The 55448-nt window shown below is 45.2% G+C and carries 71 protein-coding genes, 1 rRNA gene and 1 other annotated feature (1 of these 73 running past the window's edge); of the genes, 69 read left to right on the top strand and 3 right to left on the bottom strand.

Annotation, left to right across the window (positions count from 1 at the left end):
• From radA to rpsI, 62 genes are all read left to right on the top strand, one after another.
• A protein-coding gene (gene radA, locus BM358_RS25660) for a DNA repair protein RadA (protein ID WP_013312184.1) crosses the window boundary here: on the top strand, positions 1-761 show its 3' portion. 613 nt of this gene lie to the left of the window's left edge; the window shows 761 of its 1374 coding nt (coding positions 614-1374); its start codon lies beyond the left edge, outside the window; its stop codon occupies positions 759-761.
• Positions 762-773: 12 nt separating this feature from the next.
• Positions 774-1850, top strand: coding sequence for a DNA integrity scanning diadenylate cyclase DisA (gene disA / locus BM358_RS25655; RefSeq protein ID WP_013373290.1), 1077 nt, complete (start codon positions 774-776; stop codon positions 1848-1850).
• A 54-nt stretch (positions 1851-1904) separates the two neighbouring features.
• Entirely contained in the window at positions 1905-2651 is a 747-nt protein-coding gene (pssA, locus tag BM358_RS25650; RefSeq protein WP_023990570.1) for a CDP-diacylglycerol--serine O-phosphatidyltransferase, read from the top strand.
• 193 nt (positions 2652-2844) lie between these two features.
• The gene (locus BM358_RS25645) at positions 2845-3930 is read left to right on the top strand and encodes a PIN/TRAM domain-containing protein (protein WP_023990569.1); all 1086 of its coding nucleotides are present in this window, start codon (positions 2845-2847) and stop codon (positions 3928-3930) included.
• 70 nt (positions 3931-4000) lie between these two features.
• Complete coding sequence (ispD, locus tag BM358_RS25640; protein WP_023990568.1) at positions 4001-4699, top strand: 2-C-methyl-D-erythritol 4-phosphate cytidylyltransferase; 699 nt, start codon at positions 4001-4003, stop codon at positions 4697-4699.
• Positions 4696-5172, top strand: a complete 477-nt coding sequence (gene ispF, locus BM358_RS25635; RefSeq protein WP_023990567.1) for a 2-C-methyl-D-erythritol 2,4-cyclodiphosphate synthase — start codon at positions 4696-4698, stop codon at positions 5170-5172. Before ispD ends, ispF begins: the two co-directional genes overlap by 4 nt.
• 39 nt (positions 5173-5211) lie before the next feature.
• Complete coding sequence (gene gltX, locus BM358_RS25630) at positions 5212-6672, top strand: glutamate--tRNA ligase (protein WP_028542624.1); 1461 nt, start codon at positions 5212-5214, stop codon at positions 6670-6672.
• Between the two features lie 488 nt (positions 6673-7160).
• Entirely contained in the window at positions 7161-7841 is a 681-nt protein-coding gene (gene cysE / locus BM358_RS25625) for a serine O-acetyltransferase (RefSeq protein WP_013312176.1), read from the top strand.
• 24 nt (positions 7842-7865) lie between these two features.
• Positions 7866-9269, top strand: coding sequence for a cysteine--tRNA ligase (cysS, locus tag BM358_RS25620; RefSeq protein WP_025723808.1), 1404 nt, complete (start codon positions 7866-7868; stop codon positions 9267-9269).
• On the top strand, positions 9266-9724 hold the full coding sequence (locus BM358_RS25615) for a Mini-ribonuclease 3 (protein WP_028542623.1): 459 nt from the start codon (positions 9266-9268) through the stop codon (positions 9722-9724). The genes cysS and BM358_RS25615 overlap by 4 nt, the downstream gene beginning before the upstream one ends.
• A 55-nt stretch (positions 9725-9779) precedes the next feature.
• Positions 9780-10526 (top strand): 23S rRNA (guanosine(2251)-2'-O)-methyltransferase RlmB, encoded by a 747-nt coding sequence (gene rlmB / locus BM358_RS25610; protein ID WP_023990564.1) that lies wholly within the window; start codon positions 9780-9782, stop codon positions 10524-10526.
• Positions 10527-10530: 4 nt separating this feature from the next.
• A complete protein-coding gene (locus BM358_RS25605) occupies positions 10531-11052 on the top strand; it encodes an NYN domain-containing protein (protein ID WP_028542622.1) in 522 nt (173 codons plus the stop codon).
• 162 nt (positions 11053-11214) lie between these two features.
• Positions 11215-11859 carry an RNA polymerase sporulation sigma factor SigH gene (gene sigH, locus BM358_RS25600; RefSeq protein WP_016324748.1) on the top strand — a complete coding sequence of 215 codons (645 nt, stop codon included), beginning with the start codon at positions 11215-11217 and terminating at the stop codon, positions 11857-11859.
• Between the two features lie 334 nt (positions 11860-12193).
• Entirely contained in the window at positions 12194-12343 is a 150-nt protein-coding gene (gene rpmG, locus BM358_RS25595; protein ID WP_023990562.1) for a 50S ribosomal protein L33, read from the top strand.
• 20 nt (positions 12344-12363) lie between these two features.
• Positions 12364-12555 (top strand): preprotein translocase subunit SecE, encoded by a 192-nt coding sequence (gene secE, locus BM358_RS25590; RefSeq protein WP_013312170.1) that lies wholly within the window; start codon positions 12364-12366, stop codon positions 12553-12555.
• A gap of 22 nt (positions 12556-12577) precedes the next feature.
• A complete protein-coding gene (gene nusG / locus BM358_RS25585; RefSeq protein ID WP_007432596.1) occupies positions 12578-13111 on the top strand; it encodes a transcription termination/antitermination protein NusG in 534 nt (177 codons plus the stop codon).
• A 73-nt stretch (positions 13112-13184) separates the two neighbouring features.
• On the top strand, positions 13185-13610 hold the full coding sequence (rplK, locus tag BM358_RS25580) for a 50S ribosomal protein L11 (RefSeq protein ID WP_007432595.1): 426 nt from the start codon (positions 13185-13187) through the stop codon (positions 13608-13610).
• 87 nt (positions 13611-13697) lie between these two features.
• On the top strand, positions 13698-14390 hold the full coding sequence (gene rplA, locus BM358_RS25575; protein ID WP_013312169.1) for a 50S ribosomal protein L1: 693 nt from the start codon (positions 13698-13700) through the stop codon (positions 14388-14390).
• A gap of 68 nt (positions 14391-14458) precedes the next feature.
• Positions 14459-14610: a sequence feature (ribosomal protein L10 leader region), on the top strand.
• A 74-nt stretch (positions 14611-14684) separates the two neighbouring features.
• Positions 14685-15188, top strand: a complete 504-nt coding sequence (gene rplJ, locus BM358_RS25570) for a 50S ribosomal protein L10 (RefSeq protein ID WP_013312168.1) — start codon at positions 14685-14687, stop codon at positions 15186-15188.
• A 68-nt stretch (positions 15189-15256) separates the two neighbouring features.
• On the top strand, positions 15257-15622 hold the full coding sequence (gene rplL, locus BM358_RS25565; protein ID WP_010348819.1) for a 50S ribosomal protein L7/L12: 366 nt from the start codon (positions 15257-15259) through the stop codon (positions 15620-15622).
• Positions 15623-15770: 148 nt separating this feature from the next.
• Positions 15771-16373, top strand: coding sequence for a class I SAM-dependent methyltransferase (locus tag BM358_RS25560; RefSeq protein WP_028542621.1), 603 nt, complete (start codon positions 15771-15773; stop codon positions 16371-16373).
• A 355-nt stretch (positions 16374-16728) separates the two neighbouring features.
• A complete protein-coding gene (gene rpoB, locus BM358_RS25555; RefSeq protein ID WP_028542620.1) occupies positions 16729-20274 on the top strand; it encodes a DNA-directed RNA polymerase subunit beta in 3546 nt (1181 codons plus the stop codon).
• Between the two features lie 140 nt (positions 20275-20414).
• Positions 20415-24029, top strand: a complete 3615-nt coding sequence (rpoC, locus tag BM358_RS25550; protein WP_013312165.1) for a DNA-directed RNA polymerase subunit beta' — start codon at positions 20415-20417, stop codon at positions 24027-24029.
• A gap of 217 nt (positions 24030-24246) precedes the next feature.
• Positions 24247-24498: a ribosomal L7Ae/L30e/S12e/Gadd45 family protein gene (locus BM358_RS25545; protein WP_007432588.1), complete on the top strand. Its 252-nt coding sequence runs from the start codon at positions 24247-24249 to the stop codon at positions 24496-24498.
• A 144-nt stretch (positions 24499-24642) separates the two neighbouring features.
• Positions 24643-25065, top strand: a complete 423-nt coding sequence (gene rpsL, locus BM358_RS25540) for a 30S ribosomal protein S12 (protein WP_007432587.1) — start codon at positions 24643-24645, stop codon at positions 25063-25065.
• A 51-nt stretch (positions 25066-25116) separates the two neighbouring features.
• Positions 25117-25587 (top strand): 30S ribosomal protein S7, encoded by a 471-nt coding sequence (gene rpsG, locus BM358_RS25535; RefSeq protein WP_007432586.1) that lies wholly within the window; start codon positions 25117-25119, stop codon positions 25585-25587.
• A 47-nt stretch (positions 25588-25634) separates the two neighbouring features.
• Entirely contained in the window at positions 25635-27713 is a 2079-nt protein-coding gene (fusA, locus tag BM358_RS25530) for an elongation factor G (RefSeq protein WP_023990559.1), read from the top strand.
• A gap of 94 nt (positions 27714-27807) precedes the next feature.
• Complete coding sequence (gene tuf / locus BM358_RS25525) at positions 27808-28998, top strand: elongation factor Tu (protein ID WP_028542619.1); 1191 nt, start codon at positions 27808-27810, stop codon at positions 28996-28998.
• A gap of 338 nt (positions 28999-29336) precedes the next feature.
• The gene (gene rpsJ, locus BM358_RS25520) at positions 29337-29645 is read left to right on the top strand and encodes a 30S ribosomal protein S10 (protein WP_005544556.1); all 309 of its coding nucleotides are present in this window, start codon (positions 29337-29339) and stop codon (positions 29643-29645) included.
• 32 nt (positions 29646-29677) lie between these two features.
• Positions 29678-30301 carry a 50S ribosomal protein L3 gene (gene rplC / locus BM358_RS25515; RefSeq protein WP_013312161.1) on the top strand — a complete coding sequence of 208 codons (624 nt, stop codon included), beginning with the start codon at positions 29678-29680 and terminating at the stop codon, positions 30299-30301.
• A gap of 26 nt (positions 30302-30327) precedes the next feature.
• A complete protein-coding gene (gene rplD, locus BM358_RS25510; RefSeq protein WP_028542618.1) occupies positions 30328-30951 on the top strand; it encodes a 50S ribosomal protein L4 in 624 nt (207 codons plus the stop codon).
• Positions 30951-31241, top strand: a complete 291-nt coding sequence (gene rplW / locus BM358_RS25505; protein ID WP_013312159.1) for a 50S ribosomal protein L23 — start codon at positions 30951-30953, stop codon at positions 31239-31241. The genes rplD and rplW overlap by 1 nt, the downstream gene beginning before the upstream one ends.
• 30 nt (positions 31242-31271) lie before the next feature.
• A complete protein-coding gene (gene rplB, locus BM358_RS25500) occupies positions 31272-32102 on the top strand; it encodes a 50S ribosomal protein L2 (RefSeq protein ID WP_023990557.1) in 831 nt (276 codons plus the stop codon).
• 72 nt (positions 32103-32174) lie between these two features.
• The gene (rpsS, locus tag BM358_RS25495; RefSeq protein ID WP_007432579.1) at positions 32175-32453 is read left to right on the top strand and encodes a 30S ribosomal protein S19; all 279 of its coding nucleotides are present in this window, start codon (positions 32175-32177) and stop codon (positions 32451-32453) included.
• 36 nt (positions 32454-32489) lie between these two features.
• Positions 32490-32822, top strand: coding sequence for a 50S ribosomal protein L22 (rplV, locus tag BM358_RS25490; protein WP_013312157.1), 333 nt, complete (start codon positions 32490-32492; stop codon positions 32820-32822).
• Positions 32823-32835: 13 nt separating this feature from the next.
• Positions 32836-33501: a 30S ribosomal protein S3 gene (gene rpsC / locus BM358_RS25485; protein ID WP_013312156.1), complete on the top strand. Its 666-nt coding sequence runs from the start codon at positions 32836-32838 to the stop codon at positions 33499-33501.
• A 2-nt stretch (positions 33502-33503) separates the two neighbouring features.
• On the top strand, positions 33504-33938 hold the full coding sequence (rplP, locus tag BM358_RS25480; RefSeq protein WP_007432576.1) for a 50S ribosomal protein L16: 435 nt from the start codon (positions 33504-33506) through the stop codon (positions 33936-33938).
• A complete protein-coding gene (rpmC, locus tag BM358_RS25475; RefSeq protein WP_007432575.1) occupies positions 33928-34125 on the top strand; it encodes a 50S ribosomal protein L29 in 198 nt (65 codons plus the stop codon). Before rplP ends, rpmC begins: the two co-directional genes overlap by 11 nt.
• 50 nt (positions 34126-34175) lie before the next feature.
• On the top strand, positions 34176-34439 hold the full coding sequence (gene rpsQ, locus BM358_RS25470) for a 30S ribosomal protein S17 (RefSeq protein ID WP_007432574.1): 264 nt from the start codon (positions 34176-34178) through the stop codon (positions 34437-34439).
• Positions 34440-34473: 34 nt separating this feature from the next.
• Positions 34474-34842 carry a 50S ribosomal protein L14 gene (gene rplN / locus BM358_RS25465; RefSeq protein ID WP_007432573.1) on the top strand — a complete coding sequence of 123 codons (369 nt, stop codon included), beginning with the start codon at positions 34474-34476 and terminating at the stop codon, positions 34840-34842.
• Positions 34843-34878: 36 nt separating this feature from the next.
• A complete protein-coding gene (rplX, locus tag BM358_RS25460) occupies positions 34879-35232 on the top strand; it encodes a 50S ribosomal protein L24 (protein ID WP_013312155.1) in 354 nt (117 codons plus the stop codon).
• A 31-nt stretch (positions 35233-35263) separates the two neighbouring features.
• Positions 35264-35809, top strand: coding sequence for a 50S ribosomal protein L5 (rplE, locus tag BM358_RS25455; protein WP_007432571.1), 546 nt, complete (start codon positions 35264-35266; stop codon positions 35807-35809).
• A gap of 76 nt (positions 35810-35885) precedes the next feature.
• Positions 35886-36071, top strand: a complete 186-nt coding sequence (locus BM358_RS25450; RefSeq protein ID WP_013312154.1) for a type Z 30S ribosomal protein S14 — start codon at positions 35886-35888, stop codon at positions 36069-36071.
• Positions 36072-36103: 32 nt separating this feature from the next.
• Entirely contained in the window at positions 36104-36502 is a 399-nt protein-coding gene (gene rpsH, locus BM358_RS25445; RefSeq protein WP_007432570.1) for a 30S ribosomal protein S8, read from the top strand.
• A gap of 33 nt (positions 36503-36535) precedes the next feature.
• The gene (rplF, locus tag BM358_RS25440; RefSeq protein ID WP_013312152.1) at positions 36536-37078 is read left to right on the top strand and encodes a 50S ribosomal protein L6; all 543 of its coding nucleotides are present in this window, start codon (positions 36536-36538) and stop codon (positions 37076-37078) included.
• A 115-nt stretch (positions 37079-37193) separates the two neighbouring features.
• Complete coding sequence (rplR, locus tag BM358_RS25435; RefSeq protein WP_007432568.1) at positions 37194-37562, top strand: 50S ribosomal protein L18; 369 nt, start codon at positions 37194-37196, stop codon at positions 37560-37562.
• Positions 37563-37589: 27 nt separating this feature from the next.
• Positions 37590-38087: a 30S ribosomal protein S5 gene (rpsE, locus tag BM358_RS25430; protein WP_013312151.1), complete on the top strand. Its 498-nt coding sequence runs from the start codon at positions 37590-37592 to the stop codon at positions 38085-38087.
• Between the two features lie 12 nt (positions 38088-38099).
• Positions 38100-38285 (top strand): 50S ribosomal protein L30, encoded by a 186-nt coding sequence (rpmD, locus tag BM358_RS25425; RefSeq protein ID WP_013312150.1) that lies wholly within the window; start codon positions 38100-38102, stop codon positions 38283-38285.
• A gap of 43 nt (positions 38286-38328) precedes the next feature.
• Positions 38329-38769, top strand: coding sequence for a 50S ribosomal protein L15 (rplO, locus tag BM358_RS25420; RefSeq protein WP_013312149.1), 441 nt, complete (start codon positions 38329-38331; stop codon positions 38767-38769).
• Positions 38769-40067: a preprotein translocase subunit SecY gene (secY, locus tag BM358_RS25415; RefSeq protein WP_013312148.1), complete on the top strand. Its 1299-nt coding sequence runs from the start codon at positions 38769-38771 to the stop codon at positions 40065-40067. Before rplO ends, secY begins: the two co-directional genes overlap by 1 nt.
• Positions 40068-40157: 90 nt before the next feature.
• The gene (locus BM358_RS25410; RefSeq protein WP_013312147.1) at positions 40158-40802 is read left to right on the top strand and encodes an adenylate kinase; all 645 of its coding nucleotides are present in this window, start codon (positions 40158-40160) and stop codon (positions 40800-40802) included.
• A gap of 5 nt (positions 40803-40807) precedes the next feature.
• Positions 40808-41347 carry a M24 family metallopeptidase gene (locus BM358_RS25405; protein ID WP_023990556.1) on the top strand — a complete coding sequence of 180 codons (540 nt, stop codon included), beginning with the start codon at positions 40808-40810 and terminating at the stop codon, positions 41345-41347.
• A gap of 9 nt (positions 41348-41356) precedes the next feature.
• Complete coding sequence (locus BM358_RS25400) at positions 41357-41665, top strand: KOW domain-containing RNA-binding protein (RefSeq protein WP_028542616.1); 309 nt, start codon at positions 41357-41359, stop codon at positions 41663-41665.
• A gap of 2 nt (positions 41666-41667) precedes the next feature.
• A complete protein-coding gene (gene infA, locus BM358_RS25395; RefSeq protein ID WP_006212898.1) occupies positions 41668-41883 on the top strand; it encodes a translation initiation factor IF-1 in 216 nt (71 codons plus the stop codon).
• A gap of 117 nt (positions 41884-42000) precedes the next feature.
• Positions 42001-42114 (top strand): 50S ribosomal protein L36, encoded by a 114-nt coding sequence (gene rpmJ, locus BM358_RS25390; RefSeq protein WP_003333770.1) that lies wholly within the window; start codon positions 42001-42003, stop codon positions 42112-42114.
• A 21-nt stretch (positions 42115-42135) separates the two neighbouring features.
• A complete protein-coding gene (rpsM, locus tag BM358_RS25385) occupies positions 42136-42504 on the top strand; it encodes a 30S ribosomal protein S13 (protein WP_007432560.1) in 369 nt (122 codons plus the stop codon).
• Positions 42505-42523: 19 nt separating this feature from the next.
• Complete coding sequence (gene rpsK / locus BM358_RS25380; protein WP_013312144.1) at positions 42524-42919, top strand: 30S ribosomal protein S11; 396 nt, start codon at positions 42524-42526, stop codon at positions 42917-42919.
• Between the two features lie 135 nt (positions 42920-43054).
• Positions 43055-43999, top strand: coding sequence for a DNA-directed RNA polymerase subunit alpha (locus BM358_RS25375; protein WP_007432558.1), 945 nt, complete (start codon positions 43055-43057; stop codon positions 43997-43999).
• Between the two features lie 34 nt (positions 44000-44033).
• On the top strand, positions 44034-44399 hold the full coding sequence (gene rplQ, locus BM358_RS25370; protein WP_013312143.1) for a 50S ribosomal protein L17: 366 nt from the start codon (positions 44034-44036) through the stop codon (positions 44397-44399).
• Positions 44400-44550: 151 nt separating this feature from the next.
• A complete protein-coding gene (gene truA / locus BM358_RS25365) occupies positions 44551-45336 on the top strand; it encodes a tRNA pseudouridine(38-40) synthase TruA (protein ID WP_028542615.1) in 786 nt (261 codons plus the stop codon).
• 183 nt (positions 45337-45519) lie between these two features.
• A complete protein-coding gene (gene rplM, locus BM358_RS25360) occupies positions 45520-45957 on the top strand; it encodes a 50S ribosomal protein L13 (RefSeq protein ID WP_013312141.1) in 438 nt (145 codons plus the stop codon).
• Between the two features lie 20 nt (positions 45958-45977).
• The gene (gene rpsI / locus BM358_RS25355; protein ID WP_013312140.1) at positions 45978-46370 is read left to right on the top strand and encodes a 30S ribosomal protein S9; all 393 of its coding nucleotides are present in this window, start codon (positions 45978-45980) and stop codon (positions 46368-46370) included.
• Positions 46371-47129: 759 nt separating this feature from the next.
• Here the strand turns inward: rpsI and BM358_RS26670 are convergent.
• Complete coding sequence (locus BM358_RS26670) at positions 47130-47267, bottom strand: hypothetical protein (RefSeq protein WP_155766957.1); 138 nt, start codon at positions 47265-47267, stop codon at positions 47130-47132.
• A gap of 822 nt (positions 47268-48089) precedes the next feature.
• Here BM358_RS26670 and BM358_RS25345 point away from each other — a divergent pair.
• From BM358_RS25345 to BM358_RS25330, 4 genes are all read left to right on the top strand, one after another.
• On the top strand, positions 48090-48782 hold the full coding sequence (locus BM358_RS25345; protein WP_028542613.1) for a phosphoadenylyl-sulfate reductase: 693 nt from the start codon (positions 48090-48092) through the stop codon (positions 48780-48782).
• Positions 48783-48835: 53 nt separating this feature from the next.
• Positions 48836-50005, top strand: a complete 1170-nt coding sequence (gene sat / locus BM358_RS25340) for a sulfate adenylyltransferase (protein ID WP_028542612.1) — start codon at positions 48836-48838, stop codon at positions 50003-50005.
• A gap of 68 nt (positions 50006-50073) precedes the next feature.
• Positions 50074-50850, top strand: a complete 777-nt coding sequence (gene cwlD / locus BM358_RS25335; RefSeq protein ID WP_028542611.1) for an N-acetylmuramoyl-L-alanine amidase CwlD — start codon at positions 50074-50076, stop codon at positions 50848-50850.
• Between the two features lie 59 nt (positions 50851-50909).
• Positions 50910-52016, top strand: a complete 1107-nt coding sequence (locus BM358_RS25330; protein WP_023990487.1) for an Mrp/NBP35 family ATP-binding protein — start codon at positions 50910-50912, stop codon at positions 52014-52016.
• A gap of 34 nt (positions 52017-52050) precedes the next feature.
• Here the strand turns inward: BM358_RS25330 and gerD are convergent, their stop codons facing one another.
• Positions 52051-52785, bottom strand: coding sequence for a spore germination lipoprotein GerD (gene gerD / locus BM358_RS25325; RefSeq protein WP_023990486.1), 735 nt, complete (start codon positions 52783-52785; stop codon positions 52051-52053).
• A gap of 106 nt (positions 52786-52891) precedes the next feature.
• Entirely contained in the window at positions 52892-53671 is a 780-nt protein-coding gene (pdaB, locus tag BM358_RS25320) for a polysaccharide deacetylase family sporulation protein PdaB (RefSeq protein WP_023990485.1), read from the bottom strand.
• Between the two features lie 95 nt (positions 53672-53766).
• On the opposite strand from pdaB, the gene BM358_RS25315 reads away from it, so the two are divergent.
• The 3 genes from BM358_RS25315 to BM358_RS25305 all read left to right on the top strand — a co-directional run.
• Positions 53767-54381 carry a stage II sporulation protein M gene (locus BM358_RS25315; RefSeq protein WP_023990484.1) on the top strand — a complete coding sequence of 205 codons (615 nt, stop codon included), beginning with the start codon at positions 53767-53769 and terminating at the stop codon, positions 54379-54381.
• A gap of 192 nt (positions 54382-54573) precedes the next feature.
• Positions 54574-54804, top strand: coding sequence for a hypothetical protein (locus tag BM358_RS25310; RefSeq protein ID WP_013312131.1), 231 nt, complete (start codon positions 54574-54576; stop codon positions 54802-54804).
• A gap of 419 nt (positions 54805-55223) precedes the next feature.
• A 16S ribosomal RNA gene (locus tag BM358_RS25305) occupies positions 55224-55448 on the top strand; the annotation flags it as partial.

The following is a 55448-nucleotide window of genomic DNA, read 5'->3' as shown; positions in this document are numbered from 1 at the left end:
CCAAGGGGCTAGGTATTGCTACGGTATTGGTGGGACATGTGACCAAGGAAGGGGCCATTGCAGGTCCACGTTTGTTGGAACATATGGTTGATTGTGTGCTTTATTTTGAAGGAGAGCGTCATCATACGTATCGGCTTTTGCGTGCAGTTAAAAACCGTTTCGGTTCTACAAATGAAATTGGTATTTTTGAAATGGCTGAAAGCGGTTTGCGTGAGGTGTCAAATCCTTCTGAACTATTCCTGTCTGAACGACCACTGGGGGTAGCGGGTTCTACTGTTGTAGCCAGTATGGAAGGAACCCGACCTGTATTGGTTGAACTGCAAGCATTGATTGCAGCTACGCATTTTCCATCTCCGCGCCGAATGGGCACAGGAGTCGATCATCATCGAATGGGATTAATCATAGCCGTGCTAGAAAAGCGGATGGGCATGTTTTTGCAAAACCAGGACGCCTATCTCAACGTAGCTGGAGGCGTGAAATTGGATGAACCGGCGGTGGATTTGGCTATAGCTGTGAGCATTGCTTCCAGCTTTAGGGATGCTCCTACCAAGCCGTACGACGTGATTTTTGGCGAGGTGGGACTGACAGGTGAGGTGCGTGCGGTATCCCGAGCAGAACAGCGAGTACGGGAAGCGGAGAAACTAGGTTTCAAACGGGTGATCATGCCGGAGAAAAGCTTGAAGGGCTGGACACATCCGAAAGGGATTCAAATTATAGGAGTAGGAACGGTGGCAGATGCACTGGCAGCCGCATTAGATTAGGGGGCATTGAGAATGAAAGAAGCGAGCCAACTGGATAAAATGAACGATTTGCTGCGGCTTGTGGCACCGGGAACTCCCTTTCGCGACGGGTTGGAAAACGTTTTGCGTGCCAAAACGGGTGCTCTTCTGGTCGTTGGCTATAGCCCAGAAGTTATGGAAGTGGTGGATGGCGGTTTCTCCATTAATTGTGATTTTTCGCCGAACTATTTGTATGAGTTGGCTAAAATGGACGGCGCAATCATATTGAGCGAGGATTTAAAACGAATTTTATATGCCAATACGCAACTGATTCCGGACTCCTCCATTTCTTCAATTGAAACAGGAATTCGGCACCGGACAGCAGAACGAGTTGCAAAGCAGACTGGCAAACTAGTGGTTTCTATTTCCCAGCGGCGTAATATTATTACCTTGTATCAGGGGACATTACGGTATGCGCTCAAGGAAATCGGGGTTATTTTGACGAAAGCCAATCAGGCTATTCAGACGTTAGAGAAATATAGATCCGTGTTGGGGCAAGCCTCTACGAATTTGACAGCATCTGAATTTGAAGAGCTGGTTACCATGCCGGAGGTCGTTAATGTCATCCAGCGGATCGAAATGGTGCTGCGCATCAAAATGGAGATCAAACGATTTATTAACGAGCTCGGAAATGAGGGCCGTCTGATTAGTATGCAGATGGAAGAGCTTGTCAGCAACATTGAGGAAGAAGCATGGTTGCTGTATAAGGATTATGCCAAAGACGATAGCGACGAGAAGATTCGTGAAATTATATTGGGACTCAAACGTTCTACGGACGACGAATTGTTAGATGTGAATCATATTGTACGTTTACTAGGCTACCCTTCTTCAGCTGCGACATCAGAAGAGTATATTGCTGCACGCGGCTATCGGGTACTGAACAAGATACCGCGTTTGCCGAATGTGATTATTCATAATCTGGTGGAGCGGTTTGGACGTTTTCCGCATGTCATGACAGCAACGATAGAAGAACTGGATGAAGTGGATGGTATTGGAGAGGTTCGTGCGCGTACGATTAAAGAAGGTCTTAAACGTTTGCAGGAACAAGTTTTCATTGACAGGCAAATGTAAATGTAATACAGTGAAAGGATTATAATGGAACAATTCATACATTGAGGTGAAGAGATGATTACCAAATCAATTCCGAACATGTGTACCTTAGGTAACTTGTTTCTCGGAATGATCGCCATTTTATTGGCTGTAGACGGAAAATACAGTCTTGCCGCTATTATGGTTATTGTCGCCATGTTGTTGGACGGACTGGATGGAAGGATGGCCCGGGTCCTGAATGCCCAAAGCGAATTCGGTAAAGAACTGGACTCCTTATCAGATATGATATCTTTTGGTGTTGCTCCCGCAGTTATTATGTACATGGTTGCTTTTCATGATGCGAATTCGGCTCTCGCTTGGACGGTTACTGCCATTTTCCCGATGTGCGGAGCGTTGCGTTTGGCTCGATTTAACGTACGTCCTGGTGTACCAGGTTATTTTACGGGTTTGCCAATTCCGGCAGCAGGTGGCGTATTAGCCACTTTATCCTTATTCCATAACGATATTTCATTGTTATACATGTCGATTGCCATGTTGCTGGTTTCTTATTTGATGGTCAGCTCCATGAGATATCCTAATTTTAAAAAGGTCGGCCTCCCCAAAAAAGCGATCTGGGTTGCTCCATGGGTCGTAATTGCAGCGGTGGTGTTGGCTGTTAAATTCCCTGACCAGCTGTCGAAGCTGATTTTTGTACCGCTGGTGCTGTATGCATTGTATGGCATGAAGCTGAACATTCGTAAGCTGTCACGCAGACGTGGACGTGGTCGGGAGCGTTCCAGTCAGGAAGAACAGGACGATCAATATCGTCATTCACAGCGTTAGTATCAAGCAAGAATAAGAATAAGCATTTATTTCCTTGAAGCATTTCAGGGAGATAAATGCTTTTTTTTATGCATAAAAAGTGAAAATACAGGGTTAGTTATGATGAAAATGGATCATACTGGTAAGAGAAATGCTATGTATCCAATAAATAGCAGACTATATGAAAAGAAAATAAAGGAGGTATAGAGACTCAATGTGGAGAAAGGCTATTTTAACTTTTACAGGATTGTGCGGAGCATGGTTTGGCTATACGTTATACCAGCGGGTAGGAGGCATTGTAACGTGGATGCCGCAATGGTTGAGTGATGGGTCTTTACCAGGAATGATTGTTTGGATGATGGCGGGAGCAGTGCTATTTATGGCTGGGTGTTCATTCGCAGGGGCATCCGTGGCGAATCGGTTGCAGCAGGGCATTGAAGGCTTGGTACGAATTCCGATGAACGAGATGATGGCAGGTGTGATTGGTTTAGCGGTGGGATTGATACTTTCCTTAGCAGTTTACCCGCTTTTTTCATGGTTGGGGGCCCCGGGTCAACTTATCCAGACGGCTGTTACCGTGATATGCGGATATGTAGGATTGATGGTTGGGCTAGAAAAGCGGGACGAGCTGTCATCCTTTTGGAGTTCTGGTTTTTTTGGTCGGGGAACGGGTGTAGAAGAACGCAAGCTGGAGGAACATAAAATATTGGACACCAGCGTCATTATAGATGGGCGTATTGCGGATATTTGCAAGACAGGTTTTATTGAAGGAACAATTGTAATTCCTGAATTTGTGCTGGAGGAGCTTCAGCATATTGCAGATTCATCAGATTTACTTAAGCGTAATCGTGGACGGCGAGGTCTGGATATTTTGAATAAAATCCAAAAAGAACTGGATGTAAATGTACTCATTTACGAAGGTGATTTTGAGGAAATTTCAGAGGTCGACAGTAAGTTGGTTAAGCTGGCAAAGGTGTTACAGGGTAAAGTTGTAACTAATGATTTTAACCTGAATAAAGTATGCGAACTTCAAGGTGTATCAGTGCTGAATATTAACGATTTGGCGAATGCAGTGAAGCCTGTCGTATTGCCCGGTGAGGAAATTATGGTGCAGATTATTAAAGACGGCAAGGAGCATGGGCAGGGTGTAGCCTATCTGGATGATGGCACGATGATTGTTGTAGAAGGCGGACGTGACTATATTGGCTCTCTGATGGAGGTGCTGGTCACGAGTGTACTTCAGACCTCAGCCGGCCGTATGATCTTTGCCAAACCAAAATTATTGGAAAAAGCTCAATAAACGCGGTATGATGAAGTAGATGTGTTATCATACGGATCGTCCAAGTGCGATCAGGGCAGGAGTTATTTGAATGAACAATCGGGTAGGAGTTGTCATTGTGGCAGCAGGGCGCGGCTCCCGTATGGGGACGCAGGAGAGCAAGCAATTTCTGCTTTTGCGGGACAAGCCCATCTTCATACATACACTTGAAATATTCGCAGCTATGCCCGAAGTGGATGAAATGGTGATGGTGACTGGGACAGGAGATGTGGAACGCTGCCGAGATTGGATTCATCAATACAAAATCGGTAAAAATGTACGGGTGGTGGCTGGTGGCAGTGAACGCCAGCATTCGGTTTATCGCGGTCTGCGCCACTTACAAGCGGGTTGGGTGATGGTGCATGATGGTGTGCGTCCACTAATTCAACCTGAGCTTGTACGTTCATGCCTTGAGGCAGCCCAGCGTACTGGTGCTTCTGTAGCAGCAGTACCTGTAAAGGATACAGTCAAGCAAGTGAACGGGGATGGTATCATTACAGCAACGCCGGATCGCCGAAGTCTGTGGAGTATTCAAACGCCACAGACTTTTCGTCTTTCCGATCTGCTGCGAGCCTATGAGGAAGCGGAGCAGTCGGGATTCTTGGGAACAGATGATTCTATGCTGATAGAGCGGCTAGGAATTCCGGTTACTGTCGTTCAAGGCAGCTACAAGAACATCAAAATTACTACGCCTGAGGATTTGGATATGGCGGCGTTATGGGTAAAAACAGAGGGAGAGGATATCAAGTGATCAGAGTGGGACAAGGATTTGACGTCCACCAGCTGGTGGAAGGAAGGCCATGCATCATCGGAGGTATAAACATTCCGTATGAAAAAGGTTTGTTGGGCCATTCCGATGCAGACGTGCTGCTACATGCCATTAGCGATGCCATCTTGGGCGCGCTTGGCTTGGGAGACATCGGGAAGCATTTTCCGGATAACGACCCAGAATTTAAGGATGCTGACAGTCTTAAGCTACTGGAGCATGTGTGGGGACTAGCTAAAGAGCGAGGATATCGCTTGGGGAATATTGATTCTACGATTATCGCACAAAAGCCCAAAATGGCATCGTATATTCCGCAGATGAATGAAGTCATCGCTCGGGCGCTGGAAGCAGAGGAGCTATCCCAGGTGAACGTCAAGGCGACCACGACAGAGCAACTCGGGTTTCCCGGACGGGGTGAAGGAATCGCGGCTCAATCGGTTGTCTGTCTTATCAAGTAAATGCTATCATCTTGAGTAATTCAATTTGGAGGAGATTATATGAGCACGGAAGTTCGTGTACGTTATGCACCAAGCCCTACAGGGCATCTGCACATTGGAAATGCCAGAACGGCATTATTTAATTATTTGTTTGCCCGCAATCAAGGTGGGAAATTTATTATTCGTATCGAAGACACAGATGTGAAGCGCAATATTGAGGGCGGAGAAGAAAGCCAACTTAAATATTTGAAATGGTTGGGTATGGACTGGGATGAGAGCGTAGACGTGGGAGGCGAGTTTGGACCTTATCGTCAGACTGAACGCTTGGACATATATAAAACGTACTGGCAGGATTTGCTGGACCGTGGTTTGGCTTACCGTTGTTACTGCACTGAAGAAGAGCTGGAGCGCGAGCGTGAAGAGCAGACGGCACGTGGGGAGACACCACGCTATTCTGGGAAACATCGTGATCTAACAGAAGAACAGTGCCAAGCATTTGAAGCAGAGGGCCGTGTACCAAGTATTCGTTTTCGCGTACCGGAAGATCGTGAATATACGTTTGACGATATCGTAAAAGGTCAAATTACATTCAATTCCAAGGAAAGCGGCGATTTTGTTATCGTCAAAAAGGATGGTATTCCGACATATAACTTCGCTGTAGCAGTTGACGATTATTTGATGAAAATATCGCATGTACTACGGGGCGAAGACCATGTTTCCAATACACCGCGGCAGTTGATGATCTTTGAAGCTCTTGGCTGGGAGCCGCCACGCTTCGGTCATATGACGCTGATTGTAGGCGAGGATCACAAAAAGCTCAGTAAGCGTAACGAATCCATTATTCAGTTCATGGAGCAGTATGACAAGTTGGGCTATCTGCCAGAAGCTATATTCAACTTTATTGCACTGCTGGGCTGGTCCCCGGAAGGCGAAGAAGAGATCTATGATCGGGAACAACTGATTTCGATTTTCGATCCTAATCGTTTGTCCAAAAGTCCGGCTGTGTTTGATACAAATAAGCTTGCTTACCTGAACAATCACTATATTAAAAAGGCTGATCCTGAGCGAATTGCCAGCATGGCGATTCCACATCTCCAGGCAGCGGGGCTGTTGCCGACTGAACTGTCTGCGGAACAACTGGATTGGGCTAAGGCCCTGGTTCGCTTATACCAGGAACAGATGACTTCTGCAGCCGATATTGTAGCGTTGTCTGAGTTGTTTTTCCGTTCACATCTGGAACTGGATGCTGAAGCAGCAGCTGTATTGGCCGAAGAGCAGGTTCCGGAGGTACTTAGAGCTTTTGCAGGTAAAGTTGAAACGAGCGAGGAATTTACAGCTCCACAAATGGCTAAGCTGATCAAGGAAGTTCAAAAGGAAACCGGTTTTAAGGGAAAACAACTATTCATGCCGATTCGTGTGGCTCTTACAGGCCAAACTCATGGACGGGATCTGAATGAAACTATCTTTTTGCTCGGACGTGACAAGGTACTGGATCGTCTTAAGGCACAAATTAAAGGCTGATGTTTCTTGTCAATTTGTTGTCTTTTCGCTATAATGACTCCATTGATACGGATTGATATTTACGTGTAAAGGCTGCGAACAGGAGAAGTACACTGCATAAGGGCATCTGCCAGAGAGGACGGTCGAGGGGAAACCCCAGGCTGAGAGCCGTCCAGATGACCTGCGGAGGAAATGCGCCTGGGAGCCGTGCGCCCGAACTCTCATTAGCGTCAAATGCTGATGTGACAAGGGCGTGCCGAGTCGTTCCCGTTACAGGACGCTAAAGACGAACTGCTCTGCTTTTTTATGCAGCAGGTATGTTCGAAGCAGAGTGGGACCACGTTCATGCGTCTCTGCAGCTTAGGCTGCGGAGGCGCTTTTTCTTTTTTATCAGACTCAGACTCATTATAGATAGAAAAATGTCGAAGAGTGCTGGTGGATGCGAAAATTGGCGGAACGTGAAGTGTTGTGATGATGCGGCAAGGATATGAAGGGAATAGGAGGGCGACATGTTCAGACATTTCAAATCCGACATTCAGACTGTTTTGGATAATGATCCGGCCGCCCGGAGTAAGCTTGAGGTCATTTTTACGTATTCCGGCGTTCATGCCCTTTGGGCACACCGAATCGCACATTGGTTTTATTTGCGAAACTGGTGTACTCTAGCCCGTGTTATATCCCAGGTATCGAGGTTTATGACAGGCATTGAAATTCATCCTGGCGCTCGTATCGGAGATCGGCTGTTCATTGACCATGGCATGGGAGTTGTCATCGGTGAAACCTGTGAGATTGGCGACGATGTCGTATTGTATCAGGGGGTCACACTCGGCGGGACTGGGAAAGAGAAAGGGAAGCGCCATCCGACCATTGGGAATAATGTTGTTATCGGCTCTGGTGCGAAGATATTGGGCTCTTTTACGATTGGGGCACAGTCCAACATTGGCTCCAACTCGGTTGTGCTCAAAGAAGTCCCACCAAACAGTACGGTGGTGGGCATCCCGGGGCGAGTTGTCAGACAGGATGGTAGGCGGCCAGACCGACTTAGTCATCAATTGCCTGATCCGGTTGTGGACTCTATGAGAGAACTTCAACGGGAAATTGAACGTTTGCGTGCAGAAATATCTGATTTGAAGGATGGGCCATCCGCTCAGAAACATCAGGTGACCCAAGAGAATAAATTAGAAAAATGATTTTCATGAGGGAGGAACATAACAATGCCGCTTCAAATTTATAATACAATGACGAGGAGTCGGGAGCCTTTTGTGCCACTGGAGCCTGGAAAGGTTAAAATGTATGTATGCGGACCTACCGTGTATGATTACATTCATATTGGCAATGCACGACCTGTAATTGTATTTGACGTGGTGCGGAGCTACCTGGAGTACTTGGGCTATGATGTAAACTATGTGGTGAATTTTACGGATGTCGATGATAAACTAATCCGCAAAGCTCGGGAACTTGATATGGATGTTTCGGCAGTTGCTGAGAAATTTATTGCTGCCTACCATGAGGATCTGGCAGGATTGAATGTTCCTGCTGCCAGCATGAACCCTCGTGTAACAGAGAGTATGGACCTGATTATTGATTTTATTAAGGAATTGGTAGACAAAGGCTATGCTTATGAAAATGATGGCGATGTATTCTATCGGACCAAAAAGTTCAAAGATTACGGACAACTATCAGGTCAAAATCTGGAAGAGCTTCAGTTCGGAATTCGCATCAATGTGGATGAACGCAAGGAAAATGCCGAGGATTTTGTACTCTGGAAGGCAGCGAAGCCGGGTGAAATTCATTGGTCGAGCCCTTGGGGAGATGGACGACCAGGCTGGCATATCGAATGCTCTGCTATGGCTCGCCATTATTTGGGGGATACACTGGATATTCATGGGGGCGGACAGGATCTGCAATTTCCGCATCATGAATGTGAATGCGCACAATCTGAAGTGATTACGGGTAAGCCTTTATCTCGCTACTGGATGCATAACGGATATATTCGCATAGATAATGAAAAAATGTCGAAATCACTCGGTAATGGTATTTTGGTTAAAGATTTGCGCGCTCACCATAAGCCGGAGGCTTTACGTTATTTTATGTTGTCGACACATTACCGGAATCCGTTGAACTATAACCAAGAGACTATGAGTCAGGCGGAGAACAGTGTCGAGCGGATCGCCAATGCAGTTGCCAATGTGAAGCATCGTTTAGCTAATGCGCTGGAAGGTAATGGGGGAGTATCGACGGAACTGCAAACGAAGCTCGACGGAATTTTGCAGCAGTTTGGCGAAAAAATGAATGATGATTTCAATACACCTGATGCGATTACTGCTGTATTTGATTGGGTTAGCGAAGCAAACCATTTGTTGCAGCGAGATGTCGTACATCAGGCGGAACTACAAGCTGTATTGCATACCTTTCATTCGATGAATAGCGTACTTCGCATTTATTCGGAACCGAGTGAAGAGTTGCTGGATGACGAAATCGAGCAGTTAATTGCAGAACGTGTCGAAGCTCGTAAGACCAAAAACTGGGGTAGAGCTGACGAAATTCGCGATCTGTTGGCTGCAAAAGGCATTGTGCTTGAAGATACGGCACAGGGTATGCGGTGGCGGCGAAAATGAGTGATAAGCCAATGAACTCAGAAGCATCGGAAGGTACGGGGAACTGGTTCCCGTACCCTGCATCCAAGCCAGCCCGTTTGATGCCCCCCATTGCACTAGCTTACATTGGTGATGCAGTGTACGAGGTAGCTGTCCGGCAATATTTGTTGGCTCAGCCTAACCTGCGTCCAAACCATCTGCATCGGCGAGCCACAGGGCTAGTCTCCGCCAAGGCGCAGAGTCGCATGTTGGGGCTATTGGAAAAGGTACTGACGGAAGAAGAACGCGATATTGTCCGACAAGGAAGAAATGCTAAATCAGGAAGTTTGCCCAAAAATGCTGATGTGCTTGAGTATCGGCATGCCACTGCACTGGAAGGGTTGGTTGGATCTCTTTATTGTGATGGACATTTGGACAGATTAAGAGAGTTGATTACGTTCGGAATTGCACAAATGGAAAATACAGAAAAATCATAAATGGGAACGGACTGGATGGAACAAGCATCGTCCGTTTCCCGGGAGGAAGCTAGAGATGGAAGAAGAATGGATTGCCGGTAAGCATTCGGTAACAGAGGCATTGCGTTCAGGCAGAACGATAAATAAAATATGGATTGCGGATAATGCACAAAAACATTTGACGCTGCCGATTACAGCTGAGGCGAAAAAAGCAGGAATCATTGTTTTGCAGGTGGACAAGCGTAAGCTGGATCAAATGGTTCCGGGCATTCAGCATCAGGGAGTGGTCGCGCAAGCTGCGCCTTTTGCCTATGTTGAAGTGGAAGAATTGCTCGCCACTGCTCGTGATAAGGGAGAAGAGCCGTTTTTAATTTTGCTGGATGAGATTGAAGACCCTCATAATTTGGGCTCCATCCTTCGTACAGCGGACTGTACTGGAGCGCATGGTGTTATTGTGCCGAAAAGGCGTTCTGCAGCTGTAACTGTAACGGTGTCCAAAACATCGGCAGGTGCTGTGGAGTACGTCCCGGTGGCGCGTGTAAACAATCTGGGACAAACCATTGACCGTCTTAAAGAAGAGGGTGTATGGGTAGTTGGTACGGATGTTACAGCGAAAGACCCTGTCTTTGGGAATGGAGTATTCACGGGACCGGTAGCCATTGTCATTGGTAACGAAAATAAAGGGATGGGCCGTTTGATCCGTGAGAAATGTGATGTACTCGTCAAGCTGCCAATGGCGGGGCAAATTAATTCCCTTAATGCTTCTGTAGCTGCAGGTGTTGTCATGTACGAAGTATTGCGCGGACGACAGGCACGGGGCTAACGATATGGCTGACATGCGGGATGTTCTGCTTGTGGACGGTTACAATATGATTGGAGCCTGGCCCGAACTTTCCGCACTGGTACAATCTGGTATGCAGGAAGCGAGGGACAGACTTCTTGAACGGCTGGCGGATCATCAGGCGTATTCCGGCAGAAGAGTCATCGTCGTATTTGATGCTTACAGGGTGCCAGGATTGGGTAAAATTTTTGCCCAGAGCAAAGTCCAGATTTATTTTACCAGAGAAAAAGAAACTGCTGATGAGTGCATCGAGCGATTAGTTCGGGAGCTGAGCAGTAAAAGAAGAAGTATTTACGTAGCCACAAGCGATCAGGTAGAACAACATGTCGCATTTGGACAAGGTGCACTCAGGGTGTCGGCGCGGGAATTACTGATCGAGATTGAGGAATCCGAAAGGGAAGTGCAGAAGCGAATCCAGCAGGATAGTGCCAAATTGTCCCGTAACTCGCTAGATGCCAAACTGAGTCCGGAGCTTCGAAAGTTGTTTGAACGATGGAGAAGAGAATAAACCAATAATTGGACCCTCCTCCATTTTGAAACCATTGACAATTTTGTTAGCGCTCTTCTTTTTTAGGTTGTTGTGGTTGACGGTATCAGGTTACATCGCGTATACTTGTCGTATATTTGAGAGAGTAACGGGTACCTTGCGTTGCAGCCGGAGGGATTGTTAGTGAGTGTGGACCTCAAGGATATCATGTTGTCAAAGTTTGATTACAAAAATGATGAAGACATTGTCGGAGCAGTCCATGAAGGTGATGGGGAAGCGCTGGAGTTTCTGATCAACAAATACCGGAACTTTGTGCGGGCCAAGGCCAGATCTTACTTCCTGATTGGTGCTGATCGCGAGGATATTATTCAGGAGGGCATGATTGGTCTCTACAAATCCATTCGTGATTTTAAGGGAGACAAGCTTGCTTCGTTCAAGGCTTTCGCCGAGTTGTGCATTACACGACAGATTATTACGGCAATTAAGACGGCTACACGACAAAAGCACATTCCTCTGAACTCTTACGTATCTCTGGACAAGCCCATCTATGATGAAGAGTCAGACCGGACGTTGCTCGATGTGATTTGCGGAACACAAGTAAGTGACCCTGAAGAGCTGATAATCAATCAGGAAGAGTTTGTGGGCCTTGAGGACAAGATGTCCGAGATTCTGAGCGAGCTGGAACGCAAGGTACTTATGTTGTATCTAGACGGACGTTCGTATCAGGAGATTGCAGAGGATCTTGACCGCCATGTGAAATCCATTGATAACGCGCTGCAACGGGTCAAGCGTAAACTTGAAAAGTATCTGGAAGTAAGAGATAGTTGAAAGTAGAGGCTGACAGGGAAAAGGCTCGAGTCCGAGTCTTTTTTTATTCGTTATAGGTAGATTATGCAGGTTTATAAGTGTTACAAATGATTTATACTAAAAAAGATGAATAATAGATATCGCCTTGATTTTTGAAGCAGCTTTTCAGAGAACAGTTTTAAAGGATGCACAGATGTTAAAATGCACCACAGCCGGGACTGCGAATTGTATGCAAACATTCGTTGACATGGAAAACCCCGTGTGATAAAGTGTTTTAGGTAGGCCTAAATTCGCGGTTTTTTTTAGGATCAATTATGAGACTTCCGGTGTTGGATGTCTTCGGGAGGTGCACATCATGCGGGTAATTATTACTTTGGCTTGTACAACATGCAAACAAAGAAATTACACAACGACGAAAAACAAGCGTAATCACCCCGACCGCATGGAGATGAAGAAATTCTGTAAGTCCTGTAACGAACAGACTTCTCATCGGGAAACCAGATAGTTTTTGGAGGTGTAGTCGGCGTGAAACGCAGTTTCAAGTCTCTGTTTTCCTTTTTCTCTGAAAGCTGGGCTGAACTCAAGAAGGTTCGCTGGCCCAATCGTAAAGAACTGACCAACTATACGCTGATTGTCATAGGGACAATTGCGTTCGTCACGATTTATTTTTGGGTTCTCGATATCGGCATTTCCGCTGTGATCGAAGCGATTATCTAGGAAGGGTTCCAGGTGGCTTGATATGGAAAAAAGATGGTACGTCGTTCATACCTATTCAGGGTATGAGAACAAAGTCAAAGCCAATTTGGAAAAACGCGTTGAGTCCATGGGCATGGAAGACAAGATATTCCGTGTTCTTGTTCCTATGGAAGAAGAACTGGTAACCAAGGACGGTAAGAAAAAAACCGTTATGCGTAAAGTCTACCCTGGTTATGTCTTAGTCGAAATGGTCCAAACCGACGACTCTTGGTATGTTGTACGCAACACACCAGGTGTTACGGGATTTGTAGGGTCGACAGGCTCGGGTTCCAAACCGACGCCATTGCTTCCAGAAGAAGTTGAACAGATTCTGAAGCATATGGGCATGGTAGAGCCGAAACCGAAGATTGAATTCGATGTTAAGGAATCCGTGCGAATTAAAGTTGGTCCTTTTGCGAATTTTGTGGGCTCCGTGGAAGAAATTTTGGTTGAGAAGAGCAAGCTTAAGGTTCACGTCAACATGTTTGGACGGGAAACCCCGCTTGAGTTGGATTATACTCAAGTGGAGAAAATATAGATTTTTCTTACAGGTTTCTTGTGGGAGGATCGATAGGTCCGTCTACCACTATTGAGTCAAGGAGGTGTCATCCATGGCAAAAAAGGTAATTAAAATGGTAAAACTGCAGATTCCTGCAGGGAAAGCTAATCCAGCGCCTCCAGTAGGTCCAGCTTTGGGTCAAGCAGGTGTCAACATCATGGCATTCTGTAAAGAGTTCAATGCTCGTACTGCTGATCAAGCAGGCCTGATTATTCCGGTTGAAATTTCGGTATTTGAGGATCGTTCTTTTACGTTCATCACGAAAACTCCACCGGCTGCTGTTCTGTTGAAAGTTGCTGCTAAAATCGAAAAAGGTTCCGGTGAACCGAATAAAACGAAAGTTGCAACTGTAAATCGCGCTGCTGTTCGTCAAATTGCAGAGCAAAAAATGCCTGACCTTAACGCAGCTTCCGTAGAATCGGCAATGCGTATGGTTGAAGGTACTGCTCGCAGCATGGGTATCACCATCGTAGATTAATTTTATTAATCTACGTGTGCCGGCAGTTTGACTGTCCGGCAAGTGTGGGAGGAATATCCGCTAATACCACATAAGGAGGAAAACATTATGGCTAAACATGGTAAGAAGTACCTGGAAGCTGCTAAGCTGATTGACAGCGAAGCAACTTACGAGCCTTTAGAAGCCGTTGAACTGGTGAAAAAGGCTGCGACTGCTAAATTCGACGAAACCGTTGAAGCAGCAGTTCGTCTGGGCGTAGATTCCCGTAAACAAGACCAGGCTGTTCGTGGTGTTGTTGTTCTGCCGCATGGTACGGGTAAAACACAACGCGTTCTGGTATTTGCAAAAGGTGACAAAGTGAAAGAAGCGGAAGCGGCTGGCGCTGATTTTGTTGGTGATCAAGATATGATCAACAAAATCCAACAAGGCTGGTTCGAATTCGACGTCTGCGTTGCGACACCTGATATGATGAGTGAGGTTGGTAAACTGGGTCGTTTGCTCGGTGGTAAAGGTTTGATGCCTAACCCTAAAGCAGGCACAGTTACTTTCGACGTTGCCAAGGCTGTTCAAGAAATTAAAGCCGGTAAAATCGAATACCGTCTCGACAAAGCCGGTCAAATTCATGCGCCAATCGGCAAAGCTTCCTTCAGTGCTGAACAGCTGAACGAGAACCTTAAAGCCTTGGTTGAAGCCTTGAACCGTGCGAAGCCAGCGGCTGCTAAAGGTGTATACCTGAAAAACATCGCTATTTCTTCGACTATGGGACCAAGTGCACGTGTGAACGCATCTGTTTACAGATAATATTTTGATTGACACACTCAATCAAATTTGTTATTCTATAAAAGTTGTGAGTCCTTGTGACTGACCATTAAAGTTGAATATGCTTACCGTAGACAGTAGGTGCCTTCGGGCTTAATTTCCTACCGAGGTGTTATGATAGAACGTTTCATGTGACGGGCTTGTCCCGTCCATGTAGATTTATCAAGCCTTCGTACTCTACGGAGGCTTTTTTCATGCTTATGAAAGCAAGCTTTGTAAGATCACCAGATCGGGTGCTTCGAACAAAGCGGATAAATTGATCAGGAGGTGTACAGTTTGGCAAATGCAAAGGTGATTCAAGCAAAACAAGAAGCTGTTGAAGTTGTAGCTGCAAAATTGCGCGAGAGCGTAACAACTGTGGTTGCAGACTATCGCGGTCTGAATGTTGCCCAAGTAACTGAGCTGCGTAAGCAGCTTCGCGAAGCCGGAATCGAATTTCAAGTGCTGAAAAACACACTGCTCCGCCGTGCAACTGCGGCAGCAGAATTGACTGAACTGGACGCAGTATTGACAGGTCCTACTGCAATCGCGTTCGGCAAAGATGATGCAGTGTCTGCAGCTAAAATCTTGAACGATTTCGCTAAGAAGAACAATGCACTGGAACTGAAAGGTGCAGTTGTAGAAGGTCGCGTTATCGGTGTTGAGGAAATCAAAGCACTGGCAGAACTGCCATCCCGCGAAGGTCTCCTTTCCATGCTCCTCAGCGTGCTTCAAGCTCCTGTGCGCAACTTCGCGCTTGCAGTTAAAGCTGTTGCAGAAAAAGAAGAGCAAAGCGCATAAGTTAGGGATTAAACCTGCTGTATAGCAGTTGAAAACAAAAAAATACGAATTTAAATGGAGGTTCAACCATGAGTAAAGAGCAAATCTTGGAAGCAATTAAAGGTATGTCCGTATTGGAACTGAACGATCTCGTGAAAGCAATCGAAGAAGAATTCGGCGTAACTGCAGCAGCTCCAGTAGCTGTAGCAGGTGGCGCAGCAGGTGGCGCAGCAGAAGCTGAGCAATCCGAGTTCGACGTAATCTTGACAAGCGCTGGCGCTTCCAAAATCAACGTTATCAAAGCAGTTCGCGAAATCACAGGTCTTGGCCTGAAAGAAGCAAAAGAACTGGTTGACAACGCTCCAAAACCACTGAAAGAAAAAATCGCTAAAGAAGAAGCTGAATCCATTAAAGCAAAATTGGAAGAAGCAGGCGCTTCTGTAGAAGTAAAATAATTGACTGCTTTCTAGCAGACAATGAACAAAAACAAACCCCTTGAGGTGATCTTCAAGGGGTTTGTTGCTGTAAAACGGTAGTACCAGCATGTCTGAAAGGTTATTGTAAAGGCTATGATGGTAGTACAACCGAAAGAGGTGGGCATGAATGGCTGATCATTATTACTCCAAGCGGCCAGAGACGGCGCATGAACGACGGAGCCTGGAAACAGTGCTTCGGGGGCGGTCATACCGTTTTGCCAGCGATTCAGGCGTTTTTTCAAAGCAGGGAATTGATTACGGGAGTCGTGTGCTGATTGAAGCGATGCAGCTTCCTGCACAAGCCACGGTATTGGATGTAGGATGCGGTTACGGGCCGATTGGTCTGGCGGCAGCCGCGCTTGTCCCAGAGGGACACGTCACAATGGTTGATATTAATGAGCGAGCGGTTCAACTAGCGATAGAGAATGCGGAACGTAATGGGGTTAAGAATGTCACCATTAAGCAAAGCGATTTGTTTGCGGAAGTGAAGAATGAACGTTTTGACGTGATCTTGACGAATCCTCCTATACGTGCAGGGAAAGAAACAGTGCATACCATTTTTGAGCTTGCTTATGAGCATTTAAACGAGGATGGAGTTTTGTGGGTAGTCATTCAGAAAAAGCAGGGGGCCCCTTCGGCGAGTGCTAAGATAGAGAGCCTTTTCGGTCATGTGGAGGAAGTTACAAAGGATAAAGGTTATCGAATTTTGAAGGCTGAAAAAAGTTTTTGAGAAAATGCAATAGGACCATTGACTTGAATCCTGGTCTGTGATATTATTATAAAATGTCAGTATTAGGATGCCCTCCATGGCTTTAGTTTGTTGAAATGTCAATAGATTTATGCGTAGTAGGTATAGTATTTATCTCTATTACGTATAATACAACCATTTTGGGCAAATCTACAAGTGATGAAGATCTTCCGGTAAGAGGATTCTGCAGATACGTTGCTCTTTTTTCGAATGCATTCGAGTAAGGGCTTTTCTGTATTTGTAAGATTGAATCTTCTGTATGTGTCTTATTATAAGGTCACAAACAGAGGTTCGCAATGTATTTTTAAAGTGAGTAGACATGAGGGGTGAGTTTAAGTTGGCAGGACATCTTGTTCAATATGGTCGACGCACTCGGCGCAGTTATGCACGTATTAATGAGGTACTCGAGGTTCCGAACCTGATTGAGATCCAACAAAAATCCTATGATTGGTTTTTGGAGGAAGGATTACGGGAAATGTTTCGGGATATTTCGCCAATTCAGGATTTCACTGGAAACCTGATTCTGGAGTTTATCGACTATTCTCTCGGAGAACCCAAATATACCGTTGACGACGCAAAGGAACGCGACGTTACGTATGCAGCACCGCTTCGGGTAAAAGTCCGGCTTATTAATAAAGAAACCGGGGAAGTGAAAGAGCAGGAAGTATTCATGGGAGACTTCCCGCTGATGACTGAAACGGGTACGTTTATTATTAACGGTGCGGAACGGGTTATTGTCAGCCAGTTGGTTCGCTCTCCCAGCGTCTATTTCAGCACAAAAGTCGACAAGAATGCGAAAACAACATACACCGCAACGGTAATTCCTAACCGGGGGGCTTGGCTCGAACTGGAGATGGATGCGAAGGATATTATCTATGTCCGGATTGACCGTACCCGTAAAATTCCGGTTACGGTGTTGCTGCGTGCGCTGGGCTTTGGCACTGATGCTGAGATTCTGGATTTGCTCGGCAATGACGAATATATCCGCAACACACTTGATAAAGACAACACGGATTCCACCGAGAAAGCGCTGATTGAAATTTATGAGCGTCTTCGTCCGGGTGAACCGCCTACACTGGATAACGCAAAGAGCTTGCTGGTTGCGCGCTTCTTTGATCCAAAACGTTATGATCTGGCCAACGTAGGCCGTTACAAAATCAATAAAAAGCTTCACATCAAAAATCGTCTGTTCAATCAACGACTTGCTGAGACTTTGATTGATACAACAACTGGTGAAATCATCGCTGAAGCCGGACAAATGGTAGATCGCCGCCTGTTGGACGAGATTTTGGCCCAACTGGAGGAATCAGTAGGACATCGTACGTATCATGTTGCGAGTGGTGTGCTAGAAAGCAATGATATTCCACTTCAAACGATCGATGTATTCTCACCAATTGAGGATGGTAAAGTAGTAAAACTGATTGCTAACGGAAATATTGATAAATCGGTTAAGAATATTACGCCTGCCGATATTATTTCCTCCATCAGTTATTTTATTAACTTGCTTCACGGAATCGGAAGTACGGACGATATTGACCATTTGGGTAACCGTCGTTTACGTTCTGTAGGTGAGTTGCTCCAAAACCAGTTCCGTATCGGTTTGTCCCGTATGGAACGCGTAGTGCGTGAAAGAATGTCGATTCAGGATGCTAATGTAATTACGCCACAAGCGCTGATTAACATACGTCCGGTAATTGCTTCGATTAAAGAGTTCTTTGGTAGCTCGCAGCTGTCTCAGTTTATGGATCAGACGAATCCGCTTGCTGAATTAACGCACAAACGTCGTCTGTCTGCACTCGGACCCGGCGGTTTGACGCGCGAACGCGCGGGTATGGAAGTACGTGACGTCCATCCGAGTCACTACGGCCGCATGTGTCCTATCGAGACACCGGAGGGACCAAACATTGGTTTGATCAACTCTTTGTCCACTTTTGCACGCATCAACGAGTACGGATTTATCGAAGCACCTTATCGTTGGGTAGATCCAAAAACCGGAAAAGTTACAGAGCAGATTGATTACCTGACTGCTGATGAAGAAGATAACTACATCGTAGCTCAGGCGAATGCGGAATTGACGGAGGAAAACACCTTTAAGGATGAGGTCGTCATTGTCCGTTATAACAAACAGTCTGATAACATTATTCCGATGGCTAGTAGCCGTGTCGATTACATGGACGTATCGCCTAAACAGGTCGTATCGGTCGCGACTGCATTGATTCCGTTTCTGGAGAATGATGACTCTAACCGCGCATTGATGGGTTCCAACATGCAGCGTCAGGCTGTCCCACTTCTGATTCCGAAGTCTCCATTGGTCGGAACAGGAATGGAGCACAAGTCTGCGAAAGATTCTGGTGTTTGCGTTGTATCCAAATACAACGGAGTTATCGAACGTTCTTCGGCTAACGAAATTTGGTTGCGTCGTATCGAAACTGTAGATGGCGCTGAAGTGAAGGGCGACATTGTTAAGTATAAATTACACAAATTTATGCGATCTAACCAAGGAACTTGCATCAACCAACGTCCGATTGTGAACAGAGGAGATATTGTCAAAGTTGGCGATATTCTTGCGGATGGTCCATCTACAGAGATGGGTGAGTTGGCGTTGGGACGTAACGTTGTCGTTGCCTTCATGACTTGGGAAGGTTACAACTACGAGGATGCGATCCTGCTGAGTGAGAAACTGGTTAAGGAAGATGTATACACCTCGATCCATATTGAGGAATACGAATCCGAGGCTCGTGACACGAAGCTTGGACCTGAAGAAATCACTCGCGACATTCCAAATGTCGGTGAAGAAGCGCTTCGCAACTTGGATGAGCGTGGAATCATTCGTATTGGTGCCGAAATCGGCGCAGGTGACATTCTCGTTGGTAAAGTTACACCTAAAGGTGTGACTGAATTGACAGCTGAAGAACGTCTCTTACACGCAATCTTTGGTGAGAAGGCACGCGAGGTTCGCGATACTTCTTTGAGAGTTCCTCACGGAACAGACGGGATTGTTGTAGATGTAAAGGTGTTTACACGTGAAAATGGTGATGAATTGCCACCAGGTGTAAATCAGTTGGTTCGTGTATATATTGCTCAAAAACGTAAAATCTCCGAAGGCGATAAAATGGCTGGACGTCACGGTAACAAGGGTGTCGTTGCCCGTATTTTGCCTGAAGAAGATATGCCGTTCCTGCCGGATGGCACACCAGTACAGGTCGTTCTGAACCCGCTGGGCGTACCTTCACGGATGAACATCGGACAGGTGCTTGAAGTCCATCTGGGTATGGCTGCAATGCGTCTTGGTATTCATGTGGCAACTCCAGTATTCGATGGTGCCAAGGAGTATGACGTATTCGATACAATGGAAGAGGCAGGCATGCAACGTAATGGTAAGACTGTGTTGTATGACGGACGTACGGGTGATCGTTTTGAACGTGAAGTTACTGTCGGTGTCATGCACATGATCAAACTGGCGCACATGGTCGATGATAAAATCCATGCTCGTTCTACAGGTCCTTACTCTCTCGTTACGCAACAACCATTGGGTGGTAAAGCTCAATTCGGTGGACAGCGCTTCGGGGAGATGGAAGTATGGGCATTGGAAGCCTACGGCGCGGCGTACACGCTTCAGGAAATTTTGACTGTGAAATCCGATGATGTGGTTGGACGTGTTAAAACTTACGAATCCATTGTCAAAGGTGAAAATGTACCTGAACCGGGTGTTCCAGAATCATTTAAGGTCCTAATCAAAGAGCTGCAAAGCTTGGGTATGGACGTGAAGATTCTGTCTGAAGACGAACAAGAGATCGAAATGAGAGAGCTTGATGATGAGGATGACACAACCGGCGATAAGCTGAGTTTGAATCTGGAAGGCTCTGAGGTTGGCGTAGAGTAGTTTGACTGCTGACTGACTCATATCAGCTTTGTTATATACCTTGATCCATTCTAGAATGGATCAGGTTTCTTGATACCGCCCGGTGCTGCTGGGCGGTATCAAACCTAAAAACTCAGGATTTGGTTAAGGAGGGTTGCTCCTTGTTGGACGTTAACAATTTCGAATATATGAAAATCGGGCTTGCTTCCCCCGAAAAGATTCGTTCTTGGTCCCGCGGAGAAGTCAAAAAACCGGAGACGATTAACTATCGTACGCTTAAACCGGAAAAAGAAGGACTATTTTGCGAGAAAATTTTCGGACCTACGAAAGACTGGGAATGTCATTGCGGTAAGTACAAACGTGTACGCTATAAAGGTGTTGTCTGTGACCGTTGTGGAGTAGAAGTTACTCGCGCTAAGGTTCGCCGTGAGCGTATGGGCCATATTGAGTTGGCTGCTCCTGTATCGCACATTTGGTACTTTAAAGGCATTCCAAGTCGTATGGGTCTTGCTCTTGATATGTCTCCAAGATCTCTGGAAGAGATCATTTACTTCGCATCTTATGTTGTAACCGATCCAGGAGATACGCCTTTGGAGAAAAAGCAACTCCTGTCCGAGAAAGAATACCGTAGCTATCGTGAAAAATATGGCTATGGCTTCCAGGCAGGTATGGGTGCTGAAGCGGTTAAAAAGCTTCTTCAAGATTTGGATATAGACAAAGAGTTGGAATTCTTGAAAGAAGAGCTGCGTACAGCTCAAGGACAACGTCGTAACCGTGCAATCAAACGCCTTGAAGTTATTGAGGCATTCCGTAACTCCGGCAACCAACCGGATTGGATGATCATGGACGTACTTCCTGTTATTCCTCCTGAGCTTCGTCCAATGGTACAGCTGGATGGTGGTCGTTTCGCTACTTCTGACCTTAACGACTTGTATCGTCGTGTTATTAACCGTAATAACCGTCTGAAACGTCTGTTAGATCTAGGTGCGCCAGATATTATCGTACAAAATGAAAAACGGATGTTGCAGGAAGCTGTTGACGCCTTGATTGATAATGGTCGTCGTGGTCGTCCTGTTACAGGTCCAGGTAACCGTCCTTTGAAATCCCTCAGCCACATGCTGAAAGGTAAACAAGGACGTTTCCGTCAGAACTTGCTCGGAAAACGTGTTGACTACTCTGGTCGTTCCGTTATCGTTGTAGGTCCGTACTTGAAAATGTATCAATGCGGTTTGCCGAAAGAAATGGCACTTGAACTGTTCAAACCTTTTGTTATGAAAGAACTAGTGAACAAAGGTTTGGCGCACAATATCAAGAGCGCGAAGCGTAAAGTAGAACGTGTGAGTGCAGAAGTATGGGATGTGCTGGAAGAAGTAATCAAGGAGCATCCAGTTCTTCTGAACCGTGCCCCTACGTTGCATAGACTCGGTATCCAGGCGTTCGAACCGATTTTGGTTGAGGGTCGTGCGATTCGTCTGCATCCGCTCGTATGTACTGCATATAATGCCGACTTTGACGGTGACCAAATGGCTGTTCACGTTCCGTTGTCTGCGGAAGCTCAAGCTGAAGCTCGTTTGCTTATGCTAGCATCCGGCAACATTTTGAATCCGAAAGACGGCAAGCCAGTTGTTACACCTTCCCAGGATATGGTTCTTGGTTCTTTCTATCTGACTATGGATAACAAAGAAGAAGAAGGAAGCAATATGATCCTTCGCAACATGAATGAAGCTATATCGGCTTATCAACGCGGTACAGCTGGTCTTCATGCTCGTGTAGCTATTCCGGTTAAAGCTTTGAATAAAACGAGCTTTACGGAAAAACAACAGGAAGCGATGTTGATCACAACGGTTGGTAAAATTATCTTTAATGAAATTTTCCCGGCAAGCTTCCCGTACATCAATGATGCGACCCGTGCGAACCTGCTTTATGGTACTGCGGAGGAGTTCTTTGTTTACGAGAAGGGTGTAAATCTTACAGAAGCCATTCAAAACGCTCCGCAAGCTAACGGAGTAGGCAAGGATTACCTTGGTAATATCATTGCCCGTTGTTTTGAGACTTACCATACAACAGAAACAGCTGTAATTCTGGATAAAATCAAGCAGCTTGGCTTTACGTATTCCACTCGTGCAGGGGTAACCGTTGCTGTATCGGACGTAATCGTGCCGGTGGAAAAACAAGAGATTCTTAAGGGATCTGAGGACAAAGCGCAAGTTGTGACGAATCAGTATCGTCGTGGTCTGATTACGAATGAAGAACGCTATGACCGGATTATCGACATTTGGTCTAAAGCGAAAGATGATATTACCGAAGTATTGATGAAGTCCATGGATCGCTACAACTCTATCATGATGATGGTGGACTCCAAAGCGCGGGGTAACAAGTCACAGATTACTCAGCTCGGCGGTATGCGTGGTCTGATGGCCAATCCATCCGGACGTATTATCGAACTCCCAATCAAATCAAATTTCCGTGAAGGTCTGACAGTACTCGAGTACTTCATCTCCACTCACGGAGCGCGTAAAGGTTTGGCGGATACAGCCCTCCGTACGGCTGACTCCGGTTACCTGACTCGTCGTCTCGTAGATGTGGCACAGGATGTTATCGTGCGCGAAGAAGACTGCGGAACGGATAAAGGCTTCACAGTAAGTCGTATCCAGGACGGTAAAGAAGTGATTGAGGATCTCTATGACCGTCTGGAAGGTCGCTATTGCTTTGAAACGGTACGTCATCCTGAGACTGGCGAGATTTTGGCTAGACGTAACGAACTGATTGACTCCGACAAAGCTGAAGCGATTGTTAAAGCCGGTGTACACAAAGTTCAGATTCGTTCTGTACTAAGTTGCCGTGCTAAACATGGCGTCTGCAAGAAATGCTACGGTCGCAATCTGGCTACTGGTAAACACGTTGAGATTGGTGAAGCAGTTGGTATTATCGCTGCACAATCCATTGGTGAGCCAGGAACACAGCTTACTATGCGTACGTTCCACACAGGCGGCGTAGCGGGTGACGATATTACACAAGGTTTGCCTCGTATCCAGGAGCTTTTTGAAGCACGTAATCCTAAAGGTCAGGCAACTATTAGTGAAATTGACGGTACAGTTAAAGAAGTTCGCGAAGGTAAAGACCGCCGTGAGATCGACATTCAGGGTGAAGCTGAAACGAAAACATATTCAGTAACGTATGGTTCCCGCCTGCGCGTAAGCGAAGGTATGACTGTTGAAGCTGGGGACGAACTGACGGATGGTTCAATTGATCCTAAAGAAATGCTGCGTATTAAAGGTATTCGCGGGGTACAGAACTATATCCTTCAGGAAGTTCAACGCGTATACCGGAACCAGGGCGTGGAAATCAACGACAAGCACGTAGAAGTTATGATTCGTCAAATGTTGCGTAAAATCCGTATCATTGATGCGGGCGACACGATCTTACTTCCAGGCTCCTTTGTTGATGTCCATGAGTATGAAAATGCAAACAAGATAGCGATTCTCAGCGGTCAAGAACCAGCGGTAGCTAAGCCGGTACTGCTCGGTATTACCAAGGCCTCTCTGGAAACTGACTCCTTCTTGTCAGCAGCATCCTTCCAGGAAACTACTCGTGTCTTGACTGATGCAGCTATTAAAGGCAAGGTCGATCAGTTGCTTGGGCTGAAAGAGAACGTAATTATTGGTAAGTTGATTCCTGCGGGAACAGGTATGAACCGTTACCGTAGCGTGAAATTTGCCCAACCGGAAGAGGGGCAGTCTCCATCTGAGGAGCTCGAACCAATTTCGGCCGAGTAATATAAAAATAGTATGATTGCCGGAACACCGTAGACATAAGCTTTGCATAAAAGCTATAGCAGACGGTGCTCCGGTGTTTTTTCAAAAATGAATCGTACTATTCTGTTTAAATGGATTATAGTTTATAATTGTCTTGACATTACTTATAGTCAATGCTAATATAGCAAAGGTGCGTGAGCAGCCTATATGCTATTGGGTCTTTTCGGAGGAATGAGATATGTCTAAAGAACAGGGACTGCAAGATGCTCATGTCAAAATCGGTACCAAACAAACCATTCGTATGGTAGAATTGGGCTTTGCCTCAGAAGTATATGTGGCAGAAGACGCAGATCAGCGTCTCACTTCCAACATCATTGCTTTGTGCAACAAGCAAGGAGTCAAAGTGACTCTCGTAGACACAATGAAAAATCTCGGAGCTGCATGTGGGATTGAAGTGGGAGCCGCAATGGCTGCTATCGTAAAACAATAGGGTAAGGAACGTTTTTGTCTAAGGAATTGTTATTCTTGGCGGCAAAGACTTTTCATTTGTTCTTTTATGAACCGCCTGGGTCTGTGGGCTTAGATAAGGTTTGTAAAGTAACAGCAAAAATTGAGGAAGGGGGTGGCAACCAACATGCCAACTATTAACCAACTGGTTCGTAAAGGACGTCAAGCCAAAATCGAGAAATCGAAATCACCGGCTTTGCAAAAAGGTTTTAATGCCTTGAAACGTGAAGCTACCGACATCAGTGCCCCGCAAAAACGCGGAGTGTGCACTCGTGTAGGTACTATGACTCCGAAAAAACCAAACTCCGCACTTCGTAAATATGCTCGTGTTCGCTTGACGAACCGTGTAGAGGTGACTGCTTACATTCCAGGTATTGGACATAACCTTCAAGAACACAGCGTAGTGCTGATTCGCGGCGGTCGTGTAAAAGACCTTCCGGGTGTGCGTTACCATATCGTTCGCGGTGCTTTGGATACTGCAGGCGTAAACAACCGCATGCAAGCTCGTTCCAAATACGGCGCAAAACGCCCTAAAGCTAAAAAATCCTAATGAGATATAAACCGCATATGTCGGTTTAACATGTAAGAAAGGGGGATATCCATGCCACGCAAAGGTCCAGTTACCAAAAGAGACGTGTTGCCAGATCCGGTATACAACAGCAAGTTGGTTACCCGCTTGATCAACCGCATCATGCTCGACGGAAAACGAGGCGTTGCTCAAAGCATTCTGTACAATGCGTTCAAGCTTATCCAAGAACGTACGGGGAATGACCCGATGGAAGTTTTTGAAGCAGCTATCAAGAATATCATGCCAGTCCTGGAAGTTAAAGCACGCCGTGTCGGCGGTGCCAACTACCAAGTACCAATCGAGGTAAAACCAGAAAGACGTACGTCCCTGGGATTACGTTGGCTCGTAAACTACTCCCGCAACCGCGGTGAGAAAACCATGGAAGAGCGTTTGGCGGCTGAAATTATCGATGCTTCCAACAACACAGGCGCTTCCGTGAAAAAACGTGAAGACACGCACAAAATGGCTGAAGCAAACAAAGCGTTTGCTCACTATCGTTGGTAGGATTCAGCTCAAAAAAATAACTTCAATTTTGAAGGGAGACCCATTTCATGGCAAGAGAGTTCTCCTTGAAAAATACACGTAATATCGGGATCATGGCTCATATTGACGCGGGTAAAACCACAACAACAGAGCGGATCTTGTTCTACACAGGCCGTACGCACAAAATCGGTGAAGTTCACGAAGGCGCTGCGACAATGGACTGGATGGAACAAGAACAAGAGCGCGGAATCACGATTACTTCCGCTGCGACGACCGCTGCCTGGAAAGGTCACCGCGTCAATATCATCGACACCCCGGGGCACGTTGACTTCACTGTTGAAGTTGAACGTTCCCTTCGTGTATTGGACGGAGCAGTTGGTGTTTTCAGTGCGAAAGAAGGCGTTGAGCCTCAGTCCGAAACCGTATGGAGACAGGCTGATCGCTACGGCGTTCCACGGATTGCATATGTAAACAAAATGGATATCATTGGTGCCGACTTCTTGAATGTTGTCTCCGACATGCGTGATCGCCTTCAAGCGAACGCAGTTGCGATTCAATTGCCAATCGGCGCAGAAAATGATTTTACTGGTATTATCGATATCGTTGAACAAAAAGCTCATATGTACAAAGATGATCTTGGTCAAGATATCGAAGAAGTAGAAATTCCTGCGGAATTCAAAGATCAGGTTGAGGAACTCCGTAATGAATTGATCGAGAAGGTTGCTGAACTGGACGAAGAATTGACAATGAAATACCTGGAAGGCGAAGAAATTTCGGTTGCCGAAATTAAAGCCGCTCTCCGTAAAGGTGTTGTAGAAGTTAAAATCTTCCCAGTTATCTGTGGATCTTCTTACCGCAATAAAGGTGTTCAGCTGATGTTGGATGCTGTTCTCGACTATTTGCCGGCTCCTACTGACGTGCCAAGTATTCAAGGGCATTTGGAAGACGGTACGGAAGTTGAACGTCACTCTTCCGATGAAGAGCCATTCTCCGCATTGGCCTTCAAAATCATGACGGATCCTTACGTTGGTAAGTTGACATTCTTCCGCGTATACTCCGGTGTTCTTCAATCCGGTTCTTACGTATTGAATGCAACAAAAGGTAAACGCGAACGTATCGGACGTATTCTTCAAATGCATGCGAACAGTCGTCAAGAAATCACTGTAGTTTACTCTGGTGATATTGCGGCTGCCGTAGGTTTGAAAGATACAGGTACAGGTGATACACTGTGTGATGAGAAGAGTCCTGTTATTCTCGAGTCCATGAATTTCCCTGATCCGGTTATCGAAATCGCGGTTGAGCCTAAAACCAAAGCTGACCAAGATAAAATGTCTGTAGCTCTCGGTAAGTTGACTGAAGAGGATCCAACTCTTCGCGCTCATACTAACGAAGAAACAGGTCAAACCATCTTGGCAGGTATGGGTGAGCTTCACTTGGACATCATCATTGACCGTATGCGTCGTGAGTTCAAGGTAGAAACGAATGTGGGTAAACCACAGGTTGCTTACCGTGAAACGTTCCGTGCTCCAGCACGTGTCGAAGGTAAATTCGTTCGTCAGTCCGGTGGTCGTGGTCAATATGGTCACGTATGGGTTGAGTTCGAACCACTCGAACCAGGTACTGGTAGTCAATTCGAAAGTAAGGTAGTCGGCGGCTCTGTTCCTAGAGAGTACATCGCACCTGCTCTTGCTGGTATTGAGGAACAAATGAAAAACGGCGTTATCGCAGGCTTCCCGCTTGTGGACGTTAAAGCTACAATCGTGGACGGATCATACCATGATGTCGATTCCAATGAAATGGCATTTAAAATTGCCGGATCAATGGCGCTGAAAGCAGCGAAAGACAAATGTAAACCAGTTTTGCTTGAGCCGATTATGAAAGTTGAAGTAACGGTTCCTGAGGAATACATGGGTGACGTAATGGGTATGTTGAACTCCCGTCGTGGTCGGATTGAAGGTATGGATTCCCGTAGTGGAGCTCAAATCATTCGTGCGAAGGTGCCTTTGTCCGAAATGTTCGGATACTCGACTACACTTCGCTCCGGTACACAAGGACGCGGCGTGTTCTCTATGGAACTTTCTCATTATGAAGAAGTGCCGAAGAGCATTGCTGAAGAGATCGTTGCCAAAACCAAAGGCGGCGAGTAATACAATGTATCAGCTGACCGGTATACTTAAGGTTTTACCAAAAGGGCATCCGGCAGCCTAAAATAAAACAAGTTATTGAGGAGGAATTGTTCAAATGGCAAAGGCTAAGTTTGAACGTAACAAACCGCACGTTAATATCGGTACTATTGGTCACGTCGATCATGGTAAAACTACTTTGACTGCTGCAATCACAACTGTATTGTCCAAAACTTACGGTGGTGCTGCTGTAGCATTCGATCAAATCGATAAAGCTCCAGAAGAGCGCGAACGCGGTATCACAATCTCCACTGCACACGTGGAATATGAAACACCTAACCGTCACTATGCACACGTTGACTGCCCAGGTCACGCCGACTATGTTAAAAACATGATCACTGGCGCTGCACAAATGGACGGAGCGATTCTGGTTGTATCCGCAGCTGACGGCCCAATGCCGCAAACTCGCGAGCACATCCTGTTGTCCCGCCAAGTTGGTGTTCCTTACATCGTTGTATTCCTGAACAAATGCGACATGGTTGAAGACGAAGAGTTGCTGGAATTGGTTGAAATGGAAGTTCGTGACTTGCTGAGCGAATATGACTTCCCAGGCGACGACACTCCAATCATTCGCGGTTCCGCTCGTGAAGCTCTGCAAAACCCAGAGGGCGACTATGCTAAGAAAATCGTTGAAATGTTCGAAACAATCGACACTTATATCCCAACTCCAGAACGCGATACTGACAAGCCTTTCTTGATGCCTGTCGAGGACGTATTCTCCATCACTGGTCGTGGTACAGTTGCAACAGGCCGTGTAGAGCGTGGTACTGTTAAAGTGGGCGACGAAATCGAAATCATCGGTATTCAAGAAGAATCCCGTAAATCCGTAGTAACAGGCGTAGAAATGTTCCGTAAATTGCTTGACTCTGCTCAAGCTGGCGATAACATCGGCGCATTGCTTCGCGGTGTAGATCGTGCACAAATCGAGCGTGGCCAAGTATTGGCTAAACCAGGTTCTGTTAAACCTCATACAGAATTCTCTGCTCAAATCTATGTTTTGACTAAAGAAGAGGGTGGACGTCACAAACCTTTCTTCACTGGTTACCGTCCACAGTTCTACTTCCGTACAACTGACGTAACTGGTATCATTACTTTGCCAGAAGGTTCCGAAATGGTAATGCCTGGTGATAACATCACGGTTACTGTTCAACTGATCAACCCGATCGCTATCGAAGAAGGAACTAAGTTCTCTATTCGTGAAGGTGGACGTACAGTTGGCGCTGGTGCCGTAGCAACAATCTCCAAATAAGAAGGCTTTAGCCTTTAAATAGAGCAACAGTGTACTGGAACGAGTAACATTGTATTGGAACGAAGCTAAACGAGCCCCTGCCCTGGTGCGGGGGCTTTTCTCTTGGGAAAATCGCAAGCTGCGAACACAATTGTATCTTTTGAAAATAAGATGCATTGTTTTTTCGTTTTTGCTTGCAATAGGCAGAACTATTCGATATAATAACTAATGTTGTTTGTGACTGTGCGATGATGTGAGAGGTTACTGACACACCCGGCCCCTTTGCCATGGGAGGGCTGTCGGAAAATTTTCACGGAGTATGTCCGATACCAAATTGGGCGATAGAAGGAGGGACTAAAATGGCAAAGCAAAAAATTCGTATTCGTTTGAAAGCTTACGATCATAGAATTCTTGATCAATCCGCTGAGAAAATTGTTGAAACAGCTAAACGTTCGGGCGCAGGTGTATCCGGGCCAATTCCGCTGCCAACTGAAAAACAAATCATTACTATTCTCCGTGCGGTACACAAGTACAAGGATTCCCGGGAGCAGTTCGAAATGCGCACACACAAGCGTTTGATCGACATTGTTAACCCGACTCCACAAACTGTGGATGCCTTGATGCGCTTGGACCTGCCGTCCGGTGTAGATATCGAAATTAAATTGTAATATGTAATTAGGAAAAGAAATGAGGTGTCAACATGAAAGGTATCTTAGGAAAAAAACTCGGAATGACTCAAGTGTTTACCCCTGAAGGTAACGTACTTGCTGTTACGGTTATCGAAGCAGGTCCTTGTGTTGTTCTGCAAAAGAAAGATCTGGAAAACGATGGATACGAAGCTATCCAACTCGGTTTCTCTGATAAGAAAGAAAAAAGATCCAACAAACCTGAAGCAGGACATGCGAAAAAAGCAAATACTGCACCTAAGCGCTACGTTCGTGAACTTCGTGGCATCGACCTTGCTGCGTACGAGGTTGGCCAAGAACTGAAGGCTGATGTCTTCACAGAAGGCGAATTCGTTGACGTAACAGGTATTTCTAAAGGTAAAGGTTTTGCCGGCGTTATCAAACGTTGGGGACAAAGCCGCGGACCAATGGCACACGGCTCGCGTTACCACAGAGGTCCAGGTTCTATGGGTTCCATTCAAGCTAACCGCGTTCCTAAAGGTAAACACCTTCCAGGACACATGGGGCATGAAACGGTAACGATCCAACGTCTTGAAGTTGTTAAGATCGATACAGAACGTAATGTATTGCTCGTGAAAGGTTCCATTCCAGGACCTAAAAATAGCTTCGTTAAAGTATTAGAAACGGTGAAAAAATAAACAACTGAAGAAAGGAGGAACACGAAATGCCAAAAGTAGCACTATTTAATATTAGCGGCAGCCAAGTTGGTGAAATTGATTTGAACGACGCAGTGTTCGGTATCGAGCCGAATAAGCACGTTCTTCATGACGCTGTTGTTATGCAATTGGCTTCCCTGCGTCAAGGTACTCACAAAGTAAAAGGACGTTCTGAAGTACGTGGTGGCGGACGTAAACCTTGGAAACAAAAAGGTACTGGCCGCGCTCGTCAAGGTTCGATCCGTGCACCGCAATGGGTTGGTGGCGGTACTGTATTCGGTCCCACTCCACGCAGCTATGCTTACAAATTGCCTAAAAAGGTTCGTCGTCTGGCGATCAAATCGGCGTTGTCATCCAAAGTGATTGAGAATGAAATTATCGTATTGGACGCTCTTACACTGAACGGACCTAAAACGAAAGAATTCGCAGCCATTTTGAATAACCTTAAAGCTGATCGTAAAGCATTGATCGTAGCTCCTAGCTATGATGATAATGTAGCACTGTCCGCTCGTAATATTCCTGGTGTGAAGTTTGTAGCCGCAGACGGCATTAATGTTCTTGATGTGCTCGGACACGACAAACTGATCATTACGAAGGAAGCAGTTCAGAAGGTAGAGGAGGTGCTCGCGTAATGAAGGATCCTCGTGATATTATCAAACGTCCGGTTATCACCGAACGTACGGCTGGTATGATGAATGACTTGAAATACGTTTTCGAGGTTGACATTCGTTCTAACAAAGTCGAAGTTAAAAAAGCAATCGAAGCCATTTTTAACGTGAAAGTAAGTAACGTAAATACGCTTCGTGTTCCTGCAAAACCAAAACGCTACGGACGTCATTCCGGCTATACGAGCGAGTGGAAGAAAGCGTTCGTAACGCTGAGCAAAGACAGTAAGCCGCTTGAGTTTTTTGAAACGGTATAATTGAAACTGTAAAGTAAGGAGGGAAACTCAGTGCCAATTAAAAAGTATAAACCAACGTCCCCGGCCAGACGTGCTATGTCTGTATCTACTTTCGAGGAGATTACAACTAATCAGCCCGAGAAATCGTTGCTGGCACCTCTGAGCAAGCAAGCTGGACGCAATAACCAAGGTAAAATTACAGTTCGTCATCAAGGCGGCGGACACAAACGTAAATACCGTATTATTGACTTCAAACGTAACAAAGATGGAATACCGGGCCGCGTTGCTACGATCGAATATGATCCAAACCGTACGTCCAACATCGCACTTATCCACTATGTGGATGGTGAAAAACGTTACATCATCGCTCCTAAAGGTCTGAAAGTAGGAGACGAAGTGGTATCCGGTGCAGGTTCCGATATCAAAATCGGTAACTCCTTGCCATTGGAAAACATTCCAGTAGGTACGGTTATCCACAACATTGAATTGAAACCGGGTAAAGGTGGCCAACTCGTTCGCGCTGCTGGTACGGAAGCCCAACTTCTTGGTAAAGAAGAAAAGTATGTTACAATTCGTTTGTCTTCTGGTGAAGTTCGCCGCATTCTGAAAGTTTGCCGCGCTACAATCGGTTCTGTAGGTAACGAAGACCACGAACTGGTGAAAATCGGTAAAGCCGGTCGTAGTCGCTGGTTGGGACAACGTCCTGAAGTTCGCGGTGTTGTAATGAACCCTAACGATCACCCACACGGTGGTGGTGAAGGTCGCGCTCCAATCGGACGTAAATCTCCAATGTCTCCATGGGGTAAACCAACCCTTGGTTACAAGACACGTAAAAAAGGTAAAGCATCTGATAAGTACATCGTTCGTCGTCGTACTAAGTAATAAAACGTGCGCTTAAGTCGCACGTTAACATATTAAGGAACGACTACGTTTTAACGAAGGGAGGATTCATAAATGGGTCGCAGTCTCAAAAAAGGACCATTCATTGATGGTTACCTGTTGAAAAAAGTAGAGGTTTTGAACGAGTCGGACAAAAAAGTGGTAATCAAAACTTGGTCCCGTCGCTCTACGATTTTCCCACAATTTATCGGACATACGTTTGGTGTATACGATGGTCGTAAACACGTGCCAGTATACGTAACGGAAGATATGGTTGGACACAAATTGGGCGAATTCGCTCCAACACGTACGTACAAAGGCCATACGGATGACGATAAGAAAACAAGAAGATAATCAACACAGCGTAGTGTTTGAGAGGAGGTAAACTCAATGGAAGCAAAAGCACATGCTAAGTCCGTACGGATTTCTGCTCGCAAAGTGAAACTTGTTATCGATTTGATTCGCGGTAAGCAGGTTGGTGAGGCGATTGCAATTCTTCGTCACACTCCAAAGTCCGCTTCTCCAGTCGTTGAGAAATTGTTGAATTCTGCGATTGCGAATGCAGATCACAACTACTCTTTGGACGTAAATAAATTGGTAGTATCTCAGGTTTTTGTAAACCAAGGTCCTACAATGAAACGATTCCGCCCGCGTGCAATGGGTCGTGCAAGCCGTATCAACAAACGCACCAGTCATATTACTCTGGTGGTATCTGAAAAATAAGGAGGGAAAACGTGTGGGCCAAAAGGTAAATCCCGTCGGACTCCGAATCGGTATTATCCGTGATTGGGAATCCAAATGGTATGCAGGCAAAGATTTCGGTGATCTTTTGCTGGAAGACGTTAGAATTCGTGAACATCTGAAAAAAAGATTGAAAGACTCCGCTGTATCCCGTGTTGAAATCGAGAGAGCAGCTAACCGTGTCAACGTAACGATTCACACTGCGAAACCAGGTATGGTTATCGGTAAGGGTGGTTCCGAAGTTGAAAATCTGCGTAATGAAATTACTAAAATCGCAGGCGGTAAAAAGGTACACATCAATATTTCTGAAATTAAAAATCCTGAACTGGACGCAATTCTGGTTGCTGAAAGCATTGCACAACAATTGGAACGTCGTGTTTCTTTCCGTCGTGCTTTGAAACAAGCGATTCAAAGAACTATGCGCTCCGGAGCAAAAGGAATTAAAACTCAAGTAGGCGGACGTCTTGGCGGTGCCGAAATCGCTCGTTCCGAAGGGTACAGCGAAGGAACTGTTCCACTGCATACGCTTCGTGCCGACATTGACTATGGTACAGCGGAAGCTCATACTACTTACGGTCGTCTTGGCGTAAAAGTATGGATCTATCGTGGAGAGGTTCTTCCTCCAGCTAAGAAACAAGCTCCTCAGGAAGGAGGCAACTAATCATGTTGGTACCAAAACGCGTAAAACATCGTAAACAACAACGTGGTCATATGAAGGGTCGTGCAAAAGGCGGTACTACACTGAACTTTGGTGAGTACGGTTTGCAAGCTACTGAACCTGCATGGATTACTAACCGTCAAATCGAAGCTGCTCGTATTGCGATGACTCGTTACATCAAACGTGGTGGTAAGGTTTGGATTAAAATTTTCCCTGACAAACCAATTACTCAGAAGCCTCTTGAGGTTCGTATGGGTAGTGGTAAAGGTAACGTAGAAAAATGGGTTGCAGTAGTGAAACCAGGCAAGATTATGTTCGAACTTGCTGGTGTTCCGGAAGAGATTGCTCGTGAAGCAATGCGTCTTGCCGCTCACAAACTGCCAATCAAAACTAAGTTTGTGAAACGTGAAGAATTGGGTGGTGAAGCAAATGAAGGCTAGTGAATTCCGCAACCTAACCACTGCTGAAATCGAACAAAAGATCTCCGGTTTTAAAGAAGAACTTTTCAACCTTCGTTTTCAACTCGCTACCGGTCAGCTTGATAACCCGACTCGGATCGGCGCTGTGCGTAAGGAAATTGCTCGTGCTAAAACTGTGATCCGTGAAAGAGAACTTGGGATTAGCTAAGATATCAGACCGGGTGGAAAATCCGCCTGTAATTAGGAAGGAGGCCAACAATGAGCGAACGTAATGCCCGTAAAGTATTAGTCGGTAAAGTAGTCAGCGACAAAATGGATAAAACGATTGTGATTGCTGTAGAAACTTACAAAAAACATGATCTCTACCATAAACGTATTAAAGTAACTAAGAAATTCAAAGCTCATGATGAAAACAACACTGCACAAATTGGTGATACTGTTAAAATCATGGAAACTCGCCCTTTGTCCAAAGACAAAAACTGGAGACTGGTCGAAATCGTTGAAAAAGCTGTTATAATCTAATGTAGTGTAGTTTTTCCGAAAGGAGGATAAATAAATGATTCAACCATTTACACGTTTGACTGTAGCTGACAATTCCGGCGCGAAGGAACTGATGTGTATCCGTGTGCTCGGTGGTACGGGACGTCGTACAGCTCAAATTGGTGACCTGATCGTTTGTTCCGTAAAACAAGCAACACCAGGCGGCGTTGTCAAAAAGGGTGATGTAGTAAGAGCGGTTGTTGTTCGTACTAAACGTTCTATCCGCCGTAAAGACGGTTCCTACATCGGATTTGACGAGAACGCAGCAGTGGTCGTTAAAGAAGACAAGAGCCCACGTGGTACTCGTATTTTCGGACCAGTTGCTCGCGAACTTCGTGACAAGGACTTCATGAAAATCGTTTCCTTGGCTCCGGAAGTGATCTAAACTCACCTTAAAATGTGCCCGTAGGAGGTGTACGAAATGCCAAAAGTGAAAAAAGTTCTGGAATCCCATAACAACAAGCTTCACGTCAAAAAAGACGACACTGTTCTGGTGATTACAGGTAAAGATAAAGGTAAAAAAGGTCGCGTTATCGCTGCTTACCCTCGTCAAAACCGTGTGCTTGTGGAAGGTGTTAACATGATTAAAAAACACCAAAAGCCTAATCAGCTGAATCCACAAGGCGGCATCATCGAGAAAGAAGCTCCGATTCACGTTTCCAACGTTATGCACATTGATCCGAAGAGCGGAAAAGTAACCCGTGTTGGTTACAAAGTTTTGGACAACGGAAAAAAAGTGCGCATTGCAAAACGTTCTGGCGAAGTGATCGACTAATTATTTTTTGAAGAAAGGAGGTATATGATTCATGGCTACAACAAGAATGAAAGAACGTTTCTTGAAAGAAATCACTCCTGCTTTGATGCAGAAGTTCAACTATACAACAGTGATGCAAGTGCCTAAAATCGAGAAAGTTGTAATCAACATGGGTGTTGGCGACGCAGTCCAAAACTCCAAAGTACTTGATTCAGCTCTCAACGACATGCAGCTGATTGCTGGTCAAAAACCAGTAATCACTCGCGCAAAAAAATCTATTGCAGGTTTTAAATTGCGTGAAAACATGCCGATCGGTGTAAAGGTAACACTTCGTGGCGAGCGTATGTATTATTTCTTGGACAAATTGTTCAACATTACTCTTCCTCGCGTACGTGACTTCCATGGTGTATCGACAAAAGCTTTCGACGGACGTGGTAACTACACGCTTGGTCTGAAAGAACAGTTGATCTTCCCGGAAATCGAGTATGATCAAGTTGATAAAGTTCGTGGTATGGACATCGTTATCGTAACGACTGCCAAAACTGACGAAGAGTCCCGTGAGCTTCTGACTCAGCTGGGCATGCCTTTCGCAAAATAATGTTGGCATAACGTTTCGGGCGTCTGATTTTAAAGACACCCTGTTCTCCGAAACTATTTAGGAGGTGTCAGGCTAAGTGGCAAAAACTTCAATGAAAGTCAAACAACAACGCACACCAAAGTTTAAAGTTCGTGCTTACACTCGTTGCGAGCGTTGTGGTCGTCCACATTCGGTACTGCAAAAGTTTAAGATCTGCAGAATTTGCTTCCGTGAATTAGCTTATAAAGGCCAGATTCCTGGCGTGAAAAAAGCAAGCTGGTAAAAAGTCCTGTTTGGGAAGGAGGTTTATACACAATGACTATGTCTGATCCAATTGCAGATATGCTTACTCGTATTCGTAACGCGAACACAGTTCGTCACGAAACAGTAGAAATGCCTGCATCTACAATGAAAAAACAAATCGCCGACATCCTGAAACGTGAAGGATTCATTCGTGATGCGGAATTTGTTGAAGATAGCAAACAAGGGATTATCCGTATTTTCTTGAAATACGGTGCGAACAACGAGCGTGTTATTACAGGTTTGAAAAGAATCAGTAAACCAGGTCTTCGCGTTTACACGAAGAGCAATGAGATTCCACGCGTATTGGGTGGACTCGGGATCGCAATCATTTCAACATCCAAAGGTATCATGACCGACAAAGAAGCACGTCAGTCCAAAGCCGGCGGAGAAGTTGTTTGCTACGTTTGGTAAGATAACGTTTAAAAGATAGGAGGTGCAACAGATATGTCCCGTATTGGTCGTAAACCAATCACAGTACCAAGTGGTGTTGACGTGACTTTGAACAACACAGCGATCACAGTTAAAGGTCCTAAAGGAACATTGACTCGTGAGCTTCATAAAGACATGTCCGTTACTGTGGAAAACAATGAAATTAATGTAGTTCGTCCTTCGGACAACAAACTTCACCGCTCTTTGCATGGAACAACCCGCAGCGTTGTCAACAACATGGTAAGTGGTGTAACTGAAGGGTTTTCAAAATCTCTGGAGCTGGTTGGGGTCGGATATCGTGCAAGCAAATCCGGAGATAAAATCGTTCTGAACGTTGGATACTCTCACCCGGTTGAAATCACACCGGAAGCGGGCATCGAATTCGAAGTTCCTTCGAACACTAAAATCATCGTTCGCGGAATTGATAAAGAGCGTGTAGGTGCCTACGCTGCTAAAATTCGTTCCGTTCGTGAACCTGAACCGTACAAAGGTAAAGGGATTAAATACGAAGGCGAGCGCATCATTCGTAAAGAAGGTAAAGCCGGTAAGAAGAAATAAGTTTCTTACCGACTTTGTGCGGTCTTTCTGCAGGAAAGACTTCGTACTTCTTTTTTACCCAGTGCGTCTTAGTATAAAGTTTTAAAAGGCAAACTGAAGGGAGTGAAAACTTGAGATGATTACAAAACAAGATAAAAATAAAGCACGTGTCAGAAGACATCTGCGTGTACGTAAGAAAATCGAAGGTACGGCTGTACGTCCTCGTTTGAACGTATTCCGCTCTTCCAAGCATATCTACGCACAACTGATTGATGATGTAGCTGGTGTAACATTGGTATCTGCATCCACTATGGATAAAGAACTGAGCAGCGAAATCAAAAACGGCGGTAGTGTAGAAGCAGCTCGTAAAGTTGGCGAACTCGTTGCTAAACGTGCGAAAGAAAAAGGCCATGCTAACATCGTATTTGACCGTGGTGGATACTTGTATCATGGACGGATTCAAGCTTTGGCTGATGCAGCTCGCGAAGCAGGCCTTGAATTCTAAGACATTTCTCAAAAGGAGGTTAACGACTTGCGTGTAGATCCGAATACTTTGGAACTGACTGAAAGAGTAGTAAATATTAATCGTGTAGCTAAAGTTGTCAAAGGCGGACGCCGTTTCAGCTTCAGTGCTCTGGTAGTAGTGGGCGACGGCAACGGCTGGGTAGGCGCTGGAATCGGTAAAGCTGGCGAAGTACCTGATGCAATTCGTAAAGGTATTGAAGATGCTAAGAAAAACCTGGTTCACGTTCCACTCGTAGGAACAACAATTCCTCACCTTGTTACAGGTAAGTTCGGTGCTGGCCGGGTTCTGTTGAAACCGGCATCGGAAGGTACTGGAGTTATCGCTGGTGGTCCGGTTCGTGCTGTACTGGAACTTGCTGGTGTAGGTGATATCTTGACAAAATCTTTGGGTTCTTCGAATTCCATGAATATGGTCAATGCGACTTTGGAAGGTTTGTCCCGCTTGAAACGCGCTGAAGAAGTTGCAAAATTGCGCGGCAAATCCATCGAAGAGCTGCTGGGCTAAGGAGGGAATATCATGGCGAAATTAGAAATTACCCTCGTTCGTTCGTTGATCGGCCGTCCTGGTAATCAGAGAACGACTGTTAAAACGCTCGGCTTGCGTAAAATCAACCATAAAGTAGTTCAACCCGACAATGCAGCTATTCGCGGGATGATTAATCAAGTTAGCCATTTGGTTTCTGTTAAAGAAATTGAGGCTTAAGAAATAAAGTATTTTAACAATAATCAAGGAGGTGCAACGAACGATGAAGTTACATGAGCTTTCCCCAGCTCCAGGCTCCCGCAAAGAACGTAAACGTTTGGGTCGTGGTCCTAGTAGCGGTACGGGTAAAACTTCTGGTCGTGGTCATAAAGGTCAAAACGCTCGTTCCGGCGGTGGTGTACGTCCGGGCTTCGAGGGTGGTCAAAACCCACTGTATCGTCGCTTGCCTAAACGCGGTTTCGTAAATCCTACTCGTAAAGAGTATGCGGTTTTGAATATCGAAGATTTGAACAGTTTTGCAGCGGGTACAGAAGTAAGCCCTGAGTTTTTGCTGAACAATGGCATTGTGAAAAACGCTAAATCCGGAATCAAAATTCTGGGTAACGGTGAAATCACTGTAAAATTGACAGTTAAAGCGAACAAGTTCTCTCAATCTGCGGTAGAGAAAATTGAAGCTGCCGGCGGTAAAACCGAGGTGATCTAATGTTCAAGACCCTGAAAAATATATGGCGGGTTGAGGATCTTAGAACCCGAATCCTGTTCACCCTGTTTATACTCTTTGTATATCGTATTGGCTCCTTTGTGCCGGTTCCCGGCGTGAACAAGCAAGTCTTTACTTCTCAGGATCAGGCAGGAAGCGAGTTGTTTGGACTCCTTAACACCTTCTCAGGGGGCGCATTGTATCAGTTTTCGATCTTCGCCCTCGGGATTATGCCATATATTACAGCGTCCATCATTGTACAGTTGCTGTCAATGGACGTGATTCCGAAACTTGCGGAATGGGCTAAACAAGGAGAGCATGGTAAAAAGAAGTTGGCTCAAATTACGCGTTATGGTACGGTAATACTTGGCCTGATTCAAGCATTCGGAACGTCGATTGGCTTTAATCGACTGTACGGTGCAGCGATGATTCCAGGAGCCACTTTTGCAGATTATCTGGTCATTGCCATTGTGCTTACAGCAGGAACTACGTTCCTTATGTGGCTCGGTGAGCAAATTACCGAAAAGGGAATCGGCAATGGTATCTCTATTGTTATCTTCGCAGGGATTGCAGCGGGTATTCCAAGACATATTCGGACGGTTGTAGAATCTCAGTTTATTCAGGCAGATCAGCTGTTTATGAATATTCTGAAGGCAATTATAATTGCCCTGGTGATTGTTCTGATTATTGTTGGTGTTATCTACATCCAGCAAGGTATTCGGAAAATCCCGGTACAATACGCGAAACGTGTAGTTGGCAACAAAATGTACGGTGGCCAGAATACGCATATTCCGATGAAAATTAATGCGGCAGGCGTTATTCCGGTAATCTTTGCGGTATCATTGCTGCAATTCCCGACAATTATTGCGAGTTTCTGGGCAGATCATGTTTGGGCTAAGTGGGTTACCACTTACTTGTATTATGACAAGCCGCTGGGCATGGTTTTGTATGTCGTAATGATTATCGGTTTCACATTCTTCTATACCTTTGTACAGATGAATCCGCAGCAAATGGCCGACAATATGAAGAAAAACGGCGGTTATATTCCGGGAATTCGCCCGGGTAAAGCCACGGAGAAATACTTGACACGAGTAATGTCACGTTTGACAATGACAGGAGCCTTGTTTCTGGCAGTCATATCCGTTTTGCCGGTATTCTTCGGTTCGCTTTCGGGCTTGCCTCGTTCCGTGCAAATTGGCGGTACTTCATTGCTCATCATCATTGGTGTAGCATTGGATACAATGAAGCAAATCGAAAGCCAACTGATCAAACGCCATTACAAAGGCTTCATCAACAAATAGGCAATAGGTACCGGCTTAGGATGTTCGCATGCTTACCGGCACCTTTTGTGCTGTTTCTTGTGTAGGGGTCGTCTTGAGGAGTGACAGATTGTGAATATTTTGATCATGGGCCCTCCGGGGGCTGGTAAAGGTACACAAGCAGATGTCATTGTGAAGGAATTCGGCATTCCTCATATCTCGACAGGTGATGCTTTTCGCCTAGCGATGAAACAGGGAACACCTATTGGCATTAAAGCTAAAGAATATATCGACAAGGGTGAACTTGTTCCGGATGACGTAACAATCGGTATCGTTGAAGAACGGCTACAACAGCCAGATTGCAAGAAAGGGTTCTTGCTGGACGGTTTTCCAAGAACTTTGGCTCAAGCTGAAGCCTTGGATCAAATTTTGGGTCGTTTGAATACGAAGCTAGATGACGTCATCAACCTGAAAGTGGATAGTGACAACTTGTTGGCACGAATCACAGGACGGCGGGTTTGTAAAAGCTGCGGAACTAGCTATCATATTGTCTTTAATCCTCCTAAGGTTGAAGGCATTTGCGATAAAGACGGTGGGGAACTCTATCAGCGTCCTGACGATAATGAAGATAGCGTAAGAACACGACTTGACGAATATAGTAATAAAACAGCACCACTCCTCACGTTTTATGAGAACCAGAATCTTCTGCGTCATATTGACGGAGAACAGGATATTGATGTGGTTTCCCAAAATATCGTGTCCTTGTTGCGGGGTTAGCTGTAATGATCATTTGCAAGTCGGGGACGGAATCAAGCTTTATGAGGAAAGCTAAGAGAATAGATACGGAAACGGATCATCTCTTGGCAGGACACATCGAGCCCGGTATTACGACCGGTGAACTTGATCATTTAGCTGATCGGTATATTCGCAGTCAGGGAGCTGTGCCGTCTTTTAAAGGTTATAACGGTTTTCCTGCTAGCATTTGCGCTTCAGTCAACGAACAACTGGTGCACGGATTTCCCGGCAAACGCAAGTTAAACAAAGGCGATATCATCGCGAAAACTCGCCAGTTTACAATGTCGCATGCCATTCAGCAATATATTGAGAATCCAAACCGTGGTATTCCTGAGCAGGGGCCGAGGCTGAAAACCGGCATTGGGCTGGCTATTGAATCAATGATTCAGATAGGTTCTCACCATGTAGGGACGCTGGAAGACAACTGGACGGTCGTTACGATGAACGTAACCTCATGTGCTCATAACGAGCAAGCGGTGACGTGCGAAACGGGCGGCATGGACATTTTCACGAAACTGAGTGCGTAGGTGATTGTAATGATTCAGCAAGGAAACCTGCAAATCGGTCAGCTGGTGAAGATTCTGAAAGGCAGAGGTGCCGGACAGATTGCGGTTGTCGTTTCAGTAGCAGATAGCAGGTTTGTATATATTGCGGATGGGGATAAACGAAAGTTTGATCAAGCGAAGAAGAAAAATGTTCTTCATTTGGTGCCTCAGCCAAAGATTAGTAGCGAGATTGTAAACAGTTTATACGAAAGCGGTCGGGTGACGAATGGAAAGCTGCGCCATGCAGTGAAAACTTTCCTGGACTCGTCCGAATACCAAGCTGAAGAGAAAGGAGACTGACTTTGGCCAAAGAAGATGTCATTGAGGTTGAAGGTACGGTAATCGAGCCACTGCCGAACGCTACGTTCAAGGTAGAGCTGGAGAACGGTCATCAAATTCTTGCTCATGTTTCCGGAAAGCTGCGGATGCACTTTATCCGTATTTTGACAGGCGACAAGGTGGTTGTACAGTTATCGCCTTACGATTTAACCAAAGGCCGTATAACGTACCGCAAGTAATTCATGCAGGTTTTTATTAAACGTATGTCATTTAAAAAACTTGTTTTGCTCGGCAAAACGATGTGAATGTTCACGAAGCGAGTTTTACCAGGGTAAAGCTTGGAGGAGGTAATCAACATGAAGGTAAGACCTTCTGTAAAACCTATTTGCGAAAAATGCAAAGTCATTCGCCGCAAAGGGAACGTAATGGTTATTTGCGAAAATCCGAAACACAAACAAAAACAAGGTTAATAGAAGGGGGTGTAGCGTAAAATGGCTCGTATAGCTGGTGTGGATTTGCCACGTGACAAACGCGTTGAGATCGCCTTGACTTACATTTTCGGAATCGGTAAAACGACTTCTCAGAAAATCTTGAAGGAAACAGGCATCAGTGCAAACACGCGTGTTCGTGATTTGACTGAAGATGAAGTGAGCAAATTACGTGAAACGATCGACAAAGAAGTTAAAGTAGAAGGCGATCTGCGTCGTGAAATTTCCTTGAATATTAAACGTCTGACTGAGATTGGGTGCTACCGTGGTGTTCGTCACCGTCGTGGGTTGCCTGTTCGCGGACAACGTACTAAAACTAATGCTCGTACCCGTAAAGGTCCTCGTCGGACTGTAGCGAACAAAAAGAAATAAGAAGGGAGGATAACATTCAATGGCTAAACCGAAAAAAGTTGTACGTACAAAACGCCGTGACCGTAAAAATATCGAAACTGGCGTGGCACACATCCGTTCCACGTTCAACAACACGATCGTTACGATCACAGATCCACACGGTAACGCAATCTCTTGGGCCAGCTCAGGCGGCATGGGATTCCGTGGTTCCCGTAAATCTACTCCATTTGCAGCGCAAATGGCCGCAGAAACTGCTGCTAAAGCTGCTATGGAACACGGCATGAAAACTGTCGAAGTCATGGTTAAAGGACCTGGTGCAGGTCGCGAAGCAGCAATCCGCTCTTTGCAAGCTGCTGGTTTGGAAGTTAACCTGATCAAAGACGTAACTCCGGTACCTCATAACGGATGCCGTCCTCCAAAACGTCGTCGCGTCTAATGAGATTTCTCCTCTGCGTGTAGTATAGATCCGGCACAAACTGCCAAGAATGGATGTTTAGGTATACTGCATGATAGACTATGGATAAGGTGAATGTTTCATATAGGAGCGACGTTTTGAAGGAGGGATATTGCAGTGATAGAAATCGAAAAGCCGAAAATTGAGACGGTTGACGTCAATGATGATGGCACCTATGGAAAATTCGTAGTAGAACCGCTGGAACGCGGATACGGTACGACGCTGGGAAACTCGCTTCGCCGTATTCTGTTATCCTCGTTACCGGGGGCAGCAGTCACATCGGTTCAGATCGATGGGGTTCTGCACGAGTTTGCAACGGTTCCCGGTGTGAAGGAAGACGTAACGGAGATCATTCTGAACTTGAAAGCTTTATCGCTTAAAATCCACTCGGATGAAGAGAAAGTACTCGAAATCGATGCGGAAGGCGAAGGAGTTGTAACGGCAGGAGATATCCGTGCGGATAGTGATGTGGAAATTCTTAATCCGGATCTTCACATTGCTACGCTCGGACCGGGTTCGAGACTTCACATGCGTATTTTTGCCAATCGCGGTCGCGGTTACGTTAAGCAGGATCGGAACAAACGTGATGACCAGCCGATCGGCGTCATTCCCGTCGACTCCATCTACACTCCGATTGCACGCGTGAACTACGGCGTAGAAAATACGCGTGTCGGCCAGGTTACGAATTATGACAAGCTGACACTTGAGGTTTGGACTGACGGAAGTATTCGTCCCGAGGAAGCAGTGAGCCTTGGAGCCAAAATTTTGACCGAGCATGTGATGTTGTTCGTGGGTCTCACGGACGAGGCAAAAGATGCTGAAATTATGGTTGAAAAAGAAGAAGACAAGAAAGAAAAAGTTCTTGAAATGACGATCGAAGAGCTGGATCTCTCCGTCCGTTCCTATAACTGCCTTAAGCGCGCTGGTATCAATACGGTACAAGAACTCACGACTAAATCTGAAGAAGATATGATGAAGGTCCGTAACTTGGGTCGCAAATCTTTGGAAGAAGTACAAGAGAAGCTCGAGGAACTTGGTTTAGGACTTCGTACGGAAGAATAGTACAGCAACGTTTTTGTGAAGGAGGGGAAATTACATGGCATACCAAAAATTGGGCCGTAACTCCAGTGCCCGTAAAGCTTTGTTTCGTGATTTGGTAACCGATCTGTTCTTGTATGAGCGTATCCAAACTACTGAGGCTAAAGCGAAAGAAGTTCGTTCTATTGCTGAAAAACTGATCACCAAAGCGAAAAAAGGAGATCTGCACGCACGTCGTCAAGTGGCTGCGTTCGTTCGCCGTGAAACTTTGGATGGTGAGCAGGATGCAATCCAAAAGCTGTTTAGCGAATTGGCTACACGTTACACTGAGCGTCCAGGTGGATACACTCGTATCCTGAAATTGGGACCTCGTCGTGGCGACGCCGCTCCAATGGTATATCTGGAATTGGTTGACCGCGCGTAAACAGGCGAAGATGAGGGAAGGGTGGACAGAATCGGCTTGATTCTGAACAACCCTTTTTTTCTCTTGGAGGAGTCCTTGAGGGGCTTCTCCTTTGTTATGTTCGGTTATTCCTTGCAAGGCCAGAGACTACCCCTACAAAGGTGTGAGAAGCATGCGGAACTTGTGCATGAAGGTGAACTATGACGGAACCCACTATGATGGCTTTCAGACGCAGCCTAACGGTAACACCATTCAGGACTGCCTTGAACATGCTATTTACTCATTGACGGGCGAGCGTCTTAAAATTACAGGCTCAGGCCGTACAGATGCAGGTGTACATGCATACGGGCAGGTATTCAATTTTCACACTGAATCGCCGATTCCGTTACAGCGCTGGTGTCTGGCACTTAATGCCTGGTTGCCTCGTGATATCATCGTTACGGATGCGAGAGAGGTGTCACTGTCCTTTCATGCACGCCGCATGGCGAAGCGGAAGACATATCGGTACAGTATTAATGCGAACCGGTTTCCGGACATCTTTCACCGTCGTACACAGGCCCATCATCCAACGAGTCTGGATGTAAGAGCGATGGAGGAAGGGTTAGCTCATTTAGTTGGCACCTTTGACTATACTTCGTTCGCATCTCGACGTTCCCAAAAGACGAATCATGTTCGCACTATTTACGAAGCCTATATGACAGTAGACCATTCCTTTTCACGTCCGGACTCGGATGATCAGGGAATTATCCATACTTATATTACAGGTAGCGGATTTTTGCAGCACATGGTTCGGATTATTATGGGTACTTTGCTGGAAGTGGGAGAAGGCAAAAAATCGTCGGATGATATTCCTTCCATTTTAGAGGCGAAAAATCGTTCAAAGGCCGGACCTACGGCCGTTGGACACGCTTTAACGCTCTGGAATGTAGAGTACGACGAAAACATCAAAAAACATTGATTTTACCCTTGCGGAATTGATGGTTATCCTGTAATATAAAAGTTGTGTTTTCTTAATGGCTTTCCCACAGCCCCAATTAAGATAATCACTTTAAATTAACATCTAATCCATCAATAATGCAGCAACTTAACGAACGAAGATAAATGATGATTTCTGTTAACGAACTTAAGGAGGATACTTTTCATGCGTACTACGTATATGGCGAAGCCAAATGAAGTTGAGCGCAACTGGCACATCATTGATGCCGAAGGCAAAACGCTCGGCCGTCTGGCAAGCGAAGCGGCTGCGTTGATTCGCGGCAAACACAAGCCACAATTTACACCACATGTGGACACAGGTGATTTTGTTGTTGTAATCAATGCGGAAAAAATCGTATTGACCGGTAAAAAAATGGAGAACAAGAAATACTACCGTCACTCCCTGCATCCGGGTGGTCTGAAAGTAACGGTTGCACAAGAAATGGTTAAGAACAAGCCTGAGCGTATGTTGGAATTGGCTGTTCACGGTATGCTTCCTAAAACTCGTCAAGGCGAGAAAATGAAGCTGAGACTTAAAGCTTACAGAGGCACTGAGCATCCACATGCAGCACAAAAACCTGAAGTTTACGAACTTCGCGGATAATTAAAAGGGAGGACAGTTTCATGGCACAAGTACAATACTATGGGACAGGTCGTCGTAAACATTCGGTAGCTCGTGTTCGTCTCGTACCGGGTGAAGGACGCATTGTCATCAATAAGCGTGATATTAATGAATATTTCGGTTTGGAAACTCTCAAACTGATCGTAAAACAACCACTGAACCTGACAGAAACAGTTGGCAGCTATGACGTACTCGTTATCGCTCATGGTGGTGGTATCTCTGGTCAAGCCGGCGCAATTCGCCACGGTATTTCCCGTGCTCTGTTGAAAGCAGATCCGGAATTCCGTCCAGCTTTGAAAAAAGCAGGCTTCTTGACTCGTGACCCACGTATGAAAGAACGTAAAAAATACGGTCTCAAAGCCGCTCGTCGTGCACCACAGTTCTCGAAACGTTAATATTTCGAATACAGAAGAACCTTTTCCTTATGGAAAGGGTTCTTTTTTATTTAGTCATTTCCTGATTATTATCCACATGTGGATAAGTAGACCTACTCTAAAATTCATAGGCTTCAGCATGTTTCTGCGAATACATAAATAACCGCATGCAAATGCATGGAACACGAAAAGTTATCCACGATGTAATTGAAGACGATATTGTTATACACAAATACAGTTTGCTATTTCCACGGAGTTTATTCTGTAATGTTTATAACCTGTGACTAAAATATAATGTTCGACTATTCAATATAGCCTCATCTTAATATTCTCTGCTAACTGCTGTTTCACGAGATACTTTGCTTTCACTTGTTTATGTAAAGTCCCTTGATATGTTCTGGCTGGTACTGTCTATGCCTCTTGTACAGCTGTTTTGGGCGCAGCTAGGGATACGGCAAGGAATACCTCTTTTTATTTGTGTGCACTGAGAGAAGGACGCTCCTTAGCCTAGCACTGTCTGCTTCCTAGGCTACTGCAATTGCAACGGCGATGTACATGTTACTGGTAATGGAAATAGTCTACACAGCAATCGCTCCAAACTATAACCGGGAGCACTATGTATTGTCCGACTGTGTCTACCCTTATAAAATTGACCCATCTTGATGTCAGGCTTTAAATAGGCTTCCAGTAGCGATAAGAGTCTTGCTTGTGTCCAGGGATCAATCCCTCGGGAATTGCCTCTATAAGCGCTTTAGGATTGGATAGAGGCATAATAAGAGTTCAGCGCGCAGTCATTTCTTTTATAATTTCCACAATGAAAGCATCGCTGACGCCAGAGCTCCAGAATAGTGTAGTCGATTTCATCTGGTTAAAAATTCGAGTAAAGGCTAGTTTGCCTTCATCTGAACTCGTCCACATACGGACTTCATCTTTGGAATGCAAAATAAGAGCTTTGAAACCTAAAGTTATTTTCAATTCCCTCGGTTAGCACCCTTCGATAATCTTAGATTCAGAAACGATGTTGCTTTCTTCTACAGATGATTCTTGCTTGATCAAGCAACCCAAAGCTGTTCAGCATTACCGATGGCTGCCGCGCACTGGGCCAAGATTAGGATACGCTGCTCCTAGATGCCTCTAAAGCATTTCACTCAGAAGATCCACAAGCAGACGTATAGTACAATAATACATTTTGGCTATACAAATCATTCAACTAAGTAATTTTGCGTAGCATGGTAGGTTGTCAAAAAAATGCTTATCCGCACGTTCGGCTTGCTCTTCCAAAGTCAAAACTATAGGATGTATTCCTTCAAGGACCAAACTATTCCCATATAATGTTATATAAGAAAGCCCTTTGTTTAAAAGCGTACTGGTGGTACGCCTTTGTCTTCGGCAGAGTAGAGAACAAGCCGTCTTTGTTGACGTAAAAAGCCTCCATTCAAGCATTCCTTCAGCTACACTAGTTATTTTAAGTAACCAAAGAGCCTATGGACCATTTTCAAGTGTTTGGTATAAGAATATTTTATATAAAGCCAATGAACTTGGTTGGATACGCAAGAAAGCATTAAAGAATGCTGACAGAACAACATTCCTGCAAATTTGGGTGGATAAATGCTTACATCAGGACATTTTGCCTTGGATTGACAATGATTGTGAAAGTTTTATACTGTATTTAATCTTATTAGTTTAGTCGGTATTTAAATGCCACTTATTTATGAATCTTCATATGGAGGAGCATTGATAATGAATTTATTGGAGAAAGAAGCGTTGATTAGAGTCAAGGCAATTGAACTGGAAGAGGCTACGCCAGAGGAAGTTATCCAGTATGCTGTTCTTACATTTCCCAATCTTACCTTTGCTTGTAGCTTCGGAGCAGAAGATGTAGTACTAGTAGATATGCTTCAAAAAATTAGCCCTTCCACCGACATTTTTTACTTGGACACCGACTTTCATTTTCAAGAAACTTACGATACGCGAGATCAGATGAAAGCCAGATATAATTTGGATTTTGTCAGTGTCTCTCCCTTAATTACTCCTGAAGAGCAAGCGGCTGAGCATGGAGAGGAACTGTGGAAAACAGATCCTAACACATGTTGTGGTATACGCAAAGTTGAGCCCCTGACACGCATTTTGTCACAATACGATGCATGGATTACTGGTATTCGCCGGGATCAGGCCCCTACCCGTGCGAATTCAAAAAAGGTAGAGTATGATGAAAAGTTTGGACTCGTTAAATTTAATCCCTTGGCAAGCTGGACATCCGAGGATGTATGGAACTATATCCGTACTCATGAAGTACTGTATAATCCATTGCATGACCGCAATTATCCCAGTATCGGTTGTGAGCAATGTACCCGTGAAGTTCTACCAGGTGAAGACCCTCGTGCAGGTCGCTGGTCAGGCAATGAGAAAACAGAGTGTGGGCTCCATCAATAAAATGGTATTCAGGTAACTATGAGTCGTATTTATGAAGAGAAGGGAAGTGCATTATGACTGCAATTCTTCCGCATGGCGGAACACTTGTTGATAAAATCATTACAGGACCGGAGCAAAAAGCACTTTTGCAGGCTGCGGGAGAATTGTTTCCTATCCGTGTAAACTCATGGACCATTTCTGATCTGGATTTGATTGGAGTGGGAGCTTTCTCTCCTTTGACGGGGTTTATGAATGAATCTGATTATCGGTCGGTGGTAACAGATATGCGTCTTGCCGATGGTACAGTCTGGAGTATTCCCATTACTCTTGCAGTTGTAGAAAGTGTAGCCAGTGAACTGAAATTAGGTCAGCAGGTGGCTTTGGTGGGTGAAACAGACGATACTATCTATGCTGTACTTGATATTGAAAGTATTTATCAGGTAGATCAGGCTGAGGAAGCCAGACGAGTATTCAAGACCGATGACCCGGCTCATCCTGGCGTAAACAAACTGTTAGATCGACCTGCTACGTATGTTGGTGGATCTGTGCAAGTGCTTAATCGGCCGGAGCCCACACAATTTAGTGAGTTTTACTATACACCATCACAGACACGCGACTATTTTGCAGAAAAAGGCTGGAAAACAGTGGTCGGTTTTCAAACACGAAATCCGGTACACCGGGCACATGAGTACATCCAAAAAAGCGCGATGGAGATTGTGGATGCTTTGTTTCTAAACCCACTCGTTGGTGAAACCAAGTCAGATGACGTTCCGGCAGATGTGCGTATGAAGAGCTATCTGGTGCTGCTGAACAATTATTATCCGGCTGATCGGACTTTTCTGGGGGTATTTCCTGCTGCCATGCGATACGCGGGTCCTAGAGAGGCCATTTTCCATGCTATTGTGCGAAAAAACTATGGCTGCACCCATTTTATTGTTGGAAGGGATCATGCCGGGGTAGGAGACTATTATGCTACCTACGAAGCACAGGAAATTTTCAGGCACTTTACACCTGAAGAGCTGGGGATTACTCCATTGTTCTTTGAACACAGCTTTTATTGCACTCGATGTGGAAATATGGCCTCAAGTAAAACATGCCCACATCCCAAGGAGCATCATTTGACGCTCTCGGGCACCAAGGTACGGGAATTGTTGCGCTCTGGGGTTTGCCCGCCACCTGAATTTACACGACCGGAAGTTGCTCAAGTGCTGATTGAAGGTATGAAAGAATTTGTTCATGCCTGAGTTGTACTATCTACACGCCTCGTCCCATATAGATTATTAGTATCTGTATAGGACGGAGGCGTTTTGTTATGCAAAAAAATAATCGTAAACACGAGGTTACACTGTGGATTCGCTATCGGACGTTGCAAAAAATGCTGTTGGGCTGTTGTCTCGCCGTTCTGTTTATTACACTGGCATTGTATGAGATACCTGCTTCGAGAGCTTGGACCCATTGGAGTTTACCCCTTACTGGTAAAGTAATTGCTATAGATGCTGGACACGGAGGGCCTGATGGAGGGGCGGTTAGCAAAGAAGGAATTATTGAAAAGGATATTAATCTGGCAATCGCTTTTTATTTGCGGGATTATTTGCAGCAAGCAGGTGCTGTTGTTGTCATGACACGTGAGGATGACCGCGACCTGGCGCAGCAAGAAACGAAAGGTTACGCCAGAAGGAAAACGGAGGATTTGAAGCAGCGTGTGCGTATAATTGAGGAGCAAAAAGCAGACCTCTTTCTAAGTATTCATATGAACAGTATTCCGTCGAGCCGTTGGAGTGGAGCCCAGACCTTTTACGTTCCTAACCATGCAGATAACGAGAATTTGGCGTCTTTAATTCAGGAAGAAATCAAACGCAACTTGGAAAATACGGACAGAGTGGCTAAGACCGTGAACGCAGTTTATTTATTGAAAGCTCTCAAAATGCCATCAGCCCTTGTAGAAGTCGGATTTTTGTCCCATCCAGAGGAAGCTAGACGACTAAGTGACGTGAACTATCAAAGGCAGGTGGCGGCGTCCATATATAAGGGGATTTTGCGTTACAGTGCCGGGGAAAGGGGGATCTCACCAGCACCTGAGGCCAGATAGTGGTATACTGTAAGTGTTTACCACTCCGTAATTCATTAAAGCAGAGGTGCTGATAATTCATGCAATCAAGAGAGCAAGTTATAGAGCTACTTCAACAAGTGCGGGAGCCTCAAACAGGACGCCGTCTAGTCGATCTCCATTTTATTCGGGATGTGGTTGTTAAAGAGGATCGGGTATCCCTGACCGCTATTAGTTTGAATAGCCAGGAAGAGACGTGTGCAGAACTGGAGCGGGAAATCCGGCAGACGTTAGAAGAGGCGGGATTAAGCCACGTCCATATTCGTATTCGTGAGGCATCTGAGCATGAAAAGTCCGCAATTCAAGCTGTGGAGAATACCGAGGAAGCCGCTGACCCGGTTTTGACCAAAGGACATGCTGTCGGTATGGAAGAACATGAGCTGCTTAGTCCAGCATCTGGCGTCCGGTTTATTGCCATTGCAAGCGGAAAAGGTGGTGTCGGAAAATCGACAGTAGCTGTAAATTTGGCTGCTGCTTTAGCTAGACAGGGGAAGCGTGTGGGTTTAATTGATGCGGATATCTATGGATTTAGCGTGCCGGATATGATCGGGGTGGAGGAGGTTCCTTCTGTCGAAGATGGTATCATTCAGCCGGTGGAGCGATTCGGTATCAAAATCATGTCTATGGGCTTCTTTGTCAGAGAGAACAATCCGGTGATTTGGAGAGGTCCCATGCTGGGGAGAATGCTCAGACAGTTTTTTAGTGATGTTGAATGGGGACAACTGGATTATATGATACTCGATTTACCACCAGGGACTGGCGATGTAGCGCTTGACGTACATCAAATGATTCCGCAGAGTGAAGAAATCATTGTCACTACCCCACATGCAACTGCAGCTTTTGTAGCTGCACGTGCAGGGGCTATGGCGCTCCAAACAGATCATAAGGTCATTGGTGTTGTGGAGAACATGTCCTATTATGTATCCTCCACCGGAGAAAAGGACTATGTTTTTGGACGCGGTGGCGGGGCTATGCTGGCAGATACCCTTCATACGAAGCTGCTGGCGCAAATTCCGCTGGGTATCCCAGACAATCACCCTTCAGAAGCCGACTTTTCTCCATCCGTATATAAATCCGAGTCGGCGACAGGGGCAATTTACAATGATATTGCTGCTCAAATTACGACGTTGCACGCGGAATTTGAATAAGAAAAAAAGGCTGGTTGTTGAACCAGCCTTTTTATTATTGGCCTCCACCTTGTTCTCCTTCGCCTCCACCACCACCATCTTGCTTCTGATCAGCAGAGCCACCTTGCTCACCGCTTTTTTTCTCAACCTTAGGTTGGAGTTCCTCTTGTACGACAGTTTTAAGTAAATTCATGACTTCAAGCCGAAAAATCGGATTCTGCATGGCATCATGCATGACTGTCATAGATTGTTTGCGATATTCAGGAGTTTTAGTTAAGTCCATATACATCTTGGTCAGTTCTGGCGACTTAAGCATCGCTTCAATTGATTTTTGATAAGAAGGGTCTTTTATAAGTTGCATATGAAGCTGTTTGCTTTGGCTGTTGATGGCTTTGGCAAATTCTCCGGCAAAACGCGGATCAGTCATAATTTTTTCGATTTCTTTTTTATATTCAGGTGATACCAAAGTATCTTTGACTGCGATCTTCATCTGTTCAGCCGATTGCATGGGCATAAGCATTTTCATTCCCATGCTGCCACCAGATCCACCACCAGCCCCACCCTCTTCACTGCTTTGACCGGATTGTCCTTCTTTTGAAGTGCTTTCCCCGGTTAAAGCCTCTTCTACAGCTTTTTTTCCGTCATCGCTTTTCAAGATATCGACAACCATCGTTTTCATCTCTTTATAACTGTTCTGGGGGGGCGCAGAACCCTGATCCGAGCCGCAGCCACTCAGTGCAACGCCCAGTACGCATACCGTGCTAACAAATCGCAAACGAGTCCAATTCATGGCCGTATTCCTCCTTCATCATGAATGTGGATAGTATGCGGATGAATGCGGAGAAATATGTCGATTTGCTTTTGGTTTTTAGCTGAGAACGATGTAAAATAACTCCTTAAAGACCCAGTGCCTGATCGCGTACCTCTTTGCCTTTTACTGTACCCTGTTGAAGCAGTTCAGATACAGTCACGAATTCATAGCCTTGTGCGCGCAACTTGTCGATAATGACGGGCAAGGCTTCATGTGTTTGTTTACAGGAATCACTGGCATGCAGAAGGACGATATCGCCAGGATGCGCTTTATTTACAACACGGTCGATTATGACCTGAGTACCAGGGTTTTTCCAGTCCAGGGAATCTGTATCCCACTGAATGGTTTTGTAGCCTAAAGTGCCGGCAACCTGAAGGACCCTTTTATCAAAGTCGCCATTAGGCATACGGATCAACTTCGGGGACTGTCCCGTCAGTTCGGTTAATGTGGTATGAGCAATGGAAATCTGCTTACGAATATCTTCATCGCTTAAGCTACTGTAATTTTCGTGTTTATGGCCATGACTGCCGATCTCAAATCCACTTTCTTTAATCTGATTCACAAGCTCTGGATGTGTTTTACTCCAAGGGGCAGAAAGAAAAAAGGTGGACTTAGTCACTTTTTTATCCTCAAGGACTTTTAAGATGGGGGCAGTACGCTTATCACCCCAACTAATATCAAAGGTGAGAGCGATCAGCTTTTTGTCCGTGGGTACACTATAAATAGCGGTTGGTGCTTCCTCGGAAAAAACCGTAACATTATCGGTTTCTACATAAATGACTCCAACAGTAAAGACGGCTGCAGCCATTACGATTAAGAATCGTTTGATTTTTTTACCGTTCAATACATAGAAAAAAGAATTCATGGTTAATAACGCCCCTTTCATCGAAGTGCTTGTTTACTTAAAGCTATGCCGGGGGTTGTCAATTATTCCATTGAACCAATAGGAGGAATTATCAAATGGGACTAAAAGCATTTTTTCACGATTTACACACGACAAGACGGTTAATTTTAATCTCTGCATTTCTTTTCTGCACAAGTATTATGGTGGGATGGTTAAGTACAGGCACTATTCAATCCATGCTGGCGCAACAAATGGAGGGACTGGGAGAAGTAGCGCAGCGCTTGCAGAATTCTGAGCATCCACAATGGAGTTTTTTTGTATTCATCTTTTTCAATAATGCAATTAAATGTGTGCTGGTTATATTTATGGGGGCAGTATTTGGAATCGTACCGTTTATATTTTTAATTGTGAACGGTATGGTTTTAGGGTTTGTAGTACACTTGCAGACAGATATGGGAAGAAGTATGTATGAAGTTGTTGTCAAAGGGTTACTGCCTCACGGTGTGATTGAATTGCCTGTTTTGATTATCGCCTGTGCCTTCGGATTGAAGTTTGGAATCAACATAATATCTACTATAGGTACAAGCATAGGGCTAAAGCGCAAAGGAACTGGCCCAGCGTGGGATGTATTTATGAAACAAACGTTGAGGGTGTCCATATGGTCTGTCATCTTACTGCTTATAGCAGCTGCAATTGAGAGTGGCATAACTTATCGTTTATTGTCACAATAAAATATTATGGCCAAATATTTATATATTTCCTGAAAATTGAACATAACAAAGGGGAGAGCCTAAAGAGAAGCTGAAGATTAATCGGGGTAAGTTTGAAACCTTAGCAGTCGAGTTTAAAAACAGGTAAAGATTGGAACAATAGTTGAGCAAATATAAGTACTATATAATCTGCTGATAAGGGAGTATGGTCATATGTTGGGAATGCTGTTTAACGAAAAAGAATGCAAGGAACTTGACTACGTTCTTCGTAAGGAGCTAGATGAAATGCTGCTTGATATGAGCGATACTCGATTGGATCAAGATATTCGCTACGCAATCGCACTACGATATAAAACAGTCTTTCGCATGTATGCCCGTTTTGCACCCGCCAAGGAACTATCAAAATATGCTCGCAGAGGGCGAGTCCCACAAACCAAACAATGAAAAGATAAGATGAAACTATATCAGAGATATCAGGAAGTAAACTATTTTAAAAAGATTATACTTTCTGATATCAAAAAAAGTATTGACTCTATTCAATATTCATGGTAAATTAATTTTCGTTCCTTTTTGAAGGATTTGCTCGAAAAAAAGAAATTAAAAAAACTCTTGCAAATTCTAAAAAGAGATGATATATTATAAAGGTCGCCACTGAGACGCGGTGACGAAACAAAGTAAGACATTATGCAAGTTTGATCTTTGAAAACTGAACAACGAGTGAGTACGGATTTTACAAAATCCAACGCTGAAATTTTGGTACATGCCGTCAGGTTGTATAAAATGGAAGCGAACAAGAGATATTTTATCTCGTCAGTTTCAAAATGAGCTTATCGCTCTTTCTATAAACCAACTTCGGTTGGTCTTTAATGGAGAGTTTGATCCTGGCTCAGGACGAACGCTGGCGGCGTGCCTAATACATGCAAGTCGAGCGGGGTTATGTAGAAGCTTGCTTCTACATAACCTAGCGGCGGACGGGTGAGTAACACGTAGGCAACCTGCCCACAAGACAGGGATAACTACCGGAAACGGTAGCTAATACTCGATACATCCTTTTCCTGCATGGGAGAGGGAGGAAAGACGGAGCAATC

Source organism: Paenibacillus sp. cl130, assembly GCF_900116035.1.
In the GTDB taxonomy this organism is placed as follows: domain Bacteria; phylum Bacillota; class Bacilli; order Paenibacillales; family Paenibacillaceae; genus Paenibacillus; species Paenibacillus polymyxa_B.
This window is presented reverse-complemented; position numbering and strand designations above follow the sequence as displayed.

What these genes read in the sequence shown, in the direction of transcription:
- disA (WP_013373290.1), top strand. Translation starts at nt 774, where the DNA reads ATGAAAGAAGCGAGCCAACTGGATAAAATGAACGATTTGCTGCGGCTT.
- pssA (WP_023990570.1), top strand. Translation starts at nt 1,905, where the DNA reads ATGATTACCAAATCAATTCCGAACATGTGTACCTTAGGTAACTTGTTT.
- BM358_RS25645 (WP_023990569.1), top strand. Translation starts at nt 2,845, where the DNA reads ATGTGGAGAAAGGCTATTTTAACTTTTACAGGATTGTGCGGAGCATGG.
- ispD (WP_023990568.1), top strand. Translation starts at nt 4,001, where the DNA reads ATGAACAATCGGGTAGGAGTTGTCATTGTGGCAGCAGGGCGCGGCTCC.
- gltX (WP_028542624.1), top strand. Translation starts at nt 5,212, where the DNA reads ATGAGCACGGAAGTTCGTGTACGTTATGCACCAAGCCCTACAGGGCAT.
- cysE (WP_013312176.1), top strand. Translation starts at nt 7,161, where the DNA reads ATGTTCAGACATTTCAAATCCGACATTCAGACTGTTTTGGATAATGAT.
- cysS (WP_025723808.1), top strand. Translation starts at nt 7,866, where the DNA reads ATGCCGCTTCAAATTTATAATACAATGACGAGGAGTCGGGAGCCTTTT.
- BM358_RS25615 (WP_028542623.1), top strand. Translation starts at nt 9,266, where the DNA reads ATGAGTGATAAGCCAATGAACTCAGAAGCATCGGAAGGTACGGGGAAC.
- rlmB (WP_023990564.1), top strand. Translation starts at nt 9,780, where the DNA reads ATGGAAGAAGAATGGATTGCCGGTAAGCATTCGGTAACAGAGGCATTG.
- BM358_RS25605 (WP_028542622.1), top strand. Translation starts at nt 10,531, where the DNA reads ATGGCTGACATGCGGGATGTTCTGCTTGTGGACGGTTACAATATGATT.
- rpmG (WP_023990562.1), top strand. Translation starts at nt 12,194, where the DNA reads ATGCGGGTAATTATTACTTTGGCTTGTACAACATGCAAACAAAGAAAT.
- nusG (WP_007432596.1), top strand. Translation starts at nt 12,578, where the DNA reads ATGGAAAAAAGATGGTACGTCGTTCATACCTATTCAGGGTATGAGAAC.
- rplK (WP_007432595.1), top strand. Translation starts at nt 13,185, where the DNA reads ATGGCAAAAAAGGTAATTAAAATGGTAAAACTGCAGATTCCTGCAGGG.
- rplA (WP_013312169.1), top strand. Translation starts at nt 13,698, where the DNA reads ATGGCTAAACATGGTAAGAAGTACCTGGAAGCTGCTAAGCTGATTGAC.
- rplL (WP_010348819.1), top strand. Translation starts at nt 15,257, where the DNA reads ATGAGTAAAGAGCAAATCTTGGAAGCAATTAAAGGTATGTCCGTATTG.
- BM358_RS25560 (WP_028542621.1), top strand. Translation starts at nt 15,771, where the DNA reads ATGGCTGATCATTATTACTCCAAGCGGCCAGAGACGGCGCATGAACGA.
- BM358_RS25545 (WP_007432588.1), top strand. Translation starts at nt 24,247, where the DNA reads ATGTCTAAAGAACAGGGACTGCAAGATGCTCATGTCAAAATCGGTACC.
- rpsL (WP_007432587.1), top strand. Translation starts at nt 24,643, where the DNA reads ATGCCAACTATTAACCAACTGGTTCGTAAAGGACGTCAAGCCAAAATC.
- rpsG (WP_007432586.1), top strand. Translation starts at nt 25,117, where the DNA reads ATGCCACGCAAAGGTCCAGTTACCAAAAGAGACGTGTTGCCAGATCCG.
- fusA (WP_023990559.1), top strand. Translation starts at nt 25,635, where the DNA reads ATGGCAAGAGAGTTCTCCTTGAAAAATACACGTAATATCGGGATCATG.
- tuf (WP_028542619.1), top strand. Translation starts at nt 27,808, where the DNA reads ATGGCAAAGGCTAAGTTTGAACGTAACAAACCGCACGTTAATATCGGT.
- rpsJ (WP_005544556.1), top strand. Translation starts at nt 29,337, where the DNA reads ATGGCAAAGCAAAAAATTCGTATTCGTTTGAAAGCTTACGATCATAGA.
- rplC (WP_013312161.1), top strand. Translation starts at nt 29,678, where the DNA reads ATGAAAGGTATCTTAGGAAAAAAACTCGGAATGACTCAAGTGTTTACC.
- rplD (WP_028542618.1), top strand. Translation starts at nt 30,328, where the DNA reads ATGCCAAAAGTAGCACTATTTAATATTAGCGGCAGCCAAGTTGGTGAA.
- rplW (WP_013312159.1), top strand. Translation starts at nt 30,951, where the DNA reads ATGAAGGATCCTCGTGATATTATCAAACGTCCGGTTATCACCGAACGT.
- rpsS (WP_007432579.1), top strand. Translation starts at nt 32,175, where the DNA reads ATGGGTCGCAGTCTCAAAAAAGGACCATTCATTGATGGTTACCTGTTG.
- rplV (WP_013312157.1), top strand. Translation starts at nt 32,490, where the DNA reads ATGGAAGCAAAAGCACATGCTAAGTCCGTACGGATTTCTGCTCGCAAA.
- rplP (WP_007432576.1), top strand. Translation starts at nt 33,504, where the DNA reads ATGTTGGTACCAAAACGCGTAAAACATCGTAAACAACAACGTGGTCAT.
- rpmC (WP_007432575.1), top strand. Translation starts at nt 33,928, where the DNA reads ATGAAGGCTAGTGAATTCCGCAACCTAACCACTGCTGAAATCGAACAA.
- rpsQ (WP_007432574.1), top strand. Translation starts at nt 34,176, where the DNA reads ATGAGCGAACGTAATGCCCGTAAAGTATTAGTCGGTAAAGTAGTCAGC.
- rplN (WP_007432573.1), top strand. Translation starts at nt 34,474, where the DNA reads ATGATTCAACCATTTACACGTTTGACTGTAGCTGACAATTCCGGCGCG.
- rplX (WP_013312155.1), top strand. Translation starts at nt 34,879, where the DNA reads ATGCCAAAAGTGAAAAAAGTTCTGGAATCCCATAACAACAAGCTTCAC.
- rplE (WP_007432571.1), top strand. Translation starts at nt 35,264, where the DNA reads ATGGCTACAACAAGAATGAAAGAACGTTTCTTGAAAGAAATCACTCCT.
- rpsH (WP_007432570.1), top strand. Translation starts at nt 36,104, where the DNA reads ATGACTATGTCTGATCCAATTGCAGATATGCTTACTCGTATTCGTAAC.
- rplF (WP_013312152.1), top strand. Translation starts at nt 36,536, where the DNA reads ATGTCCCGTATTGGTCGTAAACCAATCACAGTACCAAGTGGTGTTGAC.
- rplR (WP_007432568.1), top strand. Translation starts at nt 37,194, where the DNA reads ATGATTACAAAACAAGATAAAAATAAAGCACGTGTCAGAAGACATCTG.
- rpmD (WP_013312150.1), top strand. Translation starts at nt 38,100, where the DNA reads ATGGCGAAATTAGAAATTACCCTCGTTCGTTCGTTGATCGGCCGTCCT.
- rplO (WP_013312149.1), top strand. Translation starts at nt 38,329, where the DNA reads ATGAAGTTACATGAGCTTTCCCCAGCTCCAGGCTCCCGCAAAGAACGT.
- secY (WP_013312148.1), top strand. Translation starts at nt 38,769, where the DNA reads ATGTTCAAGACCCTGAAAAATATATGGCGGGTTGAGGATCTTAGAACC.
- BM358_RS25405 (WP_023990556.1), top strand. Translation starts at nt 40,808, where the DNA reads ATGATCATTTGCAAGTCGGGGACGGAATCAAGCTTTATGAGGAAAGCT.
- BM358_RS25400 (WP_028542616.1), top strand. Translation starts at nt 41,357, where the DNA reads ATGATTCAGCAAGGAAACCTGCAAATCGGTCAGCTGGTGAAGATTCTG.
- rpmJ (WP_003333770.1), top strand. Translation starts at nt 42,001, where the DNA reads ATGAAGGTAAGACCTTCTGTAAAACCTATTTGCGAAAAATGCAAAGTC.
- rpsM (WP_007432560.1), top strand. Translation starts at nt 42,136, where the DNA reads ATGGCTCGTATAGCTGGTGTGGATTTGCCACGTGACAAACGCGTTGAG.
- rpsK (WP_013312144.1), top strand. Translation starts at nt 42,524, where the DNA reads ATGGCTAAACCGAAAAAAGTTGTACGTACAAAACGCCGTGACCGTAAA.
- rplQ (WP_013312143.1), top strand. Translation starts at nt 44,034, where the DNA reads ATGGCATACCAAAAATTGGGCCGTAACTCCAGTGCCCGTAAAGCTTTG.
- truA (WP_028542615.1), top strand. Translation starts at nt 44,551, where the DNA reads ATGCGGAACTTGTGCATGAAGGTGAACTATGACGGAACCCACTATGAT.
- rplM (WP_013312141.1), top strand. Translation starts at nt 45,520, where the DNA reads ATGCGTACTACGTATATGGCGAAGCCAAATGAAGTTGAGCGCAACTGG.
- rpsI (WP_013312140.1), top strand. Translation starts at nt 45,978, where the DNA reads ATGGCACAAGTACAATACTATGGGACAGGTCGTCGTAAACATTCGGTA.
- BM358_RS26670 (WP_155766957.1), bottom strand. Translation starts at nt 47,267, where the DNA reads ATGTGGACGAGTTCAGATGAAGGCAAACTAGCCTTTACTCGAATTTTT.
- BM358_RS25345 (WP_028542613.1), top strand. Translation starts at nt 48,090, where the DNA reads ATGAATTTATTGGAGAAAGAAGCGTTGATTAGAGTCAAGGCAATTGAA.
- sat (WP_028542612.1), top strand. Translation starts at nt 48,836, where the DNA reads ATGACTGCAATTCTTCCGCATGGCGGAACACTTGTTGATAAAATCATT.
- cwlD (WP_028542611.1), top strand. Translation starts at nt 50,074, where the DNA reads ATGCAAAAAAATAATCGTAAACACGAGGTTACACTGTGGATTCGCTAT.
- BM358_RS25330 (WP_023990487.1), top strand. Translation starts at nt 50,910, where the DNA reads ATGCAATCAAGAGAGCAAGTTATAGAGCTACTTCAACAAGTGCGGGAG.
- gerD (WP_023990486.1), bottom strand. Translation starts at nt 52,785, where the DNA reads ATGAATTGGACTCGTTTGCGATTTGTTAGCACGGTATGCGTACTGGGC.
- pdaB (WP_023990485.1), bottom strand. Translation starts at nt 53,671, where the DNA reads ATGAATTCTTTTTTCTATGTATTGAACGGTAAAAAAATCAAACGATTC.
- BM358_RS25315 (WP_023990484.1), top strand. Translation starts at nt 53,767, where the DNA reads ATGGGACTAAAAGCATTTTTTCACGATTTACACACGACAAGACGGTTA.
- BM358_RS25310 (WP_013312131.1), top strand. Translation starts at nt 54,574, where the DNA reads ATGTTGGGAATGCTGTTTAACGAAAAAGAATGCAAGGAACTTGACTAC.